Below are 55,983 nucleotides of genomic sequence, written 5' to 3' on the forward strand. Positions count from 1 at the left end.
GGCTTCCGTCAGCTAGGCCGGGAGTATCCGGACCTGGTGCAGGACGCGCGTGGGAAAGGGATGCTGATGGCGATTGAGTTTGTCGATAACGAAACCGGCTATAGCTTCGCGAGCGAGATGTTCCGCCAGCGGGTGCTGGTCGCCGGAACGCTCAACAACTCGAAAACTATCCGCATTGAACCGCCGCTGACGCTGACGATTGAGCAGTGCGAGCAGGTGCTGAAAGCGGCGCGTAAAGCGCTGGCAGCGCTGCGAATAAGTGTGGAAGAGGCGTAAGTCACTCCCCTCCTTACCGGAGGGGAGTTGTTAGTTTTTTTGAATAATCTGCAAAACCCACCGAATCCCCAATTCAATTTCTTAATCCTGTGCGGGATATTTCGCTCAACATACTCATTCTACAACGAATTCTTAAAGAACAAATACAATACAACACATTAGTCCAAAAACAGACAAAAATGAATTTGAAAATAAACATGCTGACTGCAAGAATGCATCCCGAACAGTAAGGGATACAAAATACAATTAAGAGGTTCTATTAATTATACATAGAACCAAATTATTTAGAAGTGCGTATTCACTTGCTGCAAAAAGGAAATGATAACGCCGCCATCAAAAAAGCAGTGAGTATTGTTTCTGGCTCTGGCGATAAAAAATCTTTAATGTTTTTTTGGAGAAACAAATGAAAAAGCACGTATTAGCAATGGTTGTAACTGCTCTGATGGCAGGTGGTGCAGCATCCGTAGCCCAGGCTGCAGATGTAACTGTAGCGGGTGGTACTGTTAACTTTATTGGTGAAGTTGTTAACGCAGCTTGTGCAGTCGCTGCTGACTCTCTTGACCAGACTGTAACCCTGAGTCAGGTCCGTACCGTTCGTCTGGCTACAGCAGGTCAGGCAGCCGGTCAGAAAGAAGCTTTCCAGATTAAACTGGAAGACTGCGATACCACTGTGAGCACTGCTGCTGCAGTAATGTTTAACGGCCAGGAAGATGCAGACGCAGCCGGTACTCTGGCTAACACAGCTGGCGCTGGCGCGGCTAAAAACGTTGCTCTGCAGCTGTACGGACCGGATGGTAAAGTTCTGGAAATGGGTGAAAAATCCTCTTCCATTACTCTGGCCGACGGCTCTAACGTTGTACCACTGAGCGTGGATTATATCGCGACTAAAGCGGCATCTACCCCAGGTAACGTTGCAGCCGTAGCAACCTTTAATGTGATTTATTCCTAATCAGGAATAATGCTGCAGGCCTCCGCAGCATATCGCGGAGGCTTTTTTTATAATTTTGCAGTGGAGGCAATATGCGGCAATTAATGCGTCGCAACCTTTACAGCGTCCTGACCCCGTTCTTTATTATCTTCTCCCTTTCGGTTCACGCAGCTCCGTTAAATAATTATATAAAATATGGCTACGTGCATTTTTATGGTGAGGTGGTGAACGCAGGATGTTCTGTTGCAACGGATAGCCAGGATCAGACTGTGCAAATGGGGCAGGTGCGCAATAATACATTTAGCGCTCCAGGTGAATGGAATGCTCCTCATTCCTTCCGGATAAAGCTTGAAGATTGTTCTACCGAAGTAATGAAAAACGTCGGGATTATGTTTACCGGTGAAAGCGATAGCAAAGACCCGCTAGTTTTCCGGACAGGTAATCACGCAGGAGCATCCAATGGCGTGGGATTAGGTATTTCAGACTCCCTTGGCCATTTACTGGTTCCTAATACCTCTCCCGTTAGATATTCGCCGTTAGAAGAGGGTGAAACGGTATTAAATTACACCGCACGTTATCGGGCGACAAGTCGAAACGTCATTCCAGGTGATGCCAGCACACAGGTTTGGTTTAGCCTTTATTATCAGTGATTAGAGAGTTAGAAATGAAATATCCTTACTTGAAAAAAACCGCTACCGGCCTGGTGGGGTTAGTAATGCTAGGTTCAACAACATTTGCCCATGCCGGTGGCGTAGCACTTGGCGCGACTCGCGTTATTTACTCGCAAGGAGATAAACAAGTCTCTCTGCCTATTAATAACTCTTCAGAAAGCACAGAATTTTTAATTCAGTCATGGGTTAACGATGCCAGTGGAGTTAAATCGTCAGATTTCATTCTCACACCTCCCCTTTTTGTCATTCATGCTAAAAAAGAGAACACGCTGAGAATCATGTATGTAGGTCCAGACTTGCCAACAGACCGTGAAAGCGTATTTTACCTTAACAGTAAAGCGATTCCGTCTGTTGATAAGTCAAAAATTTCAGCAAATAATCTGCAAATTGCAACTCAAAGTGTAATTAAGCTATTCGTTCGTCCCAAAAAACTTCCAACGCCATCCATTGATGCGCCAAAAACGCTTCGCTGCCAACTTTCCGGTAATAAAGTTACGCTAACTAACCCTTCACCTTATTATATTACCTTAGTGAGATTTTATTCCGGCGGAACAAAGTTACCTAACTCTATGGTCGCTCCAAAAAGCAACCTTACTGTTGATATTCCGGGCGGGAATAACGGAAAAATAACGTTCCAGACGCTCAATGATTTTGGCGCAAATACGCCTACGCAGTCCTGCGCAGGCTAATACATAAGACTGGTGCAAACACATGCAGTGTAATAACCAACATAATTTAAAATCATTTTCCCTCACACCGATAACTCTGGCATTGATAGCAGCAATTTTTTCTACCCAAAGTTATGCAGGGAACTATTTCAATCCAGCTTTCCTTGCAAGCGATCCTGCTGCAGTGGCGGATTTGTCGCGCTTCGAAGGTAATGGTCAGGCGGCGGGAAAATATCGTGTCGAAATTTGGCTGAACGGCTCATTCCTTGCTACCCGGGATGTTACCTTCAATGCCCGTGGAAAAAATGATAAAAGTTCATCTGACGACACCGGACTTATCGCCTGCCTCACGCCAAACGCGCTGCAGAATATGGGTGTTAATATCAAAGCTATTCCGGATTTACCAAAAGCACCGGCGGACAGCTGTGTTGATATCGAAAAAACGATTCCTTCGGCATCAAGCTCGTTTGATTTTGAGCACCAGAAATTAGACATAAGTATTCCGCAGGCGGCAATGAATAACAATGCTCGCGGATATATTCCCTCAGAGGAATGGGATGACGGTATCAATGCTCTGCTGGTGAACTATCAATTCACCGGCTCGAACAGCCAGGACCGCACTGAGGGCGGCAACTCGGATAATAACTATTTCCTTGGGTTAAACAGTGGGCTTAATCTGGGTCCATGGCGCCTACGCGATTACTCATCCTGGAATTACGACAGTTCCAACAGAGACGAGAAGAGCAAGTGGGATCACATTAGCACCTATGTCCAGCGCGCGATCATTCCGCTGAAGAGCGAGTTGACAATGGGTGACAGCTACACGCCGTCGGACATCTTCGATAGCGTGCCGTTTCGTGGCGTGCAGTTGGCGTCTGATGACAACATGCTACCGGACAGCCTGAGAGGGTTCGCGCCGACAATCCGCGGTATTGCCAAAAGCAATGCCCAGGTCACGATCAAACAGAACGGCTATGTCATTTATCAAAGTTACGTTACGCCTGGTGCATTTGCTATTGATGATCTGTTCCCCACCTCTTCAAGCGGTGACTTAACCGTTGAAGTCAAAGAGTCTGACGGTAGCGTAACCAGTTATTCCGTGCCTTACTCCGCCGTTCCAGTTCTCCAGCGTGAAGGAAGGGTGAAATACGCTGCCACCGCTGCGGAATACCGTGGTAACAGCGATCAGCAAGATGATATGAATTTTGTGCAGGGCACATTGTCTTGGGGTTTACCTCACGGCTTCACCGCCTATGGCGGTAGCCAGTTATCCGAAGATTACGCCGCATTCGCGCTGGGTGGTGGTGTCAACATGGGGAACTTCGGCGCAATTTCCGTCGATGTCACTCAGGCTCACAGTACCCTGGCAGACGACAGCACCCATGATGGTCAGTCGGTTCGTTTCCTGTACGCAAAATCGCTTAACGATTTTGGCACCAACTTCCAGCTGCTCGGTTACCGTTACTCCACATCAGGTTTCTATACCCTGGATGATACGGCTTATAAGCATATGGATGGCTACACCGCTGATTTCGACGATGATGACGATAAACAAGATACTCCTGTCTGGGCCAGCTACTACAACCTTTACTACAGCAAACGCGGCAAAGTACAGCTGAACGTCTCACAACAGTTAAATGATTATGGTTCCATATTTGTTACGGGCAGCCAGCAAAGCTACTGGAACACCGATGACACCGATACGCTAATGCAGGTTGGCTATAGCGGCACGTATGCAGGGATTTCATATAGCCTGTCGTACAACTACAACAAGAATGCGGGCGCGCCGGAGAGCGATCAGATTTACGCGCTGAATCTTTCTCTTCCGCTGAGCAGCTGGCTGACCCCTGGGGGGGATATTTCGCAAAGCAGCAACAATAATGCTTATGCAACTTATAGTCTCAGTACGGACAGACACGGCACCACCACCCAAAACGCAGGCGTAAACGGTACATTACTAGAAAGTAATAACCTCAACTATAGCGTCCAGCAGGGTTACCAGAATCACGGAACCGGTGCCAGCGGCAGCGCCAGCCTGCAGTACAACGGGGGTTACGGTAACGCTAACGCTGGCTACAACTACAGTAGCAACGGCGATTACCAGCAGGTGAACTACGGTCTGAGCGGCGGAGTGGTGGCGCATCGCAATGGTATTACGCTGAGCCAACCGCTGGGCGATACCAACGTGCTGATTGCCGCACCTGGCGCGGATAACGTCAATGTTGAAGGTCAGGCTGGCGTTCATACCGATTTGCGCGGCTATGCCGTCGTTCCTTACGCCACAACCTATCGTCTGAACCGCATGGCACTTGATACTAACTCGATGGGCGATGATCTGGATATCGACGATGCCGTCACTAACGTGGTTCCGACCAAAGGAGCTCTGGTTCGCGCCGAGTTTAAGGCCCACAAAGGCCTGCGTACACTGCTGAAACTGACGCATAACGGCAAGCCGATTCCCTTCGGAACGGTGGTCTCTCGCAGCGATAACGGTGGTGATAGCATCGTTGGTGAAAATGGAGAAGTTTATCTGGCTGGATTGGCGCCGAAAGGGACGATCAAGGCAGTATGGGGCTCTGAAAGTAGACAGCAATGTTCCGCAAATTACACATTATCAAGCAATAATCTGAAAATGGCTATTGTTAAAGAAAATGTAACTTGCCTGTAATCTCATTTATGAAATTCGGAATGACTATGTTATTAGTTAAAAACAAACCAATATTGAATTCAATTGTATTGAATTTCATATTCATCGTAGGTGGATTAATTTTTTCCTGTGGAAATGTTTTTGCCAATGGAAACTGCACCGGTGCCTCTGGTAGTACCAATCAACTTTCCGCCAACGTGGGTACAATTACAGTAACGAACCCAGACCAAAACAAAGCGGGAGTAGTTATTGGGTCAGCCTATAAATGGACACTATCTGGATATACTCAAAACTGTACATGCGCTCAACCTGCTACAGCCCGCGAATGGCATTGGACTACCACAACCACATTACCATCAGCAGGTGATGATGGTTGGCTAATATACTCTGATTATCTCGATGCGAAACTTTCGATTACCGATCCACATTTTGGCACTGACGGAGGCACTGGAACACGTACTGTTCCATTTTCAAATGTTGAAACAATGTCGGTCCCTAATGATCCATGTGGGATAAATAGAAATTATGACTCGAACGCAACAGGTTCACATGGTGAGCTTGCTTTGAGAATCAGGAAGCCTTTCGTAGGTACTGTATCGCTCGCTTCTACTCCGATAGCGAGTTTATACTCTTGTCTTACAACAGATGAGTACTGTGAACCGGTTGGTGTCCCGACAATTAATTATACATTGACGGGTACGGTTACAGTTCCACAGAGTTGTATTATTAATGCAGGGCAGATTATTAGTATTGATTTTGGCACCATGGTGAACTCAGCATTTAAAACAGCAGGGCAAAAACCGGCAGGATTTACAGATAAAACCTTCAATGTACCGATTCATTGCTCTGGCCCAGGTATTTCAGAAGCGATGAATATGTCGGTACGTTTAACAGCAACGCCTGTAGCCGGAAACAGTAATGCGATCGGTAGTGACAACAATGATGTAGGCGTCATAGTCACGAATGCGGAAGGTAATATACTACAACCTAATAATATCAATAGTATTTTGCCGTTCAATGTTGATAGTAATGGCAATGCCTCCGTAACGCTTAAGGCTTACCCTATCAGTACTACGGGCAATCGACCGAAAGAAGGGGTATTTAACGCATTGGCCACAGTAGTTATCGATTTTGCATAACAGGAATAATACAATGAATATATTCAGACCAGCATACCTGTTAGCATTATTAATAGGTATACAGGGTGCTAATGCCGCCGACAACCTGAAGTTTACAGGAACCATTGTCGCCTCAGCCTGCGATGTGGATACGTCCAGTGCCAACCAGGATGTCACTATCGGCCAGTTTTCGCCTGCGGATTTTCCAACCGTAGGTACCACAACGGCAGCCGCGAAGTTTAATATTAAGCTAAAAGACTGTAGCGCAGATATTGCAGGCTCGAAAGTCCTCTTTAGTGGAACCAGCGATAACAGTGACCAAACTTTATTGGCATTATCTGACACTGGAAAAGGGACTGAAGGTAAAATGGCGACCGGCATTGGCGTACAGATATTAGATGCCAACCAGAACCCTATCAGCATTAATAATAGCGATTCGGATGTTTATCCTTTGGTTGAAGGCGATAACACCCTCGACTTTTATTTACGATACAAATCAACTAAAACAGACGTGACGGCCGGGGATGCCACCGCCGTTATGTATTTTGATATGAATTACCAATAGGAGGCGGCAATGAAACGTATTATGTTGGTTTGTGCGCATCTCCTGCTCGGGCTGGCAGGATTCAGTGCGACCGCTCATGACGGCACAATTAATGTGCTTGGTAAAATTGTAGAGAGCAGTTGTGCGGTAACCGCTGATTCGAAAACGCTCAACGTTAACTTAGGTAGCGTAGCGAGTAAGCAATTTACCAGGGCGGGCGATGGATCGGTTTTCGAACCTTTCGCCATAAATCTTGAGAAATGTCCGGCAGCGGTGAAAACCGTTACCGTTCATTTCGAAGGGACAGCGGATAGCCAAAATGCTGATTTGCTCGCATTAACGACAGGTGCATCTTCGGCGGCAGGTGTTGGCGTGGGGATCTATAACGCCGATTACAGCCTTATTCCTTTTGGCGATGAGAGCGCAAAAATCACTCCTGCCGAAGGCGAAACGACTGCAACACTGAATTTTTACGCCCGTTATGTAGCTAATGGTGGAACCGTTACTGCTGGTACGGCAAATGCCTCTGCAACGTTTGTTTTGACCTATGCGTAAATTGTGCATTCTGATTCTGTTTTTCTGTTCAGTTGCACAGGCTGGTGTCGTCGTTGGCGGCACCCGTTTCGTGATCTCTGAAAAGAAAAAAAGCGCAAGCGTATCGGTCTATAACCGTTCTGCCATCGCATACCTGGTGAATTCTAAGATTACGCGTGGAGACATATGGTTCGGCAACGAAAATGCTCAGACAAGCGATGTAGCATTTACGATTACCCCTCCGCTTTTTTCACTTGCCGCAGGCAGAGAAAACACGCTTCGCATCGTTCAAACCGGCGACAATTTACCGTCCGATCGTGAAAGCTTATATACCGTGAGTATTGCCGCGATCCCGTCAGGCGCAGCTGAACCAGATAAGGTTCAGCTGGCTGTGCGGTCGAACCTCAAACTGTTCTACCGCCCTTCCGGGTTGAAGGGCAGCCCGGAAGACGCGTATCGACAGCTTGTATGGCGACATACCGCCGGCGGTCTTACTGTTGAAAACAAAACTCCCTATTACGTCACGCTATTCAACCTCAAGGTGAACGGTAAAGCGATTGATGACGCGGGGGTTGTGGCTCCGTTTAGCCAACGACAGAGCAACTGGTGTCCGGACAAGGTGAACTGCCAGTTAGTCTGGCAAAGCATCAATGACTATGGGCGCGTGATGCCTGTCGTCACAAAAAATACTAATATTGAGTGAGTTAAAACATGAACCTGACCAAATCAATTTTCACCAAGCTGGTGCTGCTGACAGCGATTTCAACACCTGTACTGAGCCAGGCACAGGAAAAACCCGCCTTCACGCCGGAGCAGCAAGCTCAAATCGGCAAAATTGCCGAGGAGTATTTCACTGCGCATCCGGAGCAAATCGGCGAGGCCATCTCTGTTTACCTGGCCACACATCCGGAATTTCTTGTCGCGGCCAGCGATACCCTCCGCCAGAATCAGCAGGCTGCCGCGAAAAAAGTGCAGGAGATGCAGCAGGCTGCACAGGCTAAATCAAAGTAACAACATTTCCCCCTCATCTGCCGTGAGGGGGTTTTCATCGCAGAAACACTCCCCTCTTATTCCGGCAAAAGCCCAACAAAACTGCGTATCTTGCGCGGCTCCGACATCAACCCTTCAAGTTTATCCACACACGCCAGATAGTGCGGCGTTTGCTTGTGCGCCAGCACCGCCTCTTCGTCTTTATAGGCCTCGTAGATAAAGAACCGGGGTTTCACCCTCGGATCATGCAATACGTCAAAGCGCAGATTTCCCGGCTCCTGGATTGCCCCCTCGTGGTTAGCATGGAACATATCCAGAAACCCACTTCACAGGCATTCCTGGTCTCATGAACCACTTTTCATCGCCTTCAGCATGACGCGCGGCGCGCTGGACTGGAAGATGTTGCGCCCCATGTCCACGTCGGAAGCTCGCTGGTCAGAAACAAGCGCGGAGTGGATTAATAATCTGGAAAGCTGTTGCCTGACATAACGGTGCATACACCACTGCTTGCAAGAGATTACAACCTCAGCATACCGGCATAATGATTCTCCCTTTGGAATAGGATATCATTTGGAAAAAATCGACCATCAACCTTGAGGGACCATGCGCTACTATTTTCTGGAATGGGTAAATGATTTTGAAATTATGATGCTTAATTCTCTGGCGAAGGATTATCCCGTCATGAAAATTAATCGTATTATGCGGCGCTATAAATCAGTTAATGCCCTTATGCCCGGTACGCTGTTAAAAAAATGGCATAAACGTTTTCATTGTGCAGTTAAATTATCAGCGATAAAACCAGATGATATTGTAATTTGTAACGGCTATAGCGTTTTCCCCTTCCTGGATTATATTGCCAGCATGCCGTGCAAAAAAGTGTTAATCCTGCGCGATTCGGTTGTGGCCTTAACACGTAAGCGCCGCCTCCTGGGTCAACTCAAAGAAGACGAAGACTATATCGAAACGGTTCGCCCGGTATTTGACGTAATATTTAGTTTTGACTCTGCTGACTGCCAACGCTATAGCCTGGCAATGATTGAGCAATTTTTACCGTTCAGCCTGCATGAAATTCAACGGTTACAAAAAGAGAGCAAGAGCGAGAATAAGCGCTGTTTTTTTGTTGGAGGCTATGAACCGATTCGTGCAGAAACTCTGAAAATCCTTACGCCTGAACTTGAGAATAGCGGTTATAAACCCGATTTTTATCTGTTGGATAAATACAATAATCATGATAGCTATCCGGACAACTGTCAAAATAAAAGACTTAGCTACATCGAAAACATTGAGAAGGTGAAGCACGCCTCTGTTTTACTGGAAATCAATAAACCAGAGCAACGAGGATTAACGCTACGTGCTTTGGAAGCACTTATTTTCAATAAAAAATTAATTACCACAAACGCGTCGATTCGAAGCATGGATCTTTACGACCCTTCACGAATCTTTATTTATAACGTGGATGATATTGAAGGTCTTCAGGACTTTTTGCAAAGCCCTCTCCCCCATGTGGATGAAAAGCTACTGAGTAAATACAGTGCTGATAATTTGATAATGACATTGCAGAAGGTTAATTTCTGACAACGTGTTTACCCGACAGACAGGCTCTGTCGGGTAACTCCGCTACTCCGGCAACAGCCCCACAAAACTGCGTTTCTTGCGCGGCTCCGACATCAATTCCTCAAGCTTATCCACGCACGCCAGGTAGTGCGGGGTTTGCTTGTGCGCCAGCACCGCCTCTTCGTCTTTATAGGCTTCGTAGATAAAGAACCGGGTCTTCACCCTCGGGTCCTGCAATACGTCAAAGCGCAGGTTTCCCGGCTCCTGGATTGCCCCCTCGTGGTTGGCGCGAAACACCTCCAGAAACTCGTCCACCCGCTCGGGCTTGATGTTGATTTCAACCAGCGTCACGTTCATTTTGCTTCTCCCTGTTTCTCTTCCTGCCAGAACTGAAACGCATCGCGGGCGTTCCAGCTCTCGTGAACCACTTTTTTCACCGCCTTCAGCATGGCGAGCGGCGCGCTGGACTGGAAGATATTGCGCCCCATGTCCACGCCGGACGCGCCCTGGTCGATCGCCCGCCAGCACATCTCCAGCGCCTCGTGCTCCGGCAGCTTTTTGCCCCCGGCGATCACAATCGGCACCGGGCAGCTGGCGGTCACTTTTTCAAAGCCCTCGTCCACGTAGTAGGTTTTGACGAACTGCGCCCCCATTTCGGCGGCGATGCGGCTGGCCAGCGAGAAATAGCGCGCGTCCCGCGCCATCTCTTTACCGACGCCCGTTACCGCCAGCGTCGGCATGCCGTAGCGCGCGCCCGCGTCCACCAGCTTGATGATGTTGTTGATCGACTGATGCTCGAACTCGCTGCCGATGTACACCTGCGCCGCCACCGCGCAGACGTTCAGGCGCAGCGCGTCTTCCATCGCCACCGCCACGCACTCGTTCGACAGCTCGCCCAGAATCGAATTACCGCCGGAGGCGCGCAGCACCACCGGTTTGTTCGTCGCGGCTGGCACCTGGCTCCTGAGGATGCCGCGGGTGCACATCAGCACGTCGGTTTCGCCAAACAGCGGCGCGATGGAGAGATCGATACGCTCAAGGCCGGTGGTCGGCCCCTGAAAGTAGCCGTGGTCAAAGGCCAGCATCACCGTGCGGTTGCTCTGCGGGTTGAAGATGCGCGCAAGTCTGGACTGCATGCCCCAGTCCAGCGAGCCGCAGCCCTTCAGGGTGTAAGGCACATTCTGCTGCGGCGTGCCGATGCCAAAATCCTTGCCGTCTTTGATGTCGTCTAAATCAGCCATTTGCTCCCCCGTCAGAAATCATATTTGCTGATGTTCTCTTTGGTGAACACCACGCGCTCCGGCAGCAGCACGATGCCGTTGCCCTTCGCCTCATACTGGTAGCCCTGCACGCTGTTCGGCTCGACCTTCAGCGCGCCTATATCTTTTACGTCCACGCTGTCGCCGACGTTAAGATCGCCTTTTTTCAGCAGACGATCGGCGACATTGACCGCAATTTTGCCCTGTTGCACCACGTCCCACAGGCCGAAGGCTTTCACCGTGCCGCGCTCAACGTACGGGCGCATGACGTTCGGCGTGCTGAAGCCAACAATCGCCACCCCTTCGCGTTTCAGGTTTTCCGCCGCCTGCGCCGCCGCTGGAAGCGCGTTGGCGTCCGGGGCGATGATCGCATCCAGATCCGGATACGCTTTTAAGATCCCTTCGGCGGTTTGCAGAGATTTGGTGGCGTCGTTATAGCCAAACTGGGTCGTCACGACCTGCCACTGCGGATGATCTTTCTCGATTTTGGCCTTCGCCTCTTTCACCCACTGGTTCTGGTCGGTGACGGTCGGGCTTGAGTAGAAGAACGCCACTTTAGCGTTCGGTTTGGTGACCTGTTTGCCCGCCATCTCCACCAGCAGGCCGCCGAGCTGCTCCGGCGTCCCCTGGTTGATATAGATGCTGCGGCACTCCGGTTTGGTGTCCGAATCCCAGGTCAGGACCTTGACGCCGCGCTGCATCGCGCGCTTGAGCGCCGGGCAGAGACCGTCCGGGGACACGGCGGAGACGATAATGGCGTTATAGCCCTGGTTGACGAAGTTATTGATGAGCTGCACCTGGCCGGAGACGCTCGGCTCGGTCGGGCCGTCGTAGGTCACGTCCACGCCGAGGTCTTTCCCCGCCTCTTTCGCGCCGTTGCCGCCGCTGGTGAAGAACCCCACGCCCACCAGCTTCGGGATAAAGGCAATGCGGTCCGCCGCCTGCGCCGAGGCGAAGCTGAGAGCCATTGCCAGGACGAACAGTTTTGTTTTCATCTTACGCTCCGGATAGTTTTCTAAAGAGAGAACGCACCCACTCGCGGTGCAGACTCAGCGAACGTCCCATCACCACCACAACCAGCAGCGCCCCTGACAGCGCGCTCGACACCTGGTTAGGGATGCCGACCATCTGTAAACCCTGCTGCAGGTAGCCCACCAGCAGCGCCGCCAGCGCCGTACCGACAACCGAACCTGACCCGCCGTAGATATTGGCCCCGCCGAGCACGGCGGCAGTGAGCGCTGGCATCAGTAAATCGCGCCCCAGATCCGAACGCGCGGAGCCGAAGTAGGAGACCATCACCAGCGCGGCAATGGCGGAGGCCATGCCCACCAGCCCGTACAGCGCGTAGGGCATACCGTTCACCGACAGCGCCGCATAGCGCGCCGCGCGCGGGTTTTGCCCGATCAAAAACAGATGACGGCCAAAGCGCCCGCGGTGGGTAATCAGCCAGAAGAAAAACGTAATCACCGCGAACAGCACCAGCGGGATCGGCAGACCCAGCACCGTGAGGTTAGCGAACGCCGTGAAGCCGTCCGGGAAGCCGCCGATGCCCTCGTAGCCCGTCGCGCCCGCCATGCCGGAGAGCAGCAGCGCGCCGCCGCCGTAGAGGTAGAGCGTGCCAAGGGTGATTACCAGCGGGCTGATGCCGGTGTAGTGAATCAGCGCGGCATTAAGTAATCCGCAGAGCAGGCCGAGCAGCAGCGTCAGCGGAACGGCGACCGCCATCGGCCACCCCGCCTGCATCATCACGCCCAGCGCGATGGCGCACAGGCCGATGGTCGAGCCGAGGGAGATGTCGATCCCGCCGCTGATGATGACCAGCGTGAGCGGCAGCGCCACAATGCCGATGCAGATAAAGTCGCTGGTGCTGAACAGCAGCATGTTGACGTCGAGCATGCGCGGGTTGATGGCGCCAAAGAGCAGGATCTCCAGCACCAGTAAAATCAGCAGCGCGCTTTCCCAGTTAAGCCTCATTTACGCCACCTCTTTTTTGCGTTTTGGAAAAGGGGTGACGTGCTTTCCCCCTCTGTTGCCCGGCTGGAAGCGGCCATACTTCAGCGCCCGCTGATGGCGCGCCAGCGCCTGGCGCAGGCGCCCGTCGAGCACCAAAACGCCCAGCAGCACCAGCCCGGCGATAAAGTCGTTCCACCAGGCGGGAAGCCTGAACAGCACCAGCACGGTGTCGATTTGGGTCAGGAAGAAGGCCCCGAGCAGCGCGCCAACCAGCGTGCCCGTGCCGCCCAGCAGCGAAATACCGCCGAGCACGCAGGCGGCGATGGCCTTCATCTCCAGCCCGCTGCCGGTCTGGTTGGGCACGAAGCCAATCTGTGCGGCAAAGATAATCCCGGCGCAGGCCGCCAGCATGCCGTTAAGGGTAAAGGCGAGCATTCGCGTGCGGTTCACCGCCACGCCCAGCTGGCGCGCGGCGGCGAGGTTATCCCCCACCGCGTAGAAATCACGCCCGAACGCGGTGCGCGAGAGCGTCCACGCGCCTGTGGCCGCGATAATCAACACCAGCATGCCGAGCGGCGATATGCCGATGGCAGCAGGCTCAGAGAGGGATTTCAGCCCGGGTGGCAGCCCCTCAATCCACTTTCCGCCGGTCCAGAGCAGCATCGCACCGCGGTACAGCCCCAGCGTGCCGAGGGTGGCGACAATCGCCGGGATGCGCAGCCCCACCACCAGAAACCCGTTGAACGCCCCGGCCAGCGCGCCAATAGACAGCGCGAAGAGAATGGAAACCGACAGGTTGTAGCCGCTGTTCAGCGCCACGCCGACGGCAATGGCGGACAGCCCGACGGTTGAGCCGACGGACACGTCGATATTGCGGGTCAGCATTACCAGCGCCGCGCCGATGGCCAGCAGGATCAGGATCTGCGAGCTGGCGAAGATCATCCCCAGCGTCTGCAGGCTGAAGTAGGACGGGTTCAGCGCCACCAGCACGGCGAACAGCGCCAGAATGGCGAGAAACGCGCTCAGCTCGCGGTTTTTGAGTAAGGTCTTCATGATTGCCCTCCAAACGCCAGCGACATCATCCTGTCGAGACTGACGGCGTGGCGCGACAGCTCGCCGCTGAGCACGCCCTGATGCATCACCAGCACGCGGTCCGCGAGCCCCGGAAACTCGTCGAGATCGCTTGAGATCATCAGCACCGCCACGTTCTGCGCCGCCACGCTTTTTATCAGCTGATAGATGTCGGCGCGCGCCGAGACGTCCACCCCGCGCGTCGGTTCATCGACGATCAGCAGTAAAGGATTGGCCTCCAGGCAGCGCGCCAGCAGCACCTTCTGCTGGTTGCCGCCGGAGAGCGTGCGCACGGTTTGATCCGCATGGTTGAGCTTGATCCCCAGCGCCCGATGGTAGCGCTCCACCACCGCAGCCTCCCGCTTGCGCTGCTGCCAAATCGACGGCTCGTTCAGCGCCACGGTGTTCCAGCGGATCGGCGCGTCGAGGAACAGGCCGGACACCTGCCTGTCTTCCGGCAGGTAGACCAGCCCTTTTTTCAGGCGTGAACTTACCGAATCGTCGGTGATCTCCTGATTCTCCAGCCAGATGCGGCCCCCGCGTACCGGCCGCAGGCCGTAGAGCGTTTCCGCAAACTCGGTGCGTCCGGATCCCACCAGCCCGGCCAGGCCGACGATCTCTCCGGCGTAGATCTCAAGGCTGAGATCGATAAACCCTTCCCCGGTGAGATCGTCAACGCGCAGCACCGGGAAATCCTGCGGCTGGGTGCGGCGGTTGCCCGGCAGCGCCAGCCACAGCTTTTGCGTATCGCTGAGGGATTTCTCCCGGCTTACCGGCGTCATGGCGGCGATCAGGGCGCTGTCGTCAAACTGCGCGGTTTCACCGCTCAGCACCACCGCGCCGTCGCGCATCACCGAGACGTGGCTCGAAAGCATGCGAATTTCCGGCAGCTTGTGCGAGATAAAGACAATCCCGACGCCGAGCGCCTGCAGGGCGCGGATCTGGCGGAACAGCCGCTCGGTTTCGCCGGGCGTGAGGGAGGCCGTAGGTTCGTCGAGGATCAGGATCCTCGCGTTGCGCATCAGCCCGCGCAGGATCTCCACCATCTGCTGGTCCGCCACCTCCAGGGTGCTGGCGGCGGCGTCGAGGTTAAGCTGGCACTGCAGCTGCTGGAGCTTCTCCGCCAGCCGCTTTTCCAGATCGCGTTCGCGCGGCAGGCGGAACAGGATGTTTTCCCGCACCGTCAGGTTGGGGAACAACAGCGGCTCCTGCGGCACCAGATAAATGCCTAACCCGTGCGCCTGAGCGGGCGTGAGCCGCGCATATGACTGCCCCTCGACAGAAAGTTCACCGCTGTCCGGCGTTTCGACCCCGGCGATGATCTTCATCAGCGTCGATTTTCCCGCGCCGTTTCCGCCCATCAGGGCGTGCACCTGGCCCGCAAGCAGCGTGAAATCAATGCCTTTTAAGACCGGCACGCCTGAGAACTGCTTGCTGATATTCCGCGCGTCGAGAAGTGGTATCATCATCGCTCCGCTATTGAACAAATGATTTTTAGATTTAATAATGTTCAAAAGCGTAGACGGTGAACTATATTTACAACCGTGCAGGGATCACAGTTTTATCGATTGAGATACAGATAAACCAGAAACGATCGAAAAGATCCGTTTTGTCGCGTAGGTCACACTTTCCCTTCGCGCCATCACGAACATATGATCTAAATTTTTATAAGAGTTCAACTATGAGCGATAAACGCACTGCGGAAGAAGGACGGTTTGCCGGGCTGGCACTGGCGGAAGAGGAGCTCGTGGCGCGCGTGGCCTGGTGCTACTACCACGACGGATTAACCCAGAACGACATCGGCGAGCGGCTCGGGCTGCCGCGCCTGAAGATCTCCCGCCTGCTGGAAAAAGGCCGTCAGTCCGGGGTGATCCGCGTGCAGATCAACTCCCGCTACGAGGGCTGCCTGGCGCTGGAGACCGAGCTACAGCAGCGCTTTGGCCTGAAGCTGGTGCGCGTGATGCCCGCATTAAATACGCCGCCGATGAACGTGCGGCTCGGCATTGGCGCGGCGCAGTCGCTGATGGGCGTACTGGAGCCCGGCCAGCTTCTGGCGGTGGGGTTTGGTGAAACCACCATGAGCAGCCTGCAGCACCTGAGCGGTTTTATCAGCTCGCAGCAGATCCGCCTGGTGACGCTCTCCGGCGGCGTCGGGCCGTATATGACCGGTATCGGCCAGCTGGATGCGGCCTGCAGCGTCAGCATGATCCCCGCCCCGCTTCGCGTGTCATCCGCAGAGGTGGCTGGGATCTTAAAACGCGAGACCAGCGTGCGGGACGTGATCCTCGCCGCGACCGCCGCCGACGTCGCTGTGGTCGGCATTGGTTCAGTGAACCAGCGCCGTGACGCCACGATACTGCGATCCGGCTATATCAGCGAAGGTGAACAGCTGATGTATGCCCGCAAGGGCGCGGTCGGCGACATTCTCGGCTATTTCCTCAATGCCGAAGGCGAATGCGTCGAGGAGCTGGAGATCCACAAAGAACTGCTGGGCGTCACGCTCGATGAACTGGCGCAGCTGCCCACCATCGTTGGCGTGGCCGGAGGAGAAGAGAAAGCCGATGCGATTTATGCCGCACTGAAGGGTCGCCGTATCAATGGCCTGGTGACGGAGGAGACGACAGCCCGCGCGGTGCTGGCCCTGACGTAACGGGCAGGCCCTGCGCTAACAACGAGGCAAGCTCATGAGTTACCTTTTAGCGTTAGATGCAGGGACAGGCAGCGTTCGCGCCGTTATTTTCGATTTACAGGGCAACCAGATTGCCGTCGGCCAGGCCGAGTGGAAGCACCTGAGCGTGGAGAACGTGCCGGGATCGATGGAGTTCGACCTCGAGACCAACTGGCTGCTGGCCTGCCGGTGCATTCATCAGGCGCTGGAGCGTGCGCGCCTGAGCGCGGCGGATATTCAGTCCGTCGCCTGCTGCTCGATGCGCGAGGGGATCGTGCTGTATGACCGCAACGGCGAGGCCATCTGGGCCTGCGCCAACGTCGACGCCCGCGCCAGCCGCGAGGTGGCCGAACTCAAAGAGATCCACGACGACCGTTTTGAATCCGAGGTGTATGAGGTTTCCGGCCAGACGCTGGCGCTGAGCGCCATGCCGCGCCTGCTGTGGCTGGCGCACCATCGTCCGGATATTTACCGCAAGGCCGCGACCATCACCATGATCAGCGACTGGCTGGCGGCGAAGCTCTCGGGCGAGCTGGCGGTCGACCCGTCTAACGCGGGCACCACCGGCATGCTGGATCTCTTCTCCCGCGACTGGCGTCCGGCGCTGCTCGATATGGCCGGGCTGCGCGCCGATATCCTCTCCCCGGTGAAAGAGACCGGCACCGTGCTGGGCGCGATTACCAAAGAGGCCGCGCAGCAGAGCGGCCTGCGCGAAGGCACGCCGGTGGTGATGGGCGGCGGCGACGTGCAGCTGGGCTGTCTGGGGCTGGGCGTGGTCCGCGCCGGACAGACGGCGGTGCTGGGCGGTACCTTCTGGCAGCAGGTGGTCAATCTGCCGCAGGTGCGCACCGACCCCGACATGAACATCCGCGTGAACCCGCACGTTATTCCCGGTATGGCGCAGGCGGAGTCGATCAGCTTCTTCACGGGGCTGACCATGCGCTGGTTCCGCGACGCCTTCTGCGCCGAGGAAAAGCTGATTGCCGAGCGGATGGGGATGGACACCTATTCCCTGCTGGAAGAGATGGCCAGCCGCGTGCCGGCGGGCTCCCACGGGGTGATGCCGATCTTCTCCGACGCGATGCATTTCAAGCAGTGGTACCACGCCGCGCCGTCGTTTATTAACCTCTCCATCGACCCGGAAAAGTGCAACAAAGCGACGCTGTTCCGCGCCCTGGAGGAGAACGCGGCGATTGTCTCGGCCTGCAACCTGGCGCAGATCTCGCGCTTCTCCGGCGTGACGTTTGAGAGCCTGGTGTTTGCGGGCGGCGGGGCTAAGGGCGCCCTGTGGAGTCAGATTTTAAGCGACGTCACCGGGCTGCCGGTGCGCGTGCCGGAAGTGAAAGAGGCAACGGCGCTCGGCTGCGCGATTGCCGCCGGCGCGGGCGCGGGGCTGTTTGCGGATATGGCCTCGACGGGCGAGCGGCTGGTGAAGTGGAGCCGCGAGTTCACGCCAAACCCGCAGCACCGCGAGCTGTACGACGGCATGATGCAGAAATGGCAGGCGGTGTACGCGGACCAGCTTGGGCTGGTGGACAGCGGGCTGACGACGTCGATGTGGCAGGCGCCGGGGTTAGCAAAAACCCACACCCCTCACCCTGCCCCTCTCCCCTGAGGGGAGAGGGAAAAAAACAGATCGAGCCAATTCTTTGAGACCGCTCCAGCCAGTCCCCTCTCCCCTTTGGGGAGAGGGTTAGGGTGAGGGGCGAAGTTCTTTGAGATCTATCACAATCATTTGATCCCGCTTTTACCTTTCCGCTGCCGCTGGCTAAATTAGTAACTCATCCGACCACATAACAATAATTTTACACTGGAAGAGACTATGAGCCGCTACCCGTCGTTATTCGCCCCTCTCGATCTGGGGTTCACTACACTCAAAAACCGCGTGTTGATGGGCTCGATGCACACCGGGCTGGAGGAGCATCCGGACGGGGCCGAGCGTCTGGCGGCCTTCTATGCCGAGCGCGCCCGCCACGGGGTAGCGCTGATTGTCACCGGCGGCGTAGCCCCTGCGCCTTCCGGCGTGGGTATGGAGGGCGGCGCGGTGCTGAACGATGCGTCACAGCTGCCGCACCACCGCATTGTGACCGACGCGGTACACCGCGAGGGCGGCAAAATCGCCCTGCAAATCCTGCACACCGGGCGATACAGCTATCAGCCGAACCTGGTCGCGCCGTCGGCCATTCAGGCGCCGATTAACCGCTTTAAACCTCACGCCCTCAGCCACGATGAGATCCTCGCGCTGATCGACGACTTTGCCCGCTGCGCGGCGCTGGCGCGCGAGGCGGGCTACGACGGCGTGGAGGTGATGGGCTCAGAAGGCTATCTGATTAACGAGTTCCTCGCGGCCCGCACCAACCAGCGCGACGACGAATGGGGCGGCGACTATGCCCGCCGGATGCGCTTTGCCGTGGAGGTGGTGCGCGCGGTGCGCGAACGTGCGGGCGCGGACTTTATTATCGTCTTCCGCCTGTCGATGCTCGACCTGGTGGAAGGCGGCGGCACGTTCGATGAAACCGTGCAGCTGGCGCAGGCGATTGAAGCCGCAGGCGCTACCATTATTAACACCGGCATCGGCTGGCACGAGGCGCGCATCCCAACCATTGCCACGCCGGTGCCGCGCGCGGCGTTCAGCTGGGTAACACGGAAGCTGAAAGGCAAAGTCTCTGTTCCGCTGGTCACCACCAACCGCATTAACGATCCGCAGGTGGCGGACGATGTGATTTCGCGAGGCGACGCCGATATGGTGTCGATGGCGCGCCCGTTCCTGGCCGATGCCGAACTGCTCTCTAAAGCGCAAAGCGGCCGTGCGGACGAGATCAACACCTGCATCGGCTGTAACCAGGCCTGTCTGGATCAGATCTTCGTCGGCAAGGTCACCTCTTGCCTGGTTAACCCGCGCGCCTGCCATGAAACCAAAATGCCGATCGTTCCGGCGGTCAGTAAAAAACGCCTGGCCGTGGTGGGCGCAGGCCCGGCGGGGCTGGCGTTTGCGGTGAATGCCGCCTCGCGCGGGCACAGCGTGACGCTGTTTGATGCGCTGGCGGAGATTGGCGGGCAGTTTAATATCGCCAAACAGATCCCCGGCAAAGAGGAGTTTTATGAAACGCTGCGCTACTACCGCCGGATGATCGAGCTTACGGGCGTCGAGCTGCGGCTTAACCAGTTTGTCAGCGCGGCGGATCTGATCGGTTTCGACGAGGTGATCCTGGCGAGCGGGATCGTACCGCGCCTGCCGGCGATCGAGGGTATCGATCATCCGAAGGTGTTGAGCTATCTGGATGTATTGCGAGACAAAACGCCGGTTGGCGAGAAGGTTGCGATTATCGGCTGCGGCGGGATCGGCTTTGATACCGCCATGTACTTAAGCCAGCCGGGCGAGGCCACCAGCCAGAACATTGCCGAGTTTTGCGTGGAATGGGGTATCGACACCAGCCTGAACCAGTCCGGCGGACTGCGCCCGGAAGGGCCGCAGCTGCCGAAAAGCCCGCGCCAGATCGTGATGCTGCAGCGTAAGGCCAGCAAGCCGGGCGAAGGGCTGGGCAAAACCACGGGCTGGATCCACCGCGCCACCCTTCTCTCGCGCGGGGTGAAGATGATCCCGGCGGTCAGCTACCAGAAGATCGACGACGAGGGTCTGCACGTCACGATCGGCGGCGAACCGCAGCTGCTGCGTGTGGATCATGTGATTTTATGCGCCGGGCAGGAGCCGAAGCGCGATCTGGCCGATCCGCTGCGCGAAGCCGGTAAAACGGTGCATTTGATCGGCGGGTGCGACGTGGCGATGGAGCTGGATGCGCGGCGGGCAATTGCGCAGGGGACGAAGTTGGCTCTGGCGATCTAGGGCATTGCCGGGCGGCAGGGTAAAAGCAAAACGGCAACCCAGTTGCCGTTTTTAGCGTTTGCGCCCTCTCCCTGTGGGAGAGGGTTGGGGTGAGGGCATCAGGCAGCACATAACAATCTTACCGACGACGTCCCAGCTTCACCGCCTTCAGCACCACGAACTTATTGTTCGTCGCAATGGTGACGCAGTTGCCGAAAATCTTCTTCAGCTTGTGGAAGTAGTCCAGGTGGCGGTTCGCCACGATGTATAGCTCGCCGTTGATTTTCAGGCAGCGGCGCGCGTGGTGGAACATCTCCCACGCGACGTTATCCGTCAGGGCGTGCTTCTGGTGGAACGGCGGGTTGCAGAACACGGCGTTGAAGCGGAAAGGCTCTACGCCCGACAGCGCGTTGTTGATCATAAACTCGCAGCGGTCCAGCGCTTCCGGCATGTTGGTTTCCACGTTCAGACGGCTGGAGGCCACCGCCATTGGCGATTCGTCGCTGAACACCACGCTGGCGTCCGGGTTCTTCGCCAGCAGCGTCAGGCCAATCACGCCGTTACCGCAGCCCAGGTCGACGATTTCACCTTCCAGATTTTCCGGCAGATGTTCCATAAAGAAACGCGCGCCGATATCCAGCCCGGTGCGGGAGAAGACGTTCGCATGGTTGTGGATGGTCCAGTCGGTGCCTTCCAGCTTCCAGCTCAGGGTCTCCGGCGCGTCGGCCAGCTCCGGTGCGCTGAAGGTGCAGTTGATCAGGCGCGCTTTTTTCCAGGCCAGCGTCGTGGTGGTCGGGCCGAGGACCTTCTCGAACAGCTCCAGCGTCGAAGTGTGAATATCGCGCGCTTTGGCTCCCGCGATAATGCGCGTTTCCGGCGTCACGACCTTACGCAGCGCGTGCAGCTGTTGCTCCAGCAGCGCCATGGTTTTTGGCACTTTGATCAGCACCACGCCCGGCGCCTGCGGGTATTCCGCGGTGCTGTCGAGGAACTTCACGCTGGACTCTTCGATGTCGTTATGGCGCAGGTTTTCACGCGTCGCCAGCTCGCTCAGGTAGGAATCGCCGATGCTGTATGGCGTGTGTTCCGCCAGGGCGCAGCCCAGCGCGCCAAACGCGTCATTCAGGATCAAAACCGGGCCGCGGATTTCAGTCTCATCCAACTGCTGCAGCAGATATTCATCCGCCGCTTCCCACGCCATGAGCGGGTTAACGTCGTCCGTTTCCGGGAAACGTTTAAGGTTGAGTGAACGGAAACCGTTGTCTAAGTGGCTCATCGGCCCTCCTGAATGGTAAAATTTGGCGTATCCCTGAAAAGGGTGCGTGAGTATACCCGTTTTATTGTCGATTTGGGGCGTTGATGAACCAACTTACTTATCTCCAGGGCTATCCGGAGCATTTACTGACTCAGGTTCGCAGCCTGATAGCCGAGCAGAAGCTCGGCGCGGTGCTGGAAAAAAGCTATCCCGGCACGCACGATTTCGCGACCGATAAGGCCCTCTGGCAGTATACGCAGGATCTGAAAAGCCGGTATCTGAAGAGCGCGCCGCCGATCAACAAGGTGATGTACGACAACAAGATCCACGTGCTGAAAAACGCGCTCGGCCTGCACACCGCCATCTCCCGCGTTCAGGGCGGCAAGCTGAAAGCGAAGGCCGAAATCCGCGTCGCGACGGTGTTCCGTAACGCACCGGAAGCCTTTCTGCGGATGATCGTCGTCCACGAGCTGGCGCACCTGAAAGAGAAAGAGCACGACAAAGCGTTCTATTCCCTGTGCTGCCACATGGAGCCGCAGTACCACCAGCTGGAGTTTGATACCCGACTATGGCTTACGCATTTATCGTTAAATGGTAATGCGGAATAGCGCACGCGAATTGTCATGATGACGTGCTACAGTGGCTAAAGGTTCCCCGCTACGGAGTACGTAAACGTTTATGATACGTTTCGCAGTCATTGGTACGAACTGGATCACACGCCAGTTCGTCGACGCCGCCCACGAAACCGGCAAACTTAAGCTTACCGCAGTCTATTCCCGCAGCCTTGAGCAGGCGCAGAGTTTTGCCAACGATTACCTCGTTGAGCATCTCTTCACTTCGCTTGATGACATGGCGCAAAGCGACGCCATTGACGCGGTGTATATCGCCAGCCCGAACTCCCTGCACTTCCCGCAGACAAAGCTGTTCCTCAGCCATAAAAAGCATGTGATTTGCGAGAAGCCGCTGGCGTCAAATATCCAGGAAGTGGAAACGGCCATTGCGCTTGCCCGCGAAAACCAGGTGGTGCTGTTCGAAGCGTTCAAAACCGCCAGCCTGCCGAATTTCCTGCTGCTGCAGCAGTCCCTGCCGAAAATTGGCAAGGTGCGTAAAGCCTTTATCAACTACTGCCAGTACTCGTCGCGCTACCAGCGCTATCTGGACGGCGAGAACCCGAACACCTTTAACCCGGCGTTTTCGAACGGCTCGATTATGGATATCGGTTTCTACTGCCTGGCCTCTGCCGTGGCCCTGTGGGGCGAGCCGCACGGCGTCAGCGCGCAAGCAAGCCTGCTGGAGAGCGGCGTGGATGCGCACGGTGTAGCGGTGCTGGATTACGGTGATTTCAGCGTCACGCTGCAGCACTCCAAGGTGAGCGATTCCGCGCTGCCGAGCGAAATTCAGGGCGAAGCGGGCTCGCTGGTTATCGAGAAGATCTCCGAGTGTCAGAAAGTGAGCTTTGTGCCGCGCGGCGGCAAAGCGCAGGAGCTGACGCAGCCTCAGCATATTAACACTATGCTCTATGAGGCAGAGGTCTTCGCCCGCCTGGTGGAAGACAACGAAGTGAATCACCCTGGCCTCGCGGTGAGCCGCACCACGGCGAAGCTGCAAACGGAGATCCGCCGCCAGACCGGCGTGGTATTCCCGGCAGACGGCGTGAGCGCGGAAGCGATCGCGTAAAGCTGTGTAATGAAACGGCGCAGACCATTGACGAAACCAATGGTCTGACATATTTTGTTACCTGCAAAGGGGAGTAACTTCTTCGCCGGTGGATCGTCATTACGATGCGTTAAACACGCATCCGGTCGCCGGGCAACCTTCGTGGTTGTAAGTGAGACCTTGCCGGAAGGCGAGGTCTATGCATAAAAAGCTAACGGCTATCGTCTTCTGACCATGGCCGTTTTTGTTTTTTATGTGTAAGGAAAATAGTATGCATTCTGTCGGCACTCCAATGTTGTGGGGCGGATTCGCGGTTGTCGTGCTCATCATGCTGGCGATCGACCTCTTTTTGCAGGGGCGTCGCGGCGCTCACGGCATGAGCATCAAACAGGCTGCGGCCTGGTCTCTGGTCTGGGTCACCCTCTCCCTGCTCTTCTGTGCCGCCTTCTGGTGGTACCTGGCCTCGACCGAAGGCCGCGCGGTGGCCGACCCTCAGGCGCTCGCCTTCCTCACCGGTTATCTGATTGAAAAAGCTCTGGCGGTTGATAACGTCTTCGTCTGGCTGATGCTGTTCAGCTACTTTGCCGTGCCTGCTGCCCTGCAGCGACGCGTGCTGGTCTACGGCGTGCTGGGCGCGATTATCCTGCGTACCATCATGATCTTCGCCGGCAGCTGGCTGATTACCCAGTTCGAATGGCTGCTGTACGTCTTCGGCGCGTTCCTGCTGTTCACCGGGGTCAAAATGGCGCTGGCGAAAGAGGACGGCTCCGCGATTGGCGATCGCCCGCTGGTGAAGTGGATCCGTGGGCATCTTCGCATGACCGACAAGATCGAGAGCGAGCACTTCTTCGTGCGCAAGAACGGCCTGCTGTTTGCCACTCCGCTGCTGCTGGTGCTGATTCTGGTTGAGCTGAGCGACGTGATTTTCGCGGTGGACAGCATTCCGGCGATCTTCGCGGTGACCACCGACCCGTTCATCGTCCTGACGTCTAACCTCTTCGCCATTCTCGGCCTGCGTGCGATGTACTTCCTGCTGGCGGGCGCGGCGGAGCGCTTCTCAATGCTGAAGTACGGTCTGTCGGTGATCCTGGTGTTTATCGGTATCAAGATGCTGATCGTCGATTTCTACCATATCCCGATCGCCATTTCGCTCGGCGTGGTGTTTGGCATCCTGATCGTGACGCTGATTATCAATACCTGGGTTAACCGCCAGCACGATAAGAAGCAGCTGGTGGAATAAAACGTTCGGTGCGGGCTGATGCCCTCAGCCCGACCCTCTCCCACTGGGAGAGGGGGAAACGCAATGTAGGCCGGGTAAGCGTAGCGCCACCCGACACTTTCGTTAACCAATAGTTAAAAAACATGACGCGACACGTAAAATCCAGCATTTTACGCTTCCTTCCTTTCGCGCATTCCCTATACTCGACCAGGCAAACATTTACTTACATCCGGACATAAATGTGACTAAGAGCACATCCGGGATGGAACGCAATTTCACTCAGGAAATACGTATGAGCACACAATCAAGCGGACTGTTCGCGCGCCTGGCGCAGGGCAGCCTCGTTAAACAAATTCTGGTCGGGCTGGTGCTGGGTATTCTGCTGGCGATGGTGTCAAAACCTGCGGCGGAAGCCACGGGGCTGCTTGGGACCCTTTTCGTTGGCGCGCTGAAGGCCGTAGCACCGGTACTGGTTCTGATGCTGGTCATGGCGTCGATTGCCAACCACCAGCACGGACAAAAAACCAACATTCGCCCCATTCTGTTCCTTTATCTGCTGGGAACCTTCTCGGCTGCCTTAACGGCCGTGGTGTTTAGCTTCCTGTTCCCGTCCACGCTGCACCTGACCAGCGCGGCCGGTGACATCACGCCGCCATCCGGCATTGTCGAAGTGCTGCGCGGCCTGCTGATGAGCATGGTTTCTAACCCCATCACCGCGCTGATGAGCGGAAACTACATTGGCATCCTGGTCTGGGCGATTGGCCTGGGCTTCGCGCTGCGTCACGGTAACGACACCACGAAAAACCTGGTCAACGATCTGTCCAACGCCGTGACCTTTATGGTGAAGCTGGTGATTCGCTTTGCGCCAATCGGGATCTTTGGTCTGGTTTCTTCAACGCTGGCAACCACCGGCTTCGACGCGCTGTGGGGCTACGCGCAGCTGCTGGTTGTGCTGGTCGGCTGTATGCTGCTGGTGGCGCTGGTGATCAACCCGCTGCTGGTGTTCTGGCAGATCCGCCGCAACCCGTATCCGCTGGTGCTGACCTGCCTGCGCGAGAGCGGCGTGTATGCCTTCTTCACCCGCAGCTCTGCGGCGAACATTCCGGTTAACATGGCGCTGGCGGAGAAGCTGAACCTGGACCGCGATACCTATTCCGTGTCGATCCCGCTGGGCGCAACCGTGAACATGGCGGGCGCGGCAATCACCATTACCGTGCTGACCCTGGCGGCGGTGCATACGCTGGGCATTCCGGTGGATCTGCCAACCGCATTGCTGCTGAGCGTGGTGGCGTCGCTGTGTGCCTGTGGCGCATCCGGCGTAGCGGGCGGTTCGCTGCTGCTGATCCCGCTGGCGTGTAATATGTTCGGCATCCCGAACGAGATTGCGATGCAGGTTGTAGCCGTCGGCTTTATCATCGGCGTGCTGCAGGACTCCTGCGAAACCGCGCTGAACTCCTCTACCGACGTGCTGTTTACCGCAGCGGCCTGTCAGGCGGAAGACGCGCGATTAGCGAAGAATGCCCTGCGCAGTTAAAAACAAAAGCCCGGTGTCGGCTACGCCTTACCGGGCCTACAGATTAAATGCAAAACGGCAACCCTGAGGTTGCCGTTTTTAGTGTTTGTACCCTCTCCCCGTGGGAGAGGATCAGGGTGAGGGCACCAGGCCGCACCGATTAAAGCGTCACACCACTCTTGAAGATCGCCAGCTCGCGGAAGTCGTTCTTCTCGTTACAGGTCTGCCTGCCGTTAGCAAATTCCACGATAGCGTCCACGAACTCCGTCAGCAGCTGCAGCATGGCTTTGCCGTGAATCAGCTGGCCCGCATCAAAGTCGATCCAGTGCTTTTTCTTTGCCGCCAGCTCGCTGTTGGTGGCGATTTTCACCGTCGGCACAAAACCGCCGTACGGCGTACCGCGACCGGTACTGAACAGCACCATATGGCAGCCGGCACCCGCCAGCGCGCTGGTGGCGACCGCATCGTTGCCCGGTGCGCTCAGCAGGTTCAGACCGTGCGTTTTCAGGCGCTCGCCGTAGCGCAGAACGTCGACCACCTGGCTCGCGCCCGCTTTCTGGGTGCAGCCGAGGGATTTCTCTTCCAGCGTGGTGATCCCGCCCGCTTTGTTGCCCGGCGACGGGTTCTCGTAAATCGGCTGATTGTGGGCGATGAAGTACTGTTTGAAGTCGTTCACCATGGTGACGGTCTTCTCAAAGGTCTCTTCGTCGCGGCAGTGGCTCATCAGAATACGCTCCGCGCCGAACATTTCCGGCACTTCGGTCAACACCGTCGTGCCGCCATTGGCAATCACGTAATCCGAGAAGCGGCCCAGCATCGGGTTGGCGGTAATGCCGGAAAGGCCATCTGACCCGCCGCACTCCAGCCCAAACTTCAGCTCGCTCAGCTTGCCCGGCTCGCGCCTGTCGTGGCGCATCACCTCATAAAGCTGGTGAAGCTGTTCAACGCCCGCTTCCACTTCGTCATCCTGATGCTGGCACACCATAAAATGCACGCGCTCAGGATCGAACTCGCCCAGCGTGTCGCGGAAGGCGTCCACCTGATTGTTCTCGCAGCCGAGGCCGATCACCAGCACCGCGCCCGCGTTCGGGTGACGCACCATGTTTTGCAGCATGGTGCGGGTGTTAATGTGGTCGTCACCGAGCTGGGAACAACCGTAGGTGTGGCTGAACAGATGCACACCGTCAGTCCCTTCGGCATCGTTGGTCTCTTTCAGGAAGCGAGTCTGGATCTGACGCGCAATTCCGTTGACGCAGCCGACGGTCGGGAGGATCCACAGCTCGTTGCGGATCCCCACGTCGCCGCTGGCGCGACGGTAGATCTGCACCTCACGATCCGCCGCCTGACGCTCTTCTGCGGGTAAATCAGGTTGATAGCTGTACTCGTCCAGATCGCTCAGATTGGTGCGGGTATTGTGTGAGTGAATGTATTCACCCGGCGCAATATCCGCCAGCGCATGGCCGATGGGCAAACCGTACTTCACCACGTTCTCCCCTTTCGCAATGGGGATCAGGGCAAACTTGTGTCCACGAACGATCGCCTGACGCAGGGTGACGCTCTGGTTATCAACGGTCACCACGTCGCCTTCAGCGAGATCCGTCAGCGCGACGGCCACGTTATCCAGCGAATGGATTTTGATGTATTGCATATCAACCTCAAACGGCCTTAGTTCAGTTCAATGGCGAAGTAGTCACGCGCATTGTTAAAGCAGATGTTTCTCACCATTTCGCCCAGCAGCTGAATATCCGCTGGCGCTTCGCCTGCGTGCACCCAGCGGCCAATCATCTGGCACAGAATGCGGCGGAAGTATTCATGACGGGTATAGGACAGGAAGCTGCGGCTGTCGGTCAGCATGCCGACAAAGCGGCTCAGCAGGCCCAGCTGCGCGAGCTGCGTCATCTGACGCTCCATACCGTCTTTCTGATCGTTGAACCACCAGCCGGAACCGAACTGCATCTTGCCCGGCATCCCTTCGCCCTGGAAGTTGCCGACCATGGTACCCAGCACTTCGTTATCGCGCGGGTTCAGGCAGTACAGGATGGTTTTAGGCAGCAGGTTTTGTTCGTTCTGTTTGCTCAGCAGTTTTGACAGCTCTTCCGCCAGCGGACGATCGTTGATGGAGTCGAAGCCCACGTCAGCGCCGAGCAGTTTGAACTGGCGCTGGTTGTTATTGCGCAGCGCGCCGATGTGGTACTGCTGTACCCAGCCGCGACGCGCGTATTCCGCACCGAGGAATACCAGCACCGCCGTTTTGAACTGCGCCACTTCGTGCTCGCTTAAGCCTTCGCCGGAGAGACGACGCGCCAGAATGCTGTCCAGCTCGGCTTCGTTTGATTCCGCAAACAGCACCACGTCCAGCGCGTGGTCAGACACTTTACAGCCGTGCGCCGCGAAGTGATCCAGACGTTTGGTCAGCGCGGTTTGCAGATCGGTGAAACGACGGATGTCGGTATCCGACACTTCCGCCAGCTTCGCCATGTAGTCGGTGAAGGTGGCCTGCTCAATGTTGAAGGCTTTGTCCGGGCGCCAGCTTGGCAGCACTTTGATATCGAAAGAGGTGTCTTTCGCGACAACGGCATGATGCTCCAGAGAGTCGATCGGATCGTCGGTGGTGCCCACCATCTTCACGTTCATCTGCTTCATGATGCCGCGCGCGGAGAAGTTATCCTGCGCCAGCAGCGCGTTGCAGCGATCCCAAATTTCATCCGCGGTCGTTGGGGAAAGCAACTTGCCGGTGATGCCAAACGGACGGCGGAGCTCAAGATGGGTCCAGTGGTAAAGCGGGTTGCCGATAGTGTGCGGAACGGTTGCCGCCCAGGCGTCAAACTTCTCGCGGTCGGTCGCATCGCCGGTACACAGGCGCTCAGCCACGCCGTTGGTGCGCATGGCACGCCATTTGTAGTGGTCACCCTTCAGCCAGATGTCATACAGGTTTTTGAAGCGATAATTTTCGGCAACCTGCTGCGGCGGTAAATGGCAGTGGTAGTCGAAAATCGGCTGGTCTTTTGCGTAGTCGTGGTACAGGCGGCGAGCAAATTCGGTATCTAACAGAAAATCTTCGGTCATAAACGGCGTCATTATCGTCTTCCTCATTACGGGAGCGCAGAAAGCGTATGTTCATATGCTGCAAAGTTATCACACCAATTTCCACCAACCGAAGCTTTTTTCGTGAGTGAGATCAATAAACGTCAACAAATAAATTACCCTCAATGAAGTAAACCCTTCTGCAGACCCCGCCAGTACTGGCTTTGCGCGCGACGATTAATGTCCCCACAAAGAATCATACATTTGTGATGTCACTCACCTTTTAAAGCTGTATGACAAGTTATCTTTTCGCCGTCGCAAACTATAAGCCGACGGAATGCATTACCGGTGTGAGAGACATCGGGTTTAACGGTACGGATACCGACTTATGCACGCTTACTTATGGCAAGGTTCGGGCCGTTCCGGGACATGCTCCTGGTTACGCCCCTCCCGTTACACAACTGCTCCCGGAAACGGTTGAGAGGTTGCCGTGCTCTGGCGCGGAAATAACATAACGATGAGGTTTTAGATGCGTAAAATTAAAGGGTTACGTTGGTATATGATCGCACTGGTGACGTTAGGCACCGTGCTGGGCTACCTGACGCGTAACACCGTGGCAGCAGCAGCGCCAACGTTGATGGAAGAGCTGCATATCTCCACGCAGCAATACTCCTACATCATTGCCGCCTATTCCGCGGCGTATACCATCATGCAGCCTGTTGCGGGCTATGTGCTGGATATTCTCGGTACCAAAATCGGTTATGCCTTCTTCGCCATCGCCTGGGCGGTGTTCTGCGGCGCAACCGCGCTGGCAGGCAGCTGGGGTGGACTGGCGCTGGCGCGCGGTGCGGTCGGTGCGGCAGAAGCCGCGATGATCCCGGCGGGTCTGAAGGCCAGCTCAGAGTGGTTCCCGGCGAAAGAGCGTTCTATTGCCGTCGGCTACTTCAACGTGGGCTCGTCCATCGGGGCGATGATAGCGCCGCCGCTGGTGGTGTGGGCGATCGTGATGCACAGCTGGCAGATGGCGTTCATCATATCTGGCGTGCTGAGCTTTGCCTGGGCGATGGCGTGGTTGGTTTTCTATAAACACCCGCGCGATCAGAAAAAACTGTCTGAAGAAGAACGTGAATACATCATTGGCGGTCAGGAAGCGCAGCATCAGACCAACAACGGCAAAAAAATGACCGTCTGGCAGATCCTGGGCACCCGTCAGTTCTGGGGTATCGCCCTGCCGCGTTTCCTGGCTGAACCGGCCTGGGGTACCTTTAACGCGTGGATCCCCCTGTTCATGTTTAAAGTCTACGGCTTTAACCTGAAAGAGATCGCGATGTTCGCCTGGATGCCAATGCTGTTCGCTGACCTGGGCTGTATCGTGGGCGGCTACCTGCCACCGCTGTTCCAGCGCTGGTTTGGCGTGAACCTGATCGTTTCCCGTAAGATGGTGGTAACCATGGGCGCGCTGCTGATGATCGGCCCGGGCATGATCGGCCTGTTCACCAGCCCGTACGTCGCCATTGCCCTACTGTGCATCGGTGGCTTTGCGCACCAGTCCCTGTCCGGCGCGCTGATTACGCTCTCGTCTGACGTCTTTGGTCGTAACGAAGTGGCAACCGCCAACGGTCTGACCGGCATGGCCGCCTGGACCGCGAGTACGATGTTCGCACTGGTGGTCGGCGCGCTGGCGGATACCATCGGCTTCAGCCCGCTATTCGCGGTGCTGGCGATCTTCGACCTGATGGGTGCGGTGATTATCTGGACGGTGCTGAAAAGCAAATCGGCAGAGGAGCTGGCGAAAGAGTCCCTCGGCAAACCGGCTACGCAGAGTTAGCAACCATTTTTCCGCCGGGTGGCGCTACGCTTACCCGGCCTACAAAACCCTTAGGCCCGTGCAAGCGAAGCGCCGCCGGGCATTTAAAGGCCGGCTTTTTTAATGGCAAAATCTGGAGAGTGACACGCAAAAGTGGTATAACAAATCATCTGCCGTACCCTGCCTGGAGCGCATATGGAAATCACCGAACCACGTCGTTTATATCAACAACTTGCTGCGGAGCTGAAAGATCGCATCGAGCAAGGGGTCTATCTTGTCGGTGATAAACTTCCCGCCGAGCGCTTTATCGCGGATGAAAAAAGCGTCAGCCGCACCGTGGTGCGTGAAGCGATTATCATGCTGGAAGTGGAAGGCTACGTTGAGGTACGCAAAGGCTCCGGCATTCACGTGATTTCTAATCTGCCGAAACACTCTCCCGTCGCGGACGAAAGTCTGGAATTCGCCAGCTATGGCCCCTTCGAGCTGCTCCAGGCTCGCCAGCTGATCGAAAGCAATATTGCTGAGTTTGCGGCGACGCAGGTGACCAAGCAGGACATCATGAAGCTGATGGAGATCCAGGAGAATGCCCGTAAGGAAAAATGTTTCCGCGATTCAGAGTGGGATCTTCAGTTCCACGTTCAGGTCGCCCTGGCAACCCAAAATACGGCGCTGGCTGCAATCGTTGAAAAAATGTGGACTCAGCGCGTTCACAACCCGTACTGGAAAAAACTGCACGACCATATCGATTCCCGTACCGTCGACAACTGGTGCGACGATCACGATCAAATCCTTAAGGCGCTGATTCGTAAAGATCCGCATGCCGCCAAGCTGGCGATGTGGCAGCACCTGGAAAACACCAAGCAGATGCTGTTCAACGAAACCAGCGATGACTTCGAATTTAACGCTGACCGCTATCTTTTTGCCGATAATCCGGTTGTTCATCTCGATACGGCTTCCAGTGCCGCAAAATAGATGACCTTTCTGCTGGCAGGCGCTACGTTGCGCCTTCCGGCTTAGATGGGTAAGCAAAACATATATAGTGTCAGCCTTTGTAAATCCCCTCGCTCACTTCCTGGGCTTACGCCAAAATCACCTCAACCCTGCAAATTCTGTGACGCAGAACGTTGGGCTTTGTTACAATTGGATTCAATTCCTTATTTTGTAAGTTAGTGCTTGCTAACCAGCCAATTAACAGGGAACAGTGTTGGCCACACCGCAATGTGTCCGCGAGCGACCATAATGAAATCACAACAACGTCGCCGTGCTGTTTGTCCCGGATAACAGGCGTGACGTTAACCGATTTCCAGGAACACTGAATGGAACTTTTGACCCAACTGCTGCATGCCCTCTGGGCGCAGGATTTTGAAACGCTGGCCAACCCTTCCATGATTGGCATGCTCTATTTCGTCTTGTTTATGATCCTGTTCCTTGAGAACGGTTTGCTGCCTGCTGCCTTCCTTCCCGGTGACAGTTTGCTGGTGCTTGTCGGCGTGCTGTGTGCCAAAGGGGCGATGGCGTTTCCACACACCATTTTATTACTGACCGTTGCGGCAAGCCTCGGCTGCTGGGTGAGCTATATCCAGGGAAGATGGCTGGGCAATACCCGTATCGTCCAGAACTGGCTCTCTCATCTTCCCGCGCATTATCACCAGCGGGCGCACCACCTGTTCCACAAGCACGGGCTTTCCGCGCTGCTGATTGGCCGCTTTATCGCCTTTGTTCGCACCCTGCTGCCGACCATTGCCGGTCTGTCGGGGTTGAGCAGCGCGCGCTTCCAGTTCTTTAACTGGATGAGCGGCCTGCTATGGGTGCTTATTCTGACGACGCTGGGCTATGCGCTGGGTAAAACGCCGGTCTTTATGAAATATGAAGACCAGCTGATGTCCTGCCTGATGCTGCTGCCTGTGGTTCTGCTGGTCTTCGGCCTGATTGGCTCACTGGTTGTCCTGTGGAAAAAGAAATACGGAGCCAGAGGCTAACAATGGTTATCTCACCGCCCGCCCTGCGCCGTTTTGCCGTTGCCGCGATTACGCTGATCGTCCTCAGCGCCATGCTGCTGGCATGGAGCGCGCTTTCACATCAGGAATCGACGCTGGCCATCCGCCCGGTAAACCAGGGCGCCAGCGTGCCTGACGGTTTTTCTGTCTGGCATCATCTGGATGCGAACGGGATCCGCTTTAAGAGCATTACCCCGCAGGACGATGTTTTACTGATCAAGTTTGATTCCCGTGCGCAAAGTGCCGCCGCGAAAGTGGTTCTCGATCGTACGCTGCCGCACGGGTATATCATTGCCCAGCAGGAAGATGACAGCCAGCCTGCAGCCTGGCTGTCATTGATTCGCGATACGTCGCATCGGTTTGGATAACTTCCAGGATTCCGAATCTTTTCACTCACTTTGGTGAATCCCCCGTTTACTTACTATGCTTAAGTACGCGGAGCACCCCTCAATGTACTCCGCATAACTTTGGATAGCGGCTACGCCGCAACACAATGGAAGGTTTCGATAATGAAATTCCGCATGACTCTGGCTCTGGCCCTTTTTTCTTTAAGCACAGCATCCTTCGCTAACTCTCTCTGTCAGGAGAAAGAACAGGATATTCAGCGTGAGATCGGTTATGCCGAAAAGCATAACAATCAGCACCGTGTTGATGGTCTTAAAAAAGCGCTGAGCGAAGTGAAAGCGAACTGTTCAGACAGCAAGCTTCGTGCCGACCACAAGAAGAAAATCGCTGAACAGAAGGACGAGATAGCCGAGCGCCGTCGCGACCTGCAGGAAGCGAAAGAGAAAGGAGATGCGGAAAAAATTGCTAAGCGCGAGAAGAAGTTGAAAGAAGCGCAGGATGACCTGAAAGCGCTGGAAGCTCGCGATTATTGAGTTAACGGAAATCTCAACAGGAGAGAGAATCATGTCAAAAGATACGACGTCTGAACATCTGCGCGCTGAACTGAAATCCCTGGCCGATACCCTTGAAGAGGTGCTGAACTCCTCTGCTGACAAGTCAAAAGAAGAGGTCAGCAAGCTGCGCAGCAAGGCGGAGCAGGCGCTGAAAGAGAGCCGCTATCGCCTGGGTGAAACCGGTGATGCGCTGGCGAAACAGACCCGCGAAGCGGCTGCCCGCGCGGACGAATATGTGCGTGATAATCCATGGACGGGTGTAGGGATTGGTGCCGCAGTGGGTGTGGTACTGGGTGTCCTTCTGACGCGTCGTTGATATGGAAGATCCTCGTCACGCACAAGGGCCTGCTAACAACGTCCTCGGCATCGGCCAGCGTATTTTAACGACGCTGGTCGGGATTGCCGAAACGCGCGTCCGGCTGGCAGTGGTCGAGCTGGAAGAGGAGAAAGCGAACCTCTTCCAGATGCTGCTGATGCTCGGGCTGACCATGCTCTTCGCCGCGTTTGGTCTGATGAGCCTGATGGTGTTAATCATCTGGGCCATCGATCCGCAGTATCGTCTTAACGCGATGATTGCCACCACCGTCGTACTGCTGGTCGCCGCGTTGATAGGCGGTATCTGGACGCTGCGTAAAGCGCGCAAGTCCACTTTCCTGCGCCATACGCGTCAGGAGCTGGCGAACGATCGCGCTCTGCTGGAGGATGACTAGCCGTGAGCGATAAAGCCGAACGTCAAAAGCGAAAAGCGTACCTGTTAAGCCAGATCCAGCAGCAACGGCTGGATCTGTCTGCCAGTCGTCGCGACTGGATTGACGCGACGCGACGGTTTGACCGGGGCTGGAATACCGTCCTGAGCCTGCGTTCGTGGGCGCTGGTCGGCAGCAGCGTGATGGCTATCTGGTCCGTTCGTCATCCGAATATGCTGATCCGCTGGGCTCGTCGTGGGTTTGGCGCCTGGAGCGCCTGGCGTCTGGTGAAAGCAACGTTGCGGCAGCAGCAGCTGCGGTGATAAAAGCAAAACGGTAACTCAGGTTACCGTTTTTTGTTTTTGCGTCATCTTCCCGTGGGAAGGGTTGGGTGAGGGCACCCGCGCGCACGCCTCCTTACTCAATATCTTTGAAGAAGATTGACAGTTTTCCTTGCTAACAATTACCACCCGCCCCGTTTATTATCCTCTCCATCGACAGCAACGCCGCGGTATCTACCCGGAATTGCAGACAAATAATGTTCAGCCGCTCATGTGGTTTCCTGGAGAGTAAAATGAAAAAATTAGAAGATGTTGGTGTACTGGTCGCGCGTATTCTGATGCCAATTCTGTTCATCGTGGCAGGTTGGGGAAAAATCACCGGTTATGCGGGTACCCAGCAGTATATGGAAGCCATGGGCGTTCCGGGGTTCCTGCTGCCGCTGACTATTCTTCTTGAGTTCGGCGGCGGCCTGGCGATACTGTTCGGCTTCCTGACCCGCACTACCGCGCTGTTTACCGCAGGCTTCACCGTGCTGACAGCGTTCATCTTCCACAGCAACTTTGCGGAAGGCGTGAACTCTCTGATGTTCATGAAAAACCTGACCATCGCGGGTGGCTTCCTGCTGCTGGCCGTCACTGGCCCGGGCGCATACAGCATCGACCGCGTTCTGAATAAGAAGTGGTAAGCACGCTATACTGAATGAACACAAAGCGAGGAGACATCTCCTCGCTTTTGCTATCTGACGGAGGAGAAAAAATGGGACAACTCGTAGACGGCGTATGGCAGGATGTCTGGTATGACACCAAATCCACCGGAGGTCGCTTCAAGCGCTCAGTTTCGGCCTTCCGTAACTGGCTAACCGCCGACGGCGCGCCAGGCCCGAGCGGCGCAGGCGGCTTCGCGGCTGAGAAAGACCGTTATCATCTTTATGTTTCGCTTGCCTGCCCGTGGGCTCACCGCACGCTGATTGTGCGCAAGCTTAAAGGTCTCGAATCCTTAATTCCGGTTTCGGTCGTGAACCCGCTGATGCTGGAAAACGGCTGGACGTTTGACAGTGATTTCCCCGCGGCGACCGGCGACGATCTTTACCACCACGATTTCCTTTACCAGCTCTATCTGCGCGCCGATCCCCATTACACCGGGCGCGTTACCGTGCCGGTCCTGTGGGACAAGAAAAACCAGACGATTGTCAGCAATGAGTCTGCGGAAATCATCCGCATGTTCAATACCGCGTTTGACGCGCACGGCGCCCGTGCCGGAGATTACTATCCGGCTGAGCTGCGTGAGAAAATTGACGAGCTGAACGGCTGGATTTACGACAACGTCAACAACGGTGTCTACAAGGCCGGTTTCGCCACCAGCCAGGAAGCGTATGACGAAGCGGTCGGAAAGGTGTTTGAATCGCTTGAGCGTCTCGAGCAGATCCTGGGCCAGCATCGCTACCTGACGGGCGATCGCCTGACGGAAGCGGACATTCGCCTGTGGACCACGCTGGTTCGCTTCGATCCGGTCTATGTCACCCACTTTAAGTGCGACAAGCACCGCATCAGCGACTACCTGAATCTGCATGGTTTCCTGCGCGACATCTACCAGATGCCGGGTATTGCCGACACGGTCGACTTCGACCATATTCGCACCCACTATTTCCGCAGCCACAAAACCATCAACCCGACGGGTATTATCTCCATTGGGCCATGGCAGGATCTGGATGAACCTCACGGGCGCGACGTCCGATTTGGTTAAATATTAAGGGCATCAATGGATGCCCTTTTTTAATTCACAATCTCCATCTATCCTTACCTCGATCGCTTAGAAAACAAGTGATTGACTGACTAATGAGGCAAGGAAAATGGACTGGTATTTAAAAGTACTGCGTAACTACATTGGATTTGGTGGTCGTGCCCGCCGGAAAGAGTACTGGATGTTCGTTCTGGTGAACTTCATTCTCATTATGGTGCTGGGTATTGTGGATAAAATTCTTGGCTGGGAGCGGGCTGGCGGTGAAGGCGTGCTGACCACCATTTATGGCCTGTTGGTCCTGCTGCCATCATGGGCGGTGCTGTTCCGTCGACTGCACGACACCGATCGTTCAGCGTGGTGGTTATTGCTGCTGCTGATCCCGATTATTGGCTGGATCGTGATTTTGATCTTCAACTGCCAGAGCGGGACGCCGGGCGAAAACCGCTTTGGTCCGGATCCTAAGATCGGCGCATAAAAAAAGCCCGGTGGCGCTTACGCTTACCGGGCCTACCAATTACGATTTTATTTATTGTATTGCGTGAAAAGCTTCGGAATTTCGCGTAAACACCATGATTTGGCTTCGCCCATGCTGTCACGGCGCCACGCCATAATGATATCCACCTCGTGGCTATATTCCGGGCTGACTACGCGCAGCCGCCCTTCAGCAATGTCCTTTTCGACAAACGGGTACGGCATGGTCGCCACGCCCAGACCGGCCAATAGCGCCTGCCGTTTGTCTTCCAGCGAGGTCACCGTCAGGCGAGGCTGCTTATCCAGCAGCTGCACCGTCAGCACCGGACGCTCGCGCGCGGTATCCGCTACCGCCACGCCGCGATACTTCACGCGCGTCACTTCAGAGAGCGGCTCCGGCTCCTGGTGAATCGGGTGATTGGGTGCGGCAACATAGACGTTCATCACGCTGTAGAGCTTGCGCGAGTTGATTTCCGATGAGGAACGGAAGTGCATGTCCGGCGCAATCACAATATCCGCCCTGCCCGTTTCCAGACGTTCCCACGCGCCTGCCAGCACCTCGGTGATGATTGACAGCTGCGTATTGGCCTTCGCCGCCAGGCGGTCCACCAGCGGGAACAGCGCTTCAGTCGGCACCAGCGCTTCGGTAACTAACGTCAGATGGGTTTCCCAGCCGCGCGCCAGCGCTTCGGCGTCCGTCGTGAGCTTGTCCGCCGCTTCCAGCAGCACGCGGCCGCGCTCCAGCAGCATTCGCCCCACGTTGGTGAATTTTGTTCGATGACCGGAGCGGTCAAACAGCACCACGTCCAGCTCTTCCTCCAGCTTCTGCATGGTGTAGCTTAGCGCAGACGGAACGCGCCCCAGCTCATCTGCCGCCGCCGCAAAACTGCCGCGCCGGTCAATCGCGTCCATGACGCGAAGCGCCTCAAGCGTCAATGCTCTCTCTTTAGCCATCTCGTTCTCATTCAGGAAATTTGAACATACCGGGCAGAATATCTGGCTAACAATGCAGCGTCCATACCTTTACCATTGTTTTAGTGTAAAGAGAGGTCAAGTTTATGATTACGACAAGAACAGCTAAACAGTGCGGACAAGCCGATTTCGGTTGGCTGCAGGCCCGCTACACCTTTTCCTTTGGACACTACTTTGACCCTAAACTCCTCGGTTACGCTTCACTGCGCGTGTTGAATCAGGAAGTGCTCGCCCCGGGCGCCTCCTTCCAGCCGCGTACGTACCCGAAAGTCGATATCCTGAACCTGATCCTGGAAGGCGAGGCAGAATACCGCGATAGCGAGGGCAATCATGTCCAGGCAAAGGCTGGCGAAGCGTTGTTAATTTCCACGCAGCCGGGCATCAGCTACAGCGAACATAACCTCAGCAAAGATAAAACGCTGACCCGTATGCAGCTGTGGCTGGACGCCTGCCCCGAGCGGGAAAATCCGCTGGTACAGAAGTTAGATTTAACGGGCGATAAGCAGCAGCTGATTGCATCGCCGGACGGCAGTAAAGGTAGCCTGCAGCTGCGCCAGCAGGTGTGGCTGCACCATATCGAACTGAAGAAAGGTGAACAGGCGAGCTTCCAGCTTCATGGTCCGCGCGCCTATTTACAGTCTATTCACGGTACGGTACATGCGGTGACGCACACGGAAGAGAAAGAAGCGCTCACCTGCGGCGACGGGGCGTTTATTCGTGATGAAGCGAACATCACCCTGGTGGCGGATACGCCGCTTCGCGCGCTGCTGATTGATTTGCCGGTTTAAAGAATGCCCTCACCCTAACCCTCTCCCAACGGGAGAGGGAACCGATCGATCCACGGCAGAATCATCATGCGACGTACGCAATCACTCTGCCAGCGCGTTAGCCATATCGGTTCTAATCTGCTTACGCTGTTCCGGCGTCAACACCTGGCTGACGTCGAAGTAATATTTCACGCGGTAATAGCGAGTCTGCTCTTCAATTTTGCTAAAGGCAGCAAGCTGGCTTTTCACCGTGCTTTCGTCCCATTTACCCGCCTGGAACATGTCGATCAGCGCGCCGTCCTTCACGCCCGTCATCGGGATCTTGCTGACATTTTGTTCCAGTTGCTTATGCAGATCTTCAATCTTCTTAACCTGCTCATTGCTAAGCTTCAGGTGCTGTACCAGCGGATCCTGCGAGGGAGACGGGGCAGCCTCAACGTTCGCGGCCTGTGCCGTAAAACTGCACGCTGCCAGCGAGGCGGCGACCAGCGCAATACGGGTCATTTTCATCATCTTACTGTCCTTACATGCTGTGATAGGGAAAAGCAGGCGTATTGTTTTTCAAGAGCGGATGAATATGTGTGAATAATTATATAAACAATTTTGTATGTTTAGCGGGCAAAAAAATGCCCCCAGGGTGAGGGGGCATGAGACCTGAATGTCATCAGATAGATTGCGTAAACGTCCTCGAAATCACATCCTGCTGCTGCTCGCGCGTCAGGGCGTTAAAACGCACCGCATAGCCTGAAACGCGGATCGTCAGGTTCGGGTAATTCTCGGGATGCGCGATGGCATCGAGGAGCATTTCCCGGTTCATGACGTTGACGTTCAAATGCTGCCCGCCCTCAATGGACGCTTCGTGATGGAAGTACCCGTCCAGCAGCCCCACCAGGTTGGTTTTGCGCACCAGCTCGTCCTTGCCCAGCGCCTGCGGCACGATGGAGAAGGTGTAGGAGATCCCGTCTTTCGCATAGGTGAACGGTAGCTTGGCCACCGACGTTAGCGAGGCCACGGCCCCTTTTCTGTCGCGGCCGTGCATCGGGTTCGCGCCAGGCGCAAACGGCGTACCGCCGCGGCGTCCGTCCGGCGTGTTCCCGGTCTTCTGGCCGTACACCACGTTGGAGGTAATGGTCAGGATCGACTGGGTTGGCACCGCGTTGCGGTAGGTTGGCAGCGCCTGAATTTTCTTCATAAAGCGCTCCACCAGATCGCAGGCGATGCTGTCCACGCGGTCGTCGTTATTGCCGTACTGCGGGTAGTCCCCTTCAATCACGAAATCGACCGCCAGACCGGTGTGGTCGCGCACCGGCTTCACCGTGGCGTATTTAATGGCCGACAGGGAGTCCGCCGCCACCGACAGCCCGGCAATGCCGCAGGCCATAGTGCGATAGACGTCCCGGTCGTGGAGCGCCATCAGCGAGGCTTCGTAGCTGTACTTATCATGCATGTAGTGAATGAGGTTCAGGGCGCTGATGTACTGCACCGCCAGCCAGTCCATAAAGTGATCGAGGCTCGCCATCACGGTATCGTAATCCAGCACGTCATCCAGCAGCGGCTCGGTTTTCGGGCCGACCTGGATCTTCAGCTTCTCGTCCACCCCGCCGTTGATCGCGTAAAGCAGCGTTTTGGCGAGGTTGGCGCGCGCGCCAAAGAACTGCATCTGCTTGCCGATCACCATCGGGCTGACGCAGCAGGCAATGGCGTAGTCGTCGCTGTTGAAGTCCGCACGCATCAGATCGTCGTTCTCATACTGCAGCGAAGAGGTGACGATCGACACCTGAGCGGCGTATTTCTTGAACGCGATCGGCAGTTGTTCAGACCAGAGGATCGTCAGGTTCGGCTCCGGCGCAGGCCCCATGGTGTGCAGCGTGTGCAGATAGCGGAAGCTGTTTTTGGTCACCAGCGTGCGCCCGTCCAGCCCCATGCCGCCGATCACTTCCGTCGCCCAGATCGGATCGCCGGAGAAGAGCGTGTCGAACTCCGGCGTGCGCAGGAAGCGCACCATGCGGATCTTCATGATGAAGTGGTCGATCAGCTCCTGCGCCTGGACTTCATTCAGGCGCCCCGCCTCCATGTCGCGTTCAATGTAGATATCGAGGAACGAGGCCGTGCGTCCCAGCGACATCGCCCCGCCGTTCTGGGATTTCACCGCTGCAAGGTAGGCAAAATAGACCCACTGCACCGCTTCCTGGGCGTTCATCGCCGGACGTGAGATATCAAAGCCATAGTTCTCCGCCATCTGCTGGATCTGCAGCAGCGCGCGCCTGTGCTCCGCCAGCTCCTCACGCAGGCGGATCGTCGCCTCCAGATCTTCACCGCGCTCCAGCCTGCCCTGCAGATCGGCAAACTGAAGTTCGCGCTCGCGCACCAGATAAGCGATCCCGTACAGCGCCACGCGGCGATAGTCGCCGATGATGCGTCCGCGCCCGTAGCCGTCCGGCAAGCCGGTCAGTACGCCGGATTTACGGCAGCGCATCATCTCCGGCGAATAGACGTCAAACACGCCCTGGTTGTGGGTTTTGCGCAGCTCGGTAAACAGGTATTCGAACTGCGGATCCATCTCCCGGCCATAGGCTTCGAACGAGCTGCGGATCATGTTGATCCCGCCATACGGATGCAGCGCGCGCTTGAGCGGCTTATCGGTTTGCAGACCGACGATCGTCTCCAGATCCTGGTCGATGTAGCCCGGCCCGTGGGCCGTAATGGTGGTGGCAATGTTGGTGTCAAAATCCACCGGGGCGTGGGTGGCATTCTCCTGGCGAATGCCGACCATTACCTTCTGCCACAGCGCCGTCGTTGCTGGCGTCGCCTGCGCGAGGAAAGCTTCATCGCCTTCATAAGGGGTGTAGTTATGCTGAATAAAATCGCGGACGTTGACGGTGTTTTTCCATTCTTCACCGCGAAACCCGGCCCATGCGTCGCTGTAGGGCGCGACGCCCGTATCGATTGTTACTTTCATGTGATTCTCGCTTTATCAGGCGTAAGCCGCGGCCGGGGTAACCTTTCCAAGACGGAGGGCGTCCAGCGCGATCATTTTTTCTTCGTTGGTAGGGACCACCGCGCAGGCCACGCGGGACGATTCGGTGGAGATCACGCGCTCTCCCGCGCTCCCCGGCAGGGCATTTTTGGCGTCGTCGAGGATGATGCCGAAAACTTTCAAATGTTCCGCCACCAGCGCGCGGACAAGCTTCGAGTTTTCGCCAATGCCGCCGGTAAAGACCACCCCATCCAGGCGGTGCAGCGACGCCGCGTGCCCGGCGATATGCCGCGCAATGCGGTGAACGAAGGTATGGATAGCCAGCTGCGCCCGCTCGTTGCCTTCGTGCCAGGCTTTCTCCAGCGCGCGTAAATCTGAGGAGATACCGGAGATCCCCAGCAGCCCGGACTCTTTATTGACCACGCGCTCCAGATCCTCGAACGACTGGCCGGTCTGCTGGGCAATCCACGCCATCGCGCCGAAGTCCACATCGCCGCAGCGCGTCCCCATTACCAGCCCTTCCAGCGGCGTCATCCCCATCGAGGTGTCGACGCTTTCGCCGTTGCGCACCGCGCAGATGGACGCCCCGTTGCCGAGATGGGCAATCACCAGCCCGCTGTCATCGGGGGACAGCCCGAGAAGCGTATGCGCCTGCGCGGCCACGTAGCGGTGAGAAGTGCCGTGGAAGCCGTAGCGGCGCACGCCCAACTCTTCAAAATAGCGGTACGGCAATCCGTACAGATACGCCTGCGGCGGCAGCGTCTGGTGGAAGCTGGTATCAAATACCGCCACCTGCTGCACGCCCGGGAACAGGCGCTCTGCGGCTTCCACGCCGCTCAGGTTGGCGTAGTTATGCAGTGGCGCCAGCGGGGAAACCTGTCGGATCTGCGCGATCGCCTCTTCCGTAATCAGGGTCGACTCGCTGAAGAGGTCGCCGCCGTGCGCAATGCGGTGGCCAATTAAGGCCACGCTGCTCATCAGGTTACGCTTCTCCAGCTCCAGGGCGATGGCAGCCAGCGCCCCTTCGTAGTCCTGGTGAGCCAGTCTGGCTGGCTCACCCCCGTTCACGGAAATAAAGGCCTTCTCGGTATTGATCCCGTCTGCAATGCCCGTCATCAGGGCATCGCAGCTGCTGGCGTCGAGCACCGAAAACTTAACAGAGGACGATCCGCAGTTAATAACCAGTACAACCGGAAACTCAATCATCATGTGACTCCGCTCTTCCTGAGCAATGGGTTAGAACAGTTTGTAAACGATATTCAGAATGGTCAGCAGGCCGACCGCGGTAACGAAGATGTTCTCGGTACGCCCTTTATATTTCGCCAGCGCCGGTGCCTTGCGGATGGCGTACATCGGCAGCAGGCACAGCAGAGAGGCGATGATTGGCGCACCCATGGCTTCAATAAGGTCCAGAATGTTCGGGTTGGCGTAGGCCACAACCCAGGTGGAGCCCATGATGAACACCATGCTGATGGTGTTCAGCTTGCCAACGGAGACTTTCTTCTTATCGCCCTTGTAGCCGAACTTGAGGATCAGGCCGTTCAGCCCTTCCAGCGTGCCCAGGTAATGACCGAAGAAGGATTTGAAGATAGCGACCAGCGCGATGATGGAGGCACCGTATTCGAGCACCGTCGCGAACGTCGATTTGGTTCCTGACATTGACGCAAAGTGGTTCGCCAGGTAAGAGAGCACCGGAATGTTCTGCGCCTTAGCGTCCGCCATGTTCTGCGGAGAGAGCGTAAACAGGCAGCTAAAGGCGAAGAACATCACCACGGCCACCATCAGCAGGCTGGCGCGACCAATGATTTTGGAACATTTCTGCTCGGTAAACGCTTTACCGAACTCCGGCTCGTACTCTTCGCGCTTGGAGACCACAAACGAGGAGACGATAGGCGAGAAGTTGAAGGAGAAGACCATGATGGAGATACCCAGCCACACCGTGACCAGAATGCCGTCATGACCGGTGAAGGCGATATCGCTCAGGTTGACCTGGTCAATCACCGCCGAGTTCCAGTAAGGGATCAGCGACAGGGAAATCAGCACCAGGCTGGCGATAAACGGGAACACCAGGAAGCTCATGACCTTCACCATCAGGTCTTTACCAAACCAGATAACAAAGGCCATCAGCAGCAGCAGGAACAGCGCCACCACGCCGCGGTTCAGCGCAGGCAGCTGGAGCTGGTTTTCCCAGAAGGTCATAAAGGTGTTGGTAATGGTTACGCCGTAAATCCACAGCAGCGGGCAAATGGCGAAGAAGTATAGGAAGGTGATCACCACCCCGCCGGTTTTACCAAAGTGCTCTTCCACCGTTTCGGTGATGTTGCCCGAGACGTTGCTGCCGGAGAGGCACAAACGCGCCAGCGCGCGGTGGCAGTAAAATGCAATCGGGAACGCGAGAACCAGCATCAGCAGGATAGGGATCAATCCACCAAAGCCTGCGCGAATGGGGAAGAACAGCACGCCTGCGCCAATGGCGGTACCAAACAGGCCAAGCGTCCAGGTGGTATCAGACTTACGCCAGGAGGACGTTTTTGTCTGGCCAACGATAATGCTTTCTGTGTTGCTCATAGGTCACCTTTATGCGTCAACGAAGCCGGTAATTTGGGAAACACGGGAGAGATCGATATTGCCGCCGGAAATAATGCAGACGGTTTTACGACCCTGAATATAGCGATCGAGCTTGCCGCTTAATAACGCGGCACAGGCCAGCGCGCCGGCACCTTCCGTCACCACTTTATTTCGCTGAATAAGCGCGATCATGCTGTCGCGAATGTTGTCTTCGCTGACCAGCACAATGTCATCAACTAATTCCCGAACAATTTCGAAGGTTAATTTACCGGGACGAGAAACATCGCAGCCGTCCGCTAATGTTCCGGTAACGCGATGGTTGACGATTTCCCCGGTCTGATACGATGCCGCCATGCCGTGAACATTTTCTGACTGCACGCCGATGATATTAATGGTCGGGTTGATAGATTTAATCGCCGTGGCAATCCCGGCAATTAATCCGCCGCCGCCGATAGGCACAATGACGTTATCCACGTCGTATAAATCTTCGAGGATTTCCAGGCCGATGGTGCCTTGGCCGGCAATCACTTTCGGGTCATCGTATGGCGGAATAAAAATGCGCCCTTCCATCTCGACGATTTCGCTGACTTTGGCAATGGTGTCGTTGAAGTTCTCGCCGTGCAGCACAACTTCCGCCGAGTAGTCGCGCGTCGCGGCCACTTTAGACTTCGGCGCACCCATCGGCATCACCACTTTGCCGTCGATGCCGAGCATCGCGCAGGAGAGGGACACACCCTGCGCGTGGTTCCCTGCGGAGCAGGCGACAACGCCTTTGCGTTTTTCAGCGTCGGTCAGCGAGCTTAATTTGTTAAACGCGCCGCGGATCTTAAACGAGCCGGTACGCTGCATGTTCTCAAACTTCAGGAATATTTCGCCCTTACAGCGTTCGCTGAGATAATTCGAACGTGGCATACCGGTTTTATATATTTTTCCTGCCAGTCGTTTTCTGGCGTCCTGAATATCTTCAATCGTTACCGGGAGATCGTAGGTAATATGCATAATATCCTCGTTATAATAATTCATTCTTTTCAGGCAAAGTCAGGGTATCAGAGCGTTACAGAGATAAGCTCTGGGTGTTTTTAAAATGATTACTTATTATTCATCGTCGTCTTTCGATATTCATCGACGAATACTGTTTTGCCAGCTCAACTAATACTGACGCCGACTTTTTAATCCTGTAATTTTTTGACCACACGGCGGCATAACGCGCCACGGGTAATTCATCTTCCACGGGCAGCACAATAAACTGGTCGGAACCGAACGGGGCAATCATGTCGCGGGGAATGACCGTCAGATAATCGGCATTCAGCACGAGGTTATAAATGGTGACGACGGAATCGGTCTGGACGATGTTTTCGATGCTGATGTGGTTGTCTTGCAGAGTAGTCAGAAGTTCTTTGTAGTAGCCCATATCGGTTTGCGGCATCACCCACTGCTCGTGCGTGAGCGATGCCAGTGTCGTCGGGCCGGTGCACGTTCGCGTTTTGCTGGCGACCAGCACAAACTCGGACTCAAACAGCGGTTCGACGTGCAGATCCTGCAGCAGCATTTCATCGCTTAGCGTGCCGATAGCGAAATCCAGACGACCGTCGCGAATGGCCGGAAGGAAAGAGGAGAGCTGGGCTTCATACATCGAGACGCGTGCTTTCGGGAACACTTCCTTGAATTTTTTGATCATCTCGGACAGGAAGGTAAAGCCGATCAGCGAGGGGTAGCCAAAGGAAACGTCCATAACGGTGCTGAAACTCAGGCTGTTAATCTCACTCACCATGTTTTTCATTTCGCGGGTGATCGACTCTGAGTACGAGAGCAGAACCTGACCCGCGGCAGTGAGTTTTACGCCGGTGTTTTTACGCACCATCACTTCCACGCCGAAGTAGGACTCAATATCGCTGATGATTTTGCTGACGGCGGGTTGCGTCAGGCCAAGCTGTCTTGCTGCAGAACCTATGGAGCCACTTTTAATGACTTCCTGAAATACCACGAGGTGCTGTGTTTTCGGTAGAATAATAGTGTTCATAATATTCTGCGCTTATTTCCCTATGACGGAGCGGATTCTACCTAATAGTGTTTAAGGGGGTATGTGCTGTCACTCACAATTTGCTTTTTCGCACGCTTCGCAGGAACAACAACAACCAAAAAACACATTTATTATCAATAACATGAATAAATACAGCCACACCATTACGCTGATATCGATCAATAAAAGCAGTAGTAATAAATTTATTTTATGGCGATAACCTTGATAAATTTCTCAGCGTTAAAAAAATCAATAAAGACGATCTTTCAGGCAATTAAAGACCAATAAATAACCGCTATTTGTTTGAAACATTCTTTCAATTTATTAAATTTTTCCGACGCAAATTTTCAGGTTTGCGGAAAAGAGTGGAATGCGTCACATATTCACAGGAGAAATGTATTTGATTTCAATATATGCATATCAAACGAGAAAAGATTCGCGATCATAAAGGTAACAAACATAACAAATTATCAATACTGAAAATCGTGTGTTTTTTAGCGCGAAATTTTGTGATGCCGATCGTCTACAGGTACAGGATCGATACGAAAGGTATAAAAGCAGTGAAATGTGCTTAATGTCGCAAATATGAGAATTGATGTCGTTTGTCCGGCGCTGCGCTTACCCGTCCAGCATCACCTGGAAAGCAAAAACCCCGCCGAAGCGGGGTTTTTTAAGAAGTTGAAGCTGACCGATAAGCCGGGTTCTGTCGTGGACAGTCATTCATCTAGGCCAGCAATCGCTCACTGGCTCAAGCAGCCTACCCGGGTTCAGTACGGGCCGTACCTTGTGAACCCCTATTTGGCCTTGCTCCGGGTGGAGTTTACCGTGCCACGGACTGTTACCAGCCGCGCGGTGCGCTCTTACCGCACCCTTTCACCCTTACCTGATCCCGCTTGCGCGGGCCATCGGCGGTTTGCTCTCTGTTGCACTGGTCGTGGGTTTCCCCCCCAGGCGTTACCTGGCACCCTGCCCTATGGAGCCCGGACTTTCCTCCCCTCCGCCCGTCTCCCCCGAAAGGGACGACGACGAAGCGGCGACTGTCTGGTCAGCTTCGGCGCGCAGTATAGAGGGTTTGCGCGCCGCTGTCACCCTAAGGTGTGAGCAAGGCGTGATTAACGCGCCACTTCCACCTTCGCCAGTTTTTCGTAGTAGCACGCAATCGCGCTGTGATCGGCCGTGCCCAGGCCATCGGCACGCAGCGCCTGCATCATCTCCATGACCGCTGCGGTCAGCGGCAGCTGTGCGCCCACGCCGTGAGACGTATCCAGCGCGTTCGCCAGATCTTTAATATGCAGGTCGATGCGGAAACCGGGTTTGAAATTACGATCCATGACCATCGGCGCTTTGGCATCCAGCACGGTACTGCCCGCCAGACCGCCGCGAATGGCCTGATAGACCAGATCCGGGTTGACGCCCGCTTTGGTTGCCAGCGTCAGCGCCTCGGACATGGCGGCAATGTTCAGCGCCACAATCACCTGGTTTGCCAGCTTGGTCACGTTACCCGCCCCGATGTCCCCGGTATGCACCACGGAGCCCGCCATCGCTTTCATCATGTCGTAGTATCTATCGAAAACGGCTTTATCGCCGCCGACCATCACCGACAGCGTGCCGTCGATCGCTTTCGGCTCTCCGCCGCTGACCGGCGCATCCAGCATATCGACACCCTTCGCTTTTAACGCCTCGCTGATTTCACGGCTTGCGAGCGGTGCAATAGAGCTCATATCAATCAGCACCAGGCCCGGCTTCGCACCGTCGATAATGCCGTTTTCCCCCAGCGCAACCTCTTTAACATGCGGGGAGTTGGGCAGCATGGTGATGATGACATCGCACTGCTCGGCAATGGCCTTCGCGGTGGTGGCCGTTTCAGCGCCCGCCGCTATCACCTCTGCCACGGCCTGCGGATTGTGATCGGATACCACCAGTGAGTAACCCGCTTTGATGAGGTTCTTACTCATTGGTTTACCCATGATGCCCAGGCCAATAAAACCCACTTTCAGCGTCATAATCTGTTTCCTCAATGATGGTTATTTTTTAAAAGCGTCGGCTAATTTCTGCGTGGCTGCGCGGAATACGCCGAGGTCGCTGCCGACGGCTACAAACGTGGCTCCCCACTCCAGATAGCGACGGGCATCAGCCTCAACCGGCGCCAGAATGCCGCACGGTTTGCCGTGAGCTTTAGCGCGGGCAAAGATGTGCTGGATCGCGCGCTGCACGTCAGGGTGGCTGGCGTTACCCAGATGGCCAAAGGCGGCAGCCAGATCGCTTGGGCCGACGAAGATACCGTCCACGCCGTTTGTGGCTGCAATCGCGTCAACGTTATCAACGCCCTGCTGGCTCTCGATCTGAACCAGAATGGTGATGTTGTTATTGGACTGCGCGAAATAGTCCGGCACGGTGCCAAACATATTGGCGCGATGCGAAACGGAAACGCCGCGGATCCCTTCTGGCGGATAGCGCGTAGAGGCTACGGCCAGGGCCGCTTGTTCTTCCGTCTCCACAAACGGGATCAGGAAGTTGTAGAAACCGATATCCAGCAGGCGCTTGATAATTACCGGCTCGTTGGTGGGCACGCGCACTACCGGGGCGCTGGGGCTGCCTTTCAGCGCCATCAGCTGCGGAATAAAGGTGCTGATATCGTTCGGCGCATGTTCGCCGTCCAGCACCAGCCAGTCAAAACCGGCCAGGCCCAGCACTTCGGTGCTGATAGGGTTTGCCAGCGCGGACCAGCAGCCAATCTGAATCTGGTGTGCCGCGAGGGCCGCTTTAAATTTATTCGGGAAGATATCGTTATTCATCGTATTTACCTTTTTAATTCGCAGCCTATATCAGCATCATTTTATTTATTCAGACACCGCACCAGCATTATATTTATTATTCTGACGTATTTTGGCGTTATAAAATCGTCATTCAGTATAAGACGCAATCCACGACCGCACATTGTTTTAATGCTCAAGTATTGCGTTACACTTCGATAAATTTTTTTGCATATGCACAAGGCGCTGGGCGCTAATGCACAGAATCAGGGATTACCGGTTCGGGAGCGATCGCGATCACATTTTCATGTTCCCTATGCTGACATGCTTTAATTCTGAAAGCCGCGTATTTATTTCTACCATTAGAAAATTGGCTGAATTTATTATCAGACACTTTGCTGGAGAATACTGAACAATGGCCGACATTGAAATTCGACAGGCATCGCCGACGGCGTTTTATATAAAAGTCCACGACACCGATAATGTGGCGATTATTGTCAACGACAATGGCTTAAAAGCGGGCACCCGCTTCCCGGACGGGCTGGAACTAGTTGAGCATATTCCGCAGGGACATAAAGTTGCCCTGGTGGATATCCCTGCTAACAGTGAAATCGTACGTTACGGTGAAGTCATCGGCTATGCCGTTCGCTCTATACCGCAGGGGAGCTGGGTTGAGGAGTCGCTGGTGGCGCTGCCGGAAGCGCCGCCGCTAAACACGCTTCCTCTGGCGACCCGCGTGCCGGAACCGCTTCCTCCGCTGGAGGGCTATACCTTCGAAGGCTACCGCAACGCGGACGGCAGCGTCGGCACCAAGAATCTGCTCGGCATTACCACCAGCGTGCACTGCGTGGCGGGCGTAGTGGATTACGTGGTGAAAATCATCGAACGCGATCTGCTGCCGAAATACCCGAACGTCAACGGCGTGGTTGGCCTGAACCACCTCTACGGCTGCGGCGTGGCGATTAACGCCCCCGCTGCCGTGGTGCCTATCCGTACCATCCACAATATCGCCCTGAACCCTAACTTTGGCGGCGAGGTGATGGTAATTGGTCTCGGCTGTGAAAAATTGCAGCCAGAGCGCCTGCTGCAGGGCACCGAAGATGTCAAAGCCATTCCGGCAGACGAGGCCAGCATCGTGCGCCTGCAGGACGAACGCCACGTGGGTTTCCGCTCAATGGTCGACGATATCCTGCAGGTGGCTGAACGCCATCTGGACAAGCTCAACAAGCGCCAGCGCGAAACCTGCCCGGCGTCTGATTTGGTAGTGGGAACACAGTGCGGCGGCAGCGATGCCTTCTCCGGCGTGACGGCCAACCCGGCGGTGGGCTATGCGTCCGATCTGCTTGTTCGCTGCGGCGCCACGGTGATGTTCTCCGAGGTGACCGAAGTGCGTGACGCCATCCATCTGCTCACGCCACGCGCCGTTAATGATGAGGTCGGCAAGCGCCTGCTCGAGGAAATGGCCTGGTACGATAGCTATCTCGATATGGGCAAAACCGACCGCAGCGCCAATCCCTCACCCGGGAACAAAAAAGGCGGCCTGGCCAACGTAGTGGAAAAAGCCCTCGGGTCGATTGCCAAATCCGGCCAGAGCGCGATTGTGGAAGTGCTCTCTCCGGGCCAGCGCCCGACGAAACGCGGTCTGATCTACGCGGCAACGCCGGCTAGCGATTTCGTCTGCGGTACTCAGCAGGTAGCTTCCGGCATTACAGTGCAGGTCTTTACCACCGGGCGCGGCACGCCGTACGGCCTGATGGCGGTGCCGGTGATCAAGATGGCGACCCGCACCGAGCTGGCAAACCGCTGGTATGACTTAATGGACATCAACGCGGGCACCATCGCCACCGGGGAAGAGAGCATTGAGGACGTGGGCTGGAAGCTGTTCCACTTCATTCTGGATGTCGCCAGCGGGCGGAAGAAAACCTTCTCGGATCAATGGGGATTACATAATCAGCTGGCGGTGTTCAACCCGGCACCAGTGACGTGATTCACATTCCCAACCGCACCGAACGGTCCCCTCTCCCCTATGGGGAGAGGGTTAGGGTGAGGGGAAAGCCCCCTTAAACCAGCACCACCTCAATCCCGCTTTTTCGCAGCCCGTCCAGACTCTCCGCCGGAATGCCTTCATCGACAATAATCATATCAATCCTTTGTGTATCAATGATTTTATGCAGGCTTGAGCGGTTAAATTTACTGGAGTCCGTGACAACGATAATACGCTCCGCAACCTCGCACATTTTGCGGTTCAGGCGGGCTTCGTCTTCGTTATGCGTACTAACGCCACGGTCGAGATCGATGGCGTCAACGCCGAGGAACAGCAGGTCAAAATGGTAATTCTGTAGCGACTGTTCTGCCTGGTCACCGTAGAAAGATTGCGACTGACGGCGAAGATGCCCGCCGGTCATCAGCAATTCCACCCCTTCCGCTTCCAGCAACGCATTCGCCACGTTCATCCCGTTGGTCATCGCAATCACGTCCGTGTGCTGGCGCAGCATGCGGGCGATTTCATACGTCGTGGTGCCGGAGTCCAGAATAATACGGTGCCCGGGTTTGACCAGCGCGGCGGCGGCCTGCGCGATACTGCGCTTCACCGCCGTATTCAGCGAGCTTTTATCCTCCACGGAAGGCTCAGCGCCCGGCATGTTGCCTTCGCAAATCAATGCCCCACCGTAAGCGCGAACGGCGATGCCCTGCTTCTCCAGGAACGCCAGATCGTTGCGGATCGTCACCGTCGATACGCCGAACAGATGAGACAGATCGTTAACCTGCACGCTTCCCTGCGCCCGCAACCGCTGAATTATCTGCTCTCGCCTTTCACTGGTGCCGGTGATGCGCTTTTCCGCGGATGAATCGGTGCTGCTCATACGAGATCCTTAATAAATAGTCTTTCGTTTCATTTCGTTTTGCCTATTAAGGCCTTTCTTTTTCGGGAATGCAAGTCCCGCCTTACGTACAGACGCAAGCCAACACTGCGCTGAAACCTTTCATTATGTTTCTTTTGTGAAACAGATCGGAAAACTATTATCTTTCGTTTTATTTTTATATCACCATGATGCAGGATTAAATGAAACAAAACGAAAGACAAGTGTCATTACCATCCGAAATGGAGAGGAAAGTGAAACATCTGACAGAAATGGTGGAACAACATAAACGAGGGAATTCGAACGGGATCTATGCCGTCTGCTCCGCACATCCGCTGGTACTTGAAGCTGCCATTCGTTACGCGCATTCGCATCAGTCGCCGCTGCTGATCGAGGCGACCTCCAACCAGGTGGATCAATTTGGCGGCTATACCGGCATGACGCCTGCGGATTTTCACGCGTTTGTCTGCCGGCTGGCCGAGTCGCTCGGTTTTCCGACGTCACAGCTGATCCTCGGCGGCGATCATCTGGGCCCTAACCGCTGGCAAAATCTCCCTGCGGAACAGGCGATGGCAAATGCCGACGATCTGATCAAAAGCTATGTTTCCGCCGGATTCAAAAAGATCCACCTGGACTGCAGCATGTCCTGCGAGGACGACCCGGTTCCCCTGACCGACGCGATCGTCGCCGGACGCGCCGCACGCCTGGCGAAGATCGCCGAAGCGACCTGTCGCGAGCAGTTTGGTGAATCCAATCTGGTCTACGTTATCGGCACGGAAGTGCCGGTTCCCGGTGGCGCGCACGAGACGCTCACCGAACTTGCCGTCACCACGCCGGACGCGGCCCGCGCCACGCTTGAAGCGCATCGTCACGCGTTCGAAAAGGAAGGCTTAAGCGACATCTGGCCGCGCATTATTGGCCTGGTAGTCCAGCCTGGCGTGGAGTTCGACCACGCGCACGTCTGCGACTATCAGCCGCAGAAAGCCGTGGCCCTGAGCAAAATGGTTGAAGCCTACGATACGCTGGTGTTTGAAGCGCACTCCACCGACTACCAGACGCCGCAGGCGCTGCGCCAGCTGGTTAACGATCACTTTGCCATTCTGAAAGTTGGCCCCGCCCTGACCTTCGCCCTGCGCGAGGCGCTGTTCTCGCTGGCCGCCATTGAAGAGGAGCTGCTGCCGGCAAAAGCCAGCTCCGGCCTGCGTCACGTGCTGGAAAACGTCATGCTCGACCGCCCGGAATACTGGCAAAGCCATTACCACGGTGACGGCAACGCGCGTCGCCTGGCGCGCGGCTACAGCTACTCTGACCGCGTGCGCTACTACTGGCCTGACAGCCAAATTGACGACGCCTTTGCACGACTGGTGCGTAACCTGGCAGACGAGCCTGTTCCCCTGCCGCTGATCAGCCAGTACCTGCCGCTGCAGTACAGCAAAGTTCGCGAGGGCGCTCTCAAGTCAACGCCACGGGAACTCATCATCGACCACATTCAGGACATACTCCAGCAGTACCACGCCGCCTGCGAAGGCGTAACGACTCAAAACGCATAATTAAAAAAGAGGAAAACGCTATGCCAAACATTGTTTTATGCCGCATCGACGAACGCCTGATTCACGGTCAAGTGGGCGTGCAGTGGGTGGGGTTTGCGGGGGCAAACCTGGTGCTGGTCGCTAACGATGAGGTCGCTGAGGATCCGGTTCAGCAGAACCTGATGGAAATGGTGCTCGCGGAAGGGATCGCCGTGCGCTTCTGGTCGCTGCAAAAGGTGATCGACAACATTCACCGCGCCGCTGACCGCCAGAAAATCCTGCTGGTCTGCAAATCACCCGCCGATTTTCTGAGGCTGGTCGAGGGCGGCGTGCCCATCACCCGTATCAACGTCGGAAATATGCACTACGCCAGTGGCAAACAACAAATTGCCAAAACGGTCTCTGTCGACGCGAACGATATTGACGCGTTCAACGGCCTGAAAGCGGCCGGTGTGGAATGCTTCGTTCAGGGCGTTCCAACAGAAACTGCTTTGGATCTCTTTAAACTGCTCTGAGGGATTCACAATGGAAATCAGTCTGTTGCAGGCGCTGGGGTTGGGCATACTCGCCTTTATCGCCGGTCTGGATATGTTTAACGGGTTAACGCACATGCACCGCCCGGTGGTGCTCGGGCCGCTGGTCGGCCTGATTCTGGGCGATCTGCACACCGGCATCTTGACCGGCGGTACGTTAGAGCTGGTCTGGATGGGGCTGGCCCCGCTCGCCGGTGCCCAGCCGCCTAACGTCATTATCGGCACCATCGTGGGGACCGCGTTTGCCATCAGCACCGGCGTGAAGCCAGAAGTCGCGGTTGGCGTCGCCGTGCCGTTTGCCGTGGCGGTTCAGATGGGGATTACGTTCCTCTTCTCGGTGATGTCCGGCGTCATGTCGCGCTGCGATCGCATGGCGGCCAATGCAGATACAAACGGTATTGAACGGGTTAACTATCTTGCGCTGCTGGCGCTCGGCATCTTCTATTTTCTGTGCGCGTTCCTGCCAATCTACTTCGGTGCGGAACATGCGAAAACCGCCATTGACGTTCTGCCAGCGCGTCTGATTGACGGCCTCGGCGTCGCGGGCGGCATCATGCCAGCCATCGGCTTCGCCGTGCTGCTGAAGATCATGATGAAAAACGTCTACATCCCTTACTTCATTATCGGTTTTGTCGCCGCCGCCTGGCTCAAGCTTCCGGTGCTGGCGATTGCGGCTGCCGCGCTGGCGATGGCGCTGATCGACCTGATGCGTAAATCACCTGAACCGAAGGCTCCCGCAGCCCAGAAAGAGGAATTCGAAGATGGCATCTAACCAAACTACCCTGCCGGGCGTGTCTGAAAGCGAAGAGACGCTGCTGACCGGCGTGAATGAAAACGTCTACGAAGACCAGAACATCGGTGCCGAACTGACGAAAAAGGATATCAACCGCGTGGCCTGGCGTTCCATGCTGCTGCAGGCCTCGTTTAACTACGAACGTATGCAGGCCTCCGGCTGGCTGTACGGGCTGCTGCCCGCGTTGAAAAAGATCCACACCAACAAGCGGGACCTGGCGCGGGCGATGAAAGGCCATATAGGCTTCTTTAACACCCACCCGTTCCTGGTGACCTTTGTTATCGGCATCATTCTGGCGATGGAGCGATCCAAGCAGGATGTGAACAGCATCCAGAGCACCAAAATTGCCGTCGGCGCGCCGCTTGGCGGTATTGGCGACGCCATGTTCTGGCTGACCCTGCTGCCCATCTGCGGCGGTATTGGCGCCAGCCTGGCGCTGCAGGGTTCGATTCTGGGCGCGGTGGTCTTTATCGTGCTGTTTAACGTGGTGCACCTTGGCCTGCGCTTTGGCCTGGCGCACTACGCTTACCGGATGGGCGTCGCGGCCATTCCGCTGATTAAGGCCAACACCAAAAAGGTCGGCCACGCGGCGTCTATCGTCGGAATGACGGTGATTGGCGCGCTGGTGGCAACCTACGTCCGCCTCAATACCACGCTCGAAATCAAGGCGGGTGATGCGGTTGTCAAACTGCAGGCCGACGTCATCGACAAGCTGATGCCCGCGTTCCTGCCGCTGGTCTACACCCTGACCATGTTCTGGCTGGTACGCCGCGGCTGGAGCCCGCTGCGGCTGATCGGTATCACCGTGCTGCTGGGCGTTGTCGGTAAATTCTGTCACTTCCTGTAAAAGCAAAGAGGTTGCGATGTTAGGCATTATTTTGACGGGTCACGGCGGTTTTGCCAGCGGGCTTGAGCAGGCGATGAAGCAGATCCTCGGCGAGCAGCCGCAGTTTATCG

General features: G+C 55.8%; 56 protein-coding genes, 1 other RNA gene and 1 pseudogene (2 of these 58 only partly in view). 36 read left to right on the forward strand and 22 right to left on the reverse strand.

Annotated features, from left to right (window positions below; genetic code table 11):
• The 10 genes from ygjG to ACMGGX_RS06810 all read left to right on the forward strand — a co-directional run.
• Positions 1–276, forward strand: partial view of a putrescine aminotransferase gene (gene ygjG / locus ACMGGX_RS06765; RefSeq protein WP_420298210.1) — the 3' portion only. The gene continues 1,104 nt to the left of window position 1, outside the view; the window shows 276 of its 1,380 coding nt (coding positions 1,105–1,380); its start codon lies beyond the left edge, outside the window; the stop codon is at positions 274–276.
• Between the two features lie 403 nt (positions 277–679).
• Positions 680–1,225 carry a fimbrial protein BcfA gene (locus ACMGGX_RS06770; RefSeq protein ID WP_181593882.1) on the forward strand — a complete coding sequence of 182 codons (546 nt, stop codon included), beginning with the start codon at positions 680–682 and terminating at the stop codon, positions 1,223–1,225.
• Positions 1,226–1,296: 71 nt separating this feature from the next.
• Positions 1,297–1,854, forward strand: a complete 558-nt coding sequence (locus ACMGGX_RS06775) for a fimbrial protein (protein ID WP_420298211.1) — start codon at positions 1,297–1,299, stop codon at positions 1,852–1,854.
• Positions 1,855–1,868: 14 nt separating this feature from the next.
• Complete coding sequence (locus ACMGGX_RS06780; RefSeq protein WP_407065672.1) at positions 1,869–2,564, forward strand: fimbria/pilus periplasmic chaperone; 696 nt, start codon at positions 1,869–1,871, stop codon at positions 2,562–2,564.
• A 22-nt stretch (positions 2,565–2,586) separates the two neighbouring features.
• Positions 2,587–5,211, forward strand: coding sequence for a fimbrial biogenesis usher protein (locus ACMGGX_RS06785; protein WP_420298212.1), 2,625 nt, complete (start codon positions 2,587–2,589; stop codon positions 5,209–5,211).
• 20 nt (positions 5,212–5,231) lie between these two features.
• Positions 5,232–6,329: a fimbrial protein gene (locus tag ACMGGX_RS06790; protein WP_348561730.1), complete on the forward strand. Its 1,098-nt coding sequence runs from the start codon at positions 5,232–5,234 to the stop codon at positions 6,327–6,329.
• Between the two features lie 13 nt (positions 6,330–6,342).
• Positions 6,343–6,873 (forward strand): fimbrial protein, encoded by a 531-nt coding sequence (locus tag ACMGGX_RS06795; protein ID WP_348561729.1) that lies wholly within the window; start codon positions 6,343–6,345, stop codon positions 6,871–6,873.
• A 9-nt stretch (positions 6,874–6,882) separates the two neighbouring features.
• A complete protein-coding gene (locus tag ACMGGX_RS06800) occupies positions 6,883–7,407 on the forward strand; it encodes a fimbrial protein (protein WP_249414591.1) in 525 nt (174 codons plus the stop codon).
• Entirely contained in the window at positions 7,400–8,089 is a 690-nt protein-coding gene (locus tag ACMGGX_RS06805; protein ID WP_420298213.1) for a fimbria/pilus periplasmic chaperone, read from the forward strand. Before ACMGGX_RS06800 ends, ACMGGX_RS06805 begins: the two co-directional genes overlap by 8 nt.
• A gap of 8 nt (positions 8,090–8,097) precedes the next feature.
• Positions 8,098–8,397 (forward strand): hypothetical protein, encoded by a 300-nt coding sequence (locus tag ACMGGX_RS06810; protein WP_348561728.1) that lies wholly within the window; start codon positions 8,098–8,100, stop codon positions 8,395–8,397.
• Between the two features lie 56 nt (positions 8,398–8,453).
• Here the strand turns inward: ACMGGX_RS06810 and ACMGGX_RS06815 are convergent, their stop codons facing one another.
• Both ACMGGX_RS06815 and ACMGGX_RS06820 read right to left on the reverse strand, forming a co-directional pair.
• Positions 8,454–8,687, reverse strand: coding sequence for an antibiotic biosynthesis monooxygenase (locus ACMGGX_RS06815; protein WP_181593887.1), 234 nt, complete (start codon positions 8,685–8,687; stop codon positions 8,454–8,456).
• Positions 8,609–8,813 (reverse strand): annotated as a pseudogene (locus ACMGGX_RS06820) (hypothetical protein); the annotation flags it as partial. The gene ACMGGX_RS06815 and the pseudogene ACMGGX_RS06820, both read right to left, overlap by 79 nt.
• A gap of 166 nt (positions 8,814–8,979) precedes the next feature.
• On the opposite strand from ACMGGX_RS06820, the gene ACMGGX_RS06825 reads away from it, so the two are divergent.
• Positions 8,980–9,951 (forward strand): hypothetical protein, encoded by a 972-nt coding sequence (locus ACMGGX_RS06825; RefSeq protein ID WP_420298214.1) that lies wholly within the window; start codon positions 8,980–8,982, stop codon positions 9,949–9,951.
• Between the two features lie 42 nt (positions 9,952–9,993).
• Here ACMGGX_RS06825 and lsrG read toward each other — a convergent pair whose 3' ends face one another.
• From lsrG to lsrA, 6 genes are read right to left on the reverse strand one after another with little or no spacing between them, the layout of a single operon-like run.
• Positions 9,994–10,287, reverse strand: a complete 294-nt coding sequence (gene lsrG, locus ACMGGX_RS06830) for a (4S)-4-hydroxy-5-phosphonooxypentane-2,3-dione isomerase (protein WP_008503162.1) — start codon at positions 10,285–10,287, stop codon at positions 9,994–9,996.
• Entirely contained in the window at positions 10,284–11,171 is an 888-nt protein-coding gene (gene lsrF, locus ACMGGX_RS06835) for a 3-hydroxy-5-phosphonooxypentane-2,4-dione thiolase (protein WP_348561724.1), read from the reverse strand. Before lsrF ends, lsrG begins: the two co-directional genes overlap by 4 nt.
• Positions 11,172–11,182: 11 nt before the next feature.
• Entirely contained in the window at positions 11,183–12,184 is a 1,002-nt protein-coding gene (gene lsrB / locus ACMGGX_RS06840; protein ID WP_042715406.1) for an autoinducer 2 ABC transporter substrate-binding protein LsrB, read from the reverse strand.
• Position 12,185: 1 nt separating this feature from the next.
• Positions 12,186–13,163, reverse strand: a complete 978-nt coding sequence (gene lsrD / locus ACMGGX_RS06845) for an autoinducer 2 ABC transporter permease LsrD (RefSeq protein WP_420298215.1) — start codon at positions 13,161–13,163, stop codon at positions 12,186–12,188.
• Positions 13,164–14,195 carry an autoinducer 2 ABC transporter permease LsrC gene (gene lsrC, locus ACMGGX_RS06850; RefSeq protein WP_420298216.1) on the reverse strand — a complete coding sequence of 344 codons (1,032 nt, stop codon included), beginning with the start codon at positions 14,193–14,195 and terminating at the stop codon, positions 13,164–13,166.
• Positions 14,192–15,679, reverse strand: coding sequence for an autoinducer 2 ABC transporter ATP-binding protein LsrA (lsrA, locus tag ACMGGX_RS06855; RefSeq protein WP_420298750.1), 1,488 nt, complete (start codon positions 15,677–15,679; stop codon positions 14,192–14,194). The genes lsrC and lsrA overlap by 4 nt, the downstream gene beginning before the upstream one ends.
• Before the next feature lie 215 nt (positions 15,680–15,894).
• Between lsrA and lsrR the strand changes: the two genes are divergently transcribed.
• From lsrR to ACMGGX_RS06870, 3 genes are all read left to right on the forward strand, one after another.
• The gene (gene lsrR, locus ACMGGX_RS06860; protein ID WP_010435856.1) at positions 15,895–16,863 is read left to right on the forward strand and encodes a transcriptional regulator LsrR; all 969 of its coding nucleotides are present in this window, start codon (positions 15,895–15,897) and stop codon (positions 16,861–16,863) included.
• A 34-nt stretch (positions 16,864–16,897) separates the two neighbouring features.
• The gene (gene lsrK, locus ACMGGX_RS06865) at positions 16,898–18,496 is read left to right on the forward strand and encodes an autoinducer-2 kinase (protein WP_420298217.1); all 1,599 of its coding nucleotides are present in this window, start codon (positions 16,898–16,900) and stop codon (positions 18,494–18,496) included.
• A 207-nt stretch (positions 18,497–18,703) separates the two neighbouring features.
• A complete protein-coding gene (locus tag ACMGGX_RS06870; RefSeq protein ID WP_348561720.1) occupies positions 18,704–20,725 on the forward strand; it encodes an NADPH-dependent 2,4-dienoyl-CoA reductase in 2,022 nt (673 codons plus the stop codon).
• A gap of 118 nt (positions 20,726–20,843) precedes the next feature.
• Here the strand turns inward: ACMGGX_RS06870 and rlmG are convergent, their stop codons facing one another.
• Complete coding sequence (rlmG, locus tag ACMGGX_RS06875; RefSeq protein ID WP_420298218.1) at positions 20,844–21,980, reverse strand: 23S rRNA (guanine(1835)-N(2))-methyltransferase RlmG; 1,137 nt, start codon at positions 21,978–21,980, stop codon at positions 20,844–20,846.
• 83 nt (positions 21,981–22,063) lie between these two features.
• On the opposite strand from rlmG, the gene ACMGGX_RS06880 reads away from it, so the two are divergent.
• The 4 genes from ACMGGX_RS06880 (at position 22,064) to sstT (ending at position 26,368) form a co-directional block, all read left to right on the forward strand.
• Complete coding sequence (locus tag ACMGGX_RS06880) at positions 22,064–22,567, forward strand: YgjP-like metallopeptidase domain-containing protein (protein ID WP_420298219.1); 504 nt, start codon at positions 22,064–22,066, stop codon at positions 22,565–22,567.
• 70 nt (positions 22,568–22,637) lie between these two features.
• A complete protein-coding gene (locus ACMGGX_RS06885; RefSeq protein ID WP_420298220.1) occupies positions 22,638–23,636 on the forward strand; it encodes a Gfo/Idh/MocA family protein in 999 nt (332 codons plus the stop codon).
• Positions 23,637–23,886: 250 nt separating this feature from the next.
• The gene (locus tag ACMGGX_RS06890) at positions 23,887–24,855 is read left to right on the forward strand and encodes a TerC family protein (RefSeq protein ID WP_420298221.1); all 969 of its coding nucleotides are present in this window, start codon (positions 23,887–23,889) and stop codon (positions 24,853–24,855) included.
• Between the two features lie 271 nt (positions 24,856–25,126).
• Positions 25,127–26,368, forward strand: coding sequence for a serine/threonine transporter SstT (gene sstT / locus ACMGGX_RS06895; RefSeq protein WP_029739668.1), 1,242 nt, complete (start codon positions 25,127–25,129; stop codon positions 26,366–26,368).
• A gap of 139 nt (positions 26,369–26,507) precedes the next feature.
• Here sstT and ACMGGX_RS06900 read toward each other — a convergent pair whose 3' ends face one another.
• Together ACMGGX_RS06900 and uxaC are read right to left on the reverse strand one after the other, a co-directional pair.
• The gene (locus tag ACMGGX_RS06900) at positions 26,508–27,995 is read right to left on the reverse strand and encodes a UxaA family hydrolase (protein WP_420298222.1); all 1,488 of its coding nucleotides are present in this window, start codon (positions 27,993–27,995) and stop codon (positions 26,508–26,510) included.
• Positions 27,996–28,012: 17 nt separating this feature from the next.
• Complete coding sequence (gene uxaC, locus ACMGGX_RS06905; RefSeq protein ID WP_126785746.1) at positions 28,013–29,425, reverse strand: glucuronate isomerase; 1,413 nt, start codon at positions 29,423–29,425, stop codon at positions 28,013–28,015.
• Between the two features lie 475 nt (positions 29,426–29,900).
• Between uxaC and ACMGGX_RS06910 the strand changes: the two genes are divergently transcribed.
• From ACMGGX_RS06910 to ACMGGX_RS06960, 11 genes are all read left to right on the forward strand, one after another.
• Complete coding sequence (locus ACMGGX_RS06910) at positions 29,901–31,199, forward strand: MFS transporter (RefSeq protein ID WP_420298223.1); 1,299 nt, start codon at positions 29,901–29,903, stop codon at positions 31,197–31,199.
• A gap of 174 nt (positions 31,200–31,373) precedes the next feature.
• Positions 31,374–32,150 (forward strand): transcriptional regulator ExuR, encoded by a 777-nt coding sequence (exuR, locus tag ACMGGX_RS06915; protein WP_023309288.1) that lies wholly within the window; start codon positions 31,374–31,376, stop codon positions 32,148–32,150.
• Positions 32,151–32,494: 344 nt separating this feature from the next.
• The gene (gene yqjA, locus ACMGGX_RS06920; RefSeq protein WP_023309289.1) at positions 32,495–33,157 is read left to right on the forward strand and encodes a DedA family general envelope maintenance protein YqjA; all 663 of its coding nucleotides are present in this window, start codon (positions 32,495–32,497) and stop codon (positions 33,155–33,157) included.
• 2 nt (positions 33,158–33,159) lie between these two features.
• On the forward strand, positions 33,160–33,543 hold the full coding sequence (gene mzrA / locus ACMGGX_RS06925; RefSeq protein ID WP_348561717.1) for an EnvZ/OmpR regulon moderator MzrA: 384 nt from the start codon (positions 33,160–33,162) through the stop codon (positions 33,541–33,543).
• 141 nt (positions 33,544–33,684) lie between these two features.
• Complete coding sequence (locus tag ACMGGX_RS06930; protein WP_023309291.1) at positions 33,685–34,053, forward strand: DUF1090 domain-containing protein; 369 nt, start codon at positions 33,685–33,687, stop codon at positions 34,051–34,053.
• 31 nt (positions 34,054–34,084) lie between these two features.
• Positions 34,085–34,390, forward strand: a complete 306-nt coding sequence (locus ACMGGX_RS06935) for a DUF883 family protein (RefSeq protein WP_008503141.1) — start codon at positions 34,085–34,087, stop codon at positions 34,388–34,390.
• A gap of 1 nt (position 34,391) precedes the next feature.
• On the forward strand, positions 34,392–34,784 hold the full coding sequence (locus ACMGGX_RS06940) for a phage holin family protein (protein ID WP_023333540.1): 393 nt from the start codon (positions 34,392–34,394) through the stop codon (positions 34,782–34,784).
• Between the two features lie 2 nt (positions 34,785–34,786).
• A complete protein-coding gene (locus ACMGGX_RS06945) occupies positions 34,787–35,083 on the forward strand; it encodes a YqjK-like family protein (protein WP_039260464.1) in 297 nt (98 codons plus the stop codon).
• 251 nt (positions 35,084–35,334) lie between these two features.
• On the forward strand, positions 35,335–35,727 hold the full coding sequence (locus ACMGGX_RS06950; protein WP_208283138.1) for a DoxX family protein: 393 nt from the start codon (positions 35,335–35,337) through the stop codon (positions 35,725–35,727).
• A 71-nt stretch (positions 35,728–35,798) separates the two neighbouring features.
• Positions 35,799–36,785 carry a glutathione S-transferase family protein gene (locus ACMGGX_RS06955; RefSeq protein WP_348561715.1) on the forward strand — a complete coding sequence of 329 codons (987 nt, stop codon included), beginning with the start codon at positions 35,799–35,801 and terminating at the stop codon, positions 36,783–36,785.
• 106 nt (positions 36,786–36,891) lie between these two features.
• On the forward strand, positions 36,892–37,257 hold the full coding sequence (locus ACMGGX_RS06960) for a DUF805 domain-containing protein (RefSeq protein ID WP_029739660.1): 366 nt from the start codon (positions 36,892–36,894) through the stop codon (positions 37,255–37,257).
• Between the two features lie 47 nt (positions 37,258–37,304).
• On the opposite strand, the gene ACMGGX_RS06965 is transcribed toward ACMGGX_RS06960, so the two are convergent.
• A complete protein-coding gene (locus ACMGGX_RS06965; RefSeq protein ID WP_029739659.1) occupies positions 37,305–38,207 on the reverse strand; it encodes a LysR family transcriptional regulator in 903 nt (300 codons plus the stop codon).
• Positions 38,208–38,311: 104 nt separating this feature from the next.
• Here ACMGGX_RS06965 and ACMGGX_RS06970 point away from each other — a divergent pair, with 104 nt between their 5' ends.
• Entirely contained in the window at positions 38,312–39,013 is a 702-nt protein-coding gene (locus ACMGGX_RS06970; RefSeq protein WP_023309295.1) for a pirin family protein, read from the forward strand.
• A gap of 81 nt (positions 39,014–39,094) precedes the next feature.
• Here ACMGGX_RS06970 and ACMGGX_RS06975 read toward each other — a convergent pair whose 3' ends face one another.
• The 9 genes from ACMGGX_RS06975 to garL form a co-directional block, all read right to left on the reverse strand.
• On the reverse strand, positions 39,095–39,505 hold the full coding sequence (locus tag ACMGGX_RS06975; protein ID WP_033146727.1) for a Spy/CpxP family protein refolding chaperone: 411 nt from the start codon (positions 39,503–39,505) through the stop codon (positions 39,095–39,097).
• A 151-nt stretch (positions 39,506–39,656) separates the two neighbouring features.
• Positions 39,657–41,951: a formate C-acetyltransferase gene (gene pflB / locus ACMGGX_RS06980; RefSeq protein ID WP_420298224.1), complete on the reverse strand. Its 2,295-nt coding sequence runs from the start codon at positions 41,949–41,951 to the stop codon at positions 39,657–39,659.
• Between the two features lie 15 nt (positions 41,952–41,966).
• A complete protein-coding gene (gene tdcD, locus ACMGGX_RS06985) occupies positions 41,967–43,175 on the reverse strand; it encodes a propionate kinase (RefSeq protein ID WP_252046959.1) in 1,209 nt (402 codons plus the stop codon).
• 30 nt (positions 43,176–43,205) lie between these two features.
• Complete coding sequence (tdcC, locus tag ACMGGX_RS06990; RefSeq protein ID WP_029739656.1) at positions 43,206–44,537, reverse strand: threonine/serine transporter TdcC; 1,332 nt, start codon at positions 44,535–44,537, stop codon at positions 43,206–43,208.
• Between the two features lie 9 nt (positions 44,538–44,546).
• Positions 44,547–45,536, reverse strand: a complete 990-nt coding sequence (tdcB, locus tag ACMGGX_RS06995; protein WP_348561712.1) for a bifunctional threonine ammonia-lyase/L-serine ammonia-lyase TdcB — start codon at positions 45,534–45,536, stop codon at positions 44,547–44,549.
• 100 nt (positions 45,537–45,636) lie between these two features.
• Positions 45,637–46,557, reverse strand: a complete 921-nt coding sequence (tdcA, locus tag ACMGGX_RS07000; protein WP_008501504.1) for a transcriptional regulator TdcA — start codon at positions 46,555–46,557, stop codon at positions 45,637–45,639.
• A gap of 676 nt (positions 46,558–47,233) precedes the next feature.
• Positions 47,234–47,610: RNase P RNA component class A (rnpB, locus tag ACMGGX_RS07005), an RNA gene on the reverse strand.
• Between the two features lie 59 nt (positions 47,611–47,669).
• On the reverse strand, positions 47,670–48,560 hold the full coding sequence (gene garR, locus ACMGGX_RS07010; protein ID WP_348561711.1) for a 2-hydroxy-3-oxopropionate reductase: 891 nt from the start codon (positions 48,558–48,560) through the stop codon (positions 47,670–47,672).
• Between the two features lie 21 nt (positions 48,561–48,581).
• Positions 48,582–49,352 carry a 2-dehydro-3-deoxyglucarate aldolase gene (gene garL, locus ACMGGX_RS07015; protein WP_202761719.1) on the reverse strand — a complete coding sequence of 257 codons (771 nt, stop codon included), beginning with the start codon at positions 49,350–49,352 and terminating at the stop codon, positions 48,582–48,584.
• A 373-nt stretch (positions 49,353–49,725) separates the two neighbouring features.
• Between garL and garD the strand changes: the two genes are divergently transcribed.
• Entirely contained in the window at positions 49,726–51,297 is a 1,572-nt protein-coding gene (gene garD, locus ACMGGX_RS07020) for a galactarate dehydratase (RefSeq protein ID WP_420298225.1), read from the forward strand.
• A gap of 73 nt (positions 51,298–51,370) precedes the next feature.
• Here the strand turns inward: garD and ACMGGX_RS07025 are convergent, their stop codons facing one another.
• A complete protein-coding gene (locus tag ACMGGX_RS07025) occupies positions 51,371–52,174 on the reverse strand; it encodes a DeoR family transcriptional regulator (protein WP_348561709.1) in 804 nt (267 codons plus the stop codon).
• 251 nt (positions 52,175–52,425) lie between these two features.
• On the opposite strand from ACMGGX_RS07025, the gene kbaZ reads away from it, so the two are divergent.
• The 5 genes in view from kbaZ to agaF are tightly spaced (at most 20 nt apart) and all read left to right on the forward strand, a layout consistent with a single transcriptional unit that may run on beyond the window.
• Complete coding sequence (kbaZ, locus tag ACMGGX_RS07030) at positions 52,426–53,721, forward strand: tagatose-bisphosphate aldolase subunit KbaZ (RefSeq protein ID WP_420298226.1); 1,296 nt, start codon at positions 52,426–52,428, stop codon at positions 53,719–53,721.
• Positions 53,722–53,741: 20 nt separating this feature from the next.
• Positions 53,742–54,215, forward strand: a complete 474-nt coding sequence (gene agaV, locus ACMGGX_RS07035; RefSeq protein WP_126785740.1) for a PTS N-acetylgalactosamine transporter subunit IIB — start codon at positions 53,742–53,744, stop codon at positions 54,213–54,215.
• A gap of 10 nt (positions 54,216–54,225) precedes the next feature.
• A complete protein-coding gene (gene agaW / locus ACMGGX_RS07040) occupies positions 54,226–55,005 on the forward strand; it encodes a PTS N-acetylgalactosamine transporter subunit IIC (RefSeq protein ID WP_181593915.1) in 780 nt (259 codons plus the stop codon).
• Entirely contained in the window at positions 54,995–55,873 is an 879-nt protein-coding gene (gene agaE, locus ACMGGX_RS07045; protein ID WP_420298227.1) for a PTS N-acetylgalactosamine transporter subunit IID, read from the forward strand. Before agaW ends, agaE begins: the two co-directional genes overlap by 11 nt.
• A 16-nt stretch (positions 55,874–55,889) precedes the next feature.
• Positions 55,890–55,983 carry the 5' end (the start) of a PTS galactosamine/N-acetylgalactosamine transporter subunit IIA gene (agaF, locus tag ACMGGX_RS07050; RefSeq protein ID WP_023333563.1) on the forward strand. The gene runs 341 nt beyond the window's last position, so only the first 94 of its 435 coding nucleotides appear in the window; it begins with the start codon at positions 55,890–55,892; its stop codon lies beyond the right edge, outside the window.

The sequence above is a fragment of the Enterobacter sp. BNK-29 genome, assembly GCF_048684785.1.
Classification (GTDB): domain Bacteria; phylum Pseudomonadota; class Gammaproteobacteria; order Enterobacterales; family Enterobacteriaceae; genus Enterobacter; species Enterobacter cloacae_M.

What these genes read in the sequence shown, in the direction of transcription:
- agaV (WP_126785740.1), top strand. Translation starts at nt 53,742, where the DNA reads ATGCCAAACATTGTTTTATGCCGCATCGACGAACGCCTGATTCACGGT.
- ACMGGX_RS06810 (WP_348561728.1), top strand. Translation starts at nt 8,098, where the DNA reads ATGAACCTGACCAAATCAATTTTCACCAAGCTGGTGCTGCTGACAGCG.
- ACMGGX_RS06930 (WP_023309291.1), top strand. Translation starts at nt 33,685, where the DNA reads ATGAAATTCCGCATGACTCTGGCTCTGGCCCTTTTTTCTTTAAGCACA.
- ACMGGX_RS06780 (WP_407065672.1), top strand. Translation starts at nt 1,869, where the DNA reads ATGAAATATCCTTACTTGAAAAAAACCGCTACCGGCCTGGTGGGGTTA.
- lsrR (WP_010435856.1), top strand. Translation starts at nt 15,895, where the DNA reads ATGAGCGATAAACGCACTGCGGAAGAAGGACGGTTTGCCGGGCTGGCA.
- agaE (WP_420298227.1), top strand. Translation starts at nt 54,995, where the DNA reads ATGGCATCTAACCAAACTACCCTGCCGGGCGTGTCTGAAAGCGAAGAG.
- garD (WP_420298225.1), top strand. Translation starts at nt 49,726, where the DNA reads ATGGCCGACATTGAAATTCGACAGGCATCGCCGACGGCGTTTTATATA.
- lsrK (WP_420298217.1), top strand. Translation starts at nt 16,898, where the DNA reads ATGAGTTACCTTTTAGCGTTAGATGCAGGGACAGGCAGCGTTCGCGCC.
- agaW (WP_181593915.1), top strand. Translation starts at nt 54,226, where the DNA reads ATGGAAATCAGTCTGTTGCAGGCGCTGGGGTTGGGCATACTCGCCTTT.
- tdcB (WP_348561712.1), bottom strand. Translation starts at nt 45,536, where the DNA reads ATGCATATTACCTACGATCTCCCGGTAACGATTGAAGATATTCAGGAC.
- lsrA (WP_420298750.1), bottom strand. Translation starts at nt 15,679, where the DNA reads ATGATACCACTTCTCGACGCGCGGAATATCAGCAAGCAGTTCTCAGGC.
- ACMGGX_RS06775 (WP_420298211.1), top strand. Translation starts at nt 1,297, where the DNA reads ATGCGGCAATTAATGCGTCGCAACCTTTACAGCGTCCTGACCCCGTTC.
- tdcC (WP_029739656.1), bottom strand. Translation starts at nt 44,537, where the DNA reads ATGAGCAACACAGAAAGCATTATCGTTGGCCAGACAAAAACGTCCTCC.
- ACMGGX_RS06885 (WP_420298220.1), top strand. Translation starts at nt 22,638, where the DNA reads ATGATACGTTTCGCAGTCATTGGTACGAACTGGATCACACGCCAGTTC.
- ACMGGX_RS06960 (WP_029739660.1), top strand. Translation starts at nt 36,892, where the DNA reads ATGGACTGGTATTTAAAAGTACTGCGTAACTACATTGGATTTGGTGGT.
- lsrG (WP_008503162.1), bottom strand. Translation starts at nt 10,287, where the DNA reads ATGAACGTGACGCTGGTTGAAATCAACATCAAGCCCGAGCGGGTGGAC.
- ACMGGX_RS06890 (WP_420298221.1), top strand. Translation starts at nt 23,887, where the DNA reads ATGCATTCTGTCGGCACTCCAATGTTGTGGGGCGGATTCGCGGTTGTC.
- ACMGGX_RS06935 (WP_008503141.1), top strand. Translation starts at nt 34,085, where the DNA reads ATGTCAAAAGATACGACGTCTGAACATCTGCGCGCTGAACTGAAATCC.
- ACMGGX_RS06900 (WP_420298222.1), bottom strand. Translation starts at nt 27,995, where the DNA reads ATGCAATACATCAAAATCCATTCGCTGGATAACGTGGCCGTCGCGCTG.
- garR (WP_348561711.1), bottom strand. Translation starts at nt 48,560, where the DNA reads ATGACGCTGAAAGTGGGTTTTATTGGCCTGGGCATCATGGGTAAACCA.
- exuR (WP_023309288.1), top strand. Translation starts at nt 31,374, where the DNA reads ATGGAAATCACCGAACCACGTCGTTTATATCAACAACTTGCTGCGGAG.
- ACMGGX_RS06795 (WP_348561729.1), top strand. Translation starts at nt 6,343, where the DNA reads ATGAATATATTCAGACCAGCATACCTGTTAGCATTATTAATAGGTATA.
- garL (WP_202761719.1), bottom strand. Translation starts at nt 49,352, where the DNA reads ATGAATAACGATATCTTCCCGAATAAATTTAAAGCGGCCCTCGCGGCA.
- rlmG (WP_420298218.1), bottom strand. Translation starts at nt 21,980, where the DNA reads ATGAGCCACTTAGACAACGGTTTCCGTTCACTCAACCTTAAACGTTTC.
- yqjA (WP_023309289.1), top strand. Translation starts at nt 32,495, where the DNA reads ATGGAACTTTTGACCCAACTGCTGCATGCCCTCTGGGCGCAGGATTTT.
- ACMGGX_RS06965 (WP_029739659.1), bottom strand. Translation starts at nt 38,207, where the DNA reads ATGGCTAAAGAGAGAGCATTGACGCTTGAGGCGCTTCGCGTCATGGAC.
- lsrD (WP_420298215.1), bottom strand. Translation starts at nt 13,163, where the DNA reads ATGAGGCTTAACTGGGAAAGCGCGCTGCTGATTTTACTGGTGCTGGAG.
- ACMGGX_RS06970 (WP_023309295.1), top strand. Translation starts at nt 38,312, where the DNA reads ATGATTACGACAAGAACAGCTAAACAGTGCGGACAAGCCGATTTCGGT.
- sstT (WP_029739668.1), top strand. Translation starts at nt 25,127, where the DNA reads ATGAGCACACAATCAAGCGGACTGTTCGCGCGCCTGGCGCAGGGCAGC.
- tdcD (WP_252046959.1), bottom strand. Translation starts at nt 43,175, where the DNA reads ATGATTGAGTTTCCGGTTGTACTGGTTATTAACTGCGGATCGTCCTCT.
- mzrA (WP_348561717.1), top strand. Translation starts at nt 33,160, where the DNA reads ATGGTTATCTCACCGCCCGCCCTGCGCCGTTTTGCCGTTGCCGCGATT.
- ACMGGX_RS07025 (WP_348561709.1), bottom strand. Translation starts at nt 52,174, where the DNA reads ATGAGCAGCACCGATTCATCCGCGGAAAAGCGCATCACCGGCACCAGT.
- lsrB (WP_042715406.1), bottom strand. Translation starts at nt 12,184, where the DNA reads ATGAAAACAAAACTGTTCGTCCTGGCAATGGCTCTCAGCTTCGCCTCG.
- ACMGGX_RS06880 (WP_420298219.1), top strand. Translation starts at nt 22,064, where the DNA reads ATGAACCAACTTACTTATCTCCAGGGCTATCCGGAGCATTTACTGACT.
- uxaC (WP_126785746.1), bottom strand. Translation starts at nt 29,425, where the DNA reads ATGACGCCGTTTATGACCGAAGATTTTCTGTTAGATACCGAATTTGCT.
- ACMGGX_RS06770 (WP_181593882.1), top strand. Translation starts at nt 680, where the DNA reads ATGAAAAAGCACGTATTAGCAATGGTTGTAACTGCTCTGATGGCAGGT.
- ACMGGX_RS06975 (WP_033146727.1), bottom strand. Translation starts at nt 39,505, where the DNA reads ATGATGAAAATGACCCGTATTGCGCTGGTCGCCGCCTCGCTGGCAGCG.
- ACMGGX_RS06950 (WP_208283138.1), top strand. Translation starts at nt 35,335, where the DNA reads ATGAAAAAATTAGAAGATGTTGGTGTACTGGTCGCGCGTATTCTGATG.
- lsrC (WP_420298216.1), bottom strand. Translation starts at nt 14,195, where the DNA reads ATGAAGACCTTACTCAAAAACCGCGAGCTGAGCGCGTTTCTCGCCATT.
- ACMGGX_RS06940 (WP_023333540.1), top strand. Translation starts at nt 34,392, where the DNA reads ATGGAAGATCCTCGTCACGCACAAGGGCCTGCTAACAACGTCCTCGGC.
- lsrF (WP_348561724.1), bottom strand. Translation starts at nt 11,171, where the DNA reads ATGGCTGATTTAGACGACATCAAAGACGGCAAGGATTTTGGCATCGGC.
- ACMGGX_RS06790 (WP_348561730.1), top strand. Translation starts at nt 5,232, where the DNA reads ATGACTATGTTATTAGTTAAAAACAAACCAATATTGAATTCAATTGTA.
- ACMGGX_RS06870 (WP_348561720.1), top strand. Translation starts at nt 18,704, where the DNA reads ATGAGCCGCTACCCGTCGTTATTCGCCCCTCTCGATCTGGGGTTCACT.
- ACMGGX_RS06800 (WP_249414591.1), top strand. Translation starts at nt 6,883, where the DNA reads ATGAAACGTATTATGTTGGTTTGTGCGCATCTCCTGCTCGGGCTGGCA.
- ACMGGX_RS06805 (WP_420298213.1), top strand. Translation starts at nt 7,400, where the DNA reads ATGCGTAAATTGTGCATTCTGATTCTGTTTTTCTGTTCAGTTGCACAG.
- pflB (WP_420298224.1), bottom strand. Translation starts at nt 41,951, where the DNA reads ATGAAAGTAACAATCGATACGGGCGTCGCGCCCTACAGCGACGCATGG.
- ACMGGX_RS06815 (WP_181593887.1), bottom strand. Translation starts at nt 8,687, where the DNA reads ATGTTCCATGCTAACCACGAGGGGGCAATCCAGGAGCCGGGAAATCTG.
- tdcA (WP_008501504.1), bottom strand. Translation starts at nt 46,557, where the DNA reads ATGAACACTATTATTCTACCGAAAACACAGCACCTCGTGGTATTTCAG.
- ACMGGX_RS06955 (WP_348561715.1), top strand. Translation starts at nt 35,799, where the DNA reads ATGGGACAACTCGTAGACGGCGTATGGCAGGATGTCTGGTATGACACC.
- ACMGGX_RS06785 (WP_420298212.1), top strand. Translation starts at nt 2,587, where the DNA reads ATGCAGTGTAATAACCAACATAATTTAAAATCATTTTCCCTCACACCG.
- ACMGGX_RS06825 (WP_420298214.1), top strand. Translation starts at nt 8,980, where the DNA reads ATGCGCTACTATTTTCTGGAATGGGTAAATGATTTTGAAATTATGATG.
- ACMGGX_RS06910 (WP_420298223.1), top strand. Translation starts at nt 29,901, where the DNA reads ATGCGTAAAATTAAAGGGTTACGTTGGTATATGATCGCACTGGTGACG.